The 57194-nt window shown below is 63.4% G+C and carries 50 protein-coding genes, 1 tRNA gene, 2 rRNA genes and 2 pseudogenes (2 of these 55 cut by a window edge); 16 read left to right on the top strand and 39 right to left on the bottom strand.

Translation table 11 applies throughout. The annotated features are described in order from the left end of the window. Positions 1-619: the 3' portion of an RNA pyrophosphohydrolase gene (locus OKW38_RS21125; protein ID WP_090801927.1), read on the top strand. 131 nt of this gene lie to the left of the window's left edge; the window shows 619 of its 750 coding nt (coding positions 132-750); its start codon lies beyond the left edge, outside the window; it ends in the stop codon at positions 617-619. Between the two features lie 76 nt (positions 620-695). Further along, complete coding sequence (locus OKW38_RS21120) at positions 696-1253, top strand: CNP1-like family protein (RefSeq protein WP_184058542.1); 558 nt, start codon at positions 696-698, stop codon at positions 1251-1253. A 133-nt stretch (positions 1254-1386) separates the two neighbouring features. On the opposite strand, the gene proB is transcribed toward OKW38_RS21120, so the two are convergent. The 4 genes from proB to rplU form a co-directional block, all read right to left on the bottom strand. Then, positions 1387-2505, bottom strand: coding sequence for a glutamate 5-kinase (gene proB, locus OKW38_RS21115; protein WP_090801931.1), 1119 nt, complete (start codon positions 2503-2505; stop codon positions 1387-1389). 69 nt (positions 2506-2574) lie between these two features. Then, positions 2575-3696, bottom strand: coding sequence for an Obg family GTPase CgtA (gene cgtA / locus OKW38_RS21110; RefSeq protein WP_184051016.1), 1122 nt, complete (start codon positions 3694-3696; stop codon positions 2575-2577). A 237-nt stretch (positions 3697-3933) separates the two neighbouring features. Further along, positions 3934-4194, bottom strand: a complete 261-nt coding sequence (gene rpmA, locus OKW38_RS21105; protein ID WP_008923994.1) for a 50S ribosomal protein L27 — start codon at positions 4192-4194, stop codon at positions 3934-3936. 25 nt (positions 4195-4219) lie between these two features. Beyond that, positions 4220-4531, bottom strand: a complete 312-nt coding sequence (rplU, locus tag OKW38_RS21100; RefSeq protein WP_007180329.1) for a 50S ribosomal protein L21 — start codon at positions 4529-4531, stop codon at positions 4220-4222. 284 nt (positions 4532-4815) lie between these two features. On the opposite strand from rplU, the gene OKW38_RS21095 reads away from it, so the two are divergent. The 3 genes from OKW38_RS21095 to OKW38_RS21085 all read left to right on the top strand — a co-directional run bounded on the left by OKW38_RS21095 (position 4816) and on the right by OKW38_RS21085 (position 7462). Continuing rightward, positions 4816-5808, top strand: coding sequence for a polyprenyl synthetase family protein (locus OKW38_RS21095; RefSeq protein ID WP_429335344.1), 993 nt, complete (start codon positions 4816-4818; stop codon positions 5806-5808). A 49-nt stretch (positions 5809-5857) separates the two neighbouring features. Continuing rightward, positions 5858-5934, top strand: a tRNA-Pro gene (locus OKW38_RS21090). 88 nt (positions 5935-6022) lie between these two features. Next, positions 6023-7462: a DUF6538 domain-containing protein gene (locus tag OKW38_RS21085; protein WP_429362924.1), complete on the top strand. Its 1440-nt coding sequence runs from the start codon at positions 6023-6025 to the stop codon at positions 7460-7462. Between the two features lie 267 nt (positions 7463-7729). Here the strand turns inward: OKW38_RS21085 and OKW38_RS21080 are convergent, their stop codons facing one another. The 9 genes and pseudogenes from OKW38_RS21080 to OKW38_RS21040 all read right to left on the bottom strand — a co-directional run bounded on the left by OKW38_RS21080 (position 7730) and on the right by OKW38_RS21040 (position 13119). Continuing rightward, positions 7730-8203: a hypothetical protein gene (locus OKW38_RS21080; protein WP_429362923.1), complete on the bottom strand. Its 474-nt coding sequence runs from the start codon at positions 8201-8203 to the stop codon at positions 7730-7732. Positions 8204-8295: 92 nt separating this feature from the next. Further along, positions 8296-8682 carry a hypothetical protein gene (locus OKW38_RS21075; RefSeq protein WP_429363827.1) on the bottom strand — a complete coding sequence of 129 codons (387 nt, stop codon included), beginning with the start codon at positions 8680-8682 and terminating at the stop codon, positions 8296-8298. A 117-nt stretch (positions 8683-8799) separates the two neighbouring features. Continuing rightward, positions 8800-9012 (bottom strand): annotated as a pseudogene (locus tag OKW38_RS21070) (endonuclease domain-containing protein); the annotation flags it as partial. A 5-nt stretch (positions 9013-9017) separates the two neighbouring features. Further along, the gene (locus OKW38_RS21065) at positions 9018-9782 is read right to left on the bottom strand and encodes a hypothetical protein (RefSeq protein WP_429362921.1); all 765 of its coding nucleotides are present in this window, start codon (positions 9780-9782) and stop codon (positions 9018-9020) included. Positions 9783-9974: 192 nt separating this feature from the next. After that, complete coding sequence (locus OKW38_RS21060) at positions 9975-10199, bottom strand: hypothetical protein (RefSeq protein ID WP_429362920.1); 225 nt, start codon at positions 10197-10199, stop codon at positions 9975-9977. After that, positions 10196-10387 (bottom strand): hypothetical protein, encoded by a 192-nt coding sequence (locus tag OKW38_RS21055; RefSeq protein WP_429362919.1) that lies wholly within the window; start codon positions 10385-10387, stop codon positions 10196-10198. Before OKW38_RS21055 ends, OKW38_RS21060 begins: the two co-directional genes overlap by 4 nt. 262 nt (positions 10388-10649) lie before the next feature. Then, positions 10650-11318, bottom strand: coding sequence for a recombinase family protein (locus tag OKW38_RS21050; RefSeq protein ID WP_429362917.1), 669 nt, complete (start codon positions 11316-11318; stop codon positions 10650-10652). A 294-nt stretch (positions 11319-11612) separates the two neighbouring features. Further along, entirely contained in the window at positions 11613-12083 is a 471-nt protein-coding gene (locus OKW38_RS21045) for a hypothetical protein (RefSeq protein WP_429362916.1), read from the bottom strand. Between the two features lie 529 nt (positions 12084-12612). Continuing rightward, complete coding sequence (locus OKW38_RS21040; RefSeq protein ID WP_429362915.1) at positions 12613-13119, bottom strand: hypothetical protein; 507 nt, start codon at positions 13117-13119, stop codon at positions 12613-12615. 589 nt (positions 13120-13708) lie between these two features. Between OKW38_RS21040 and OKW38_RS21035 the strand changes: the two genes are divergently transcribed. From OKW38_RS21035 to OKW38_RS21005, 7 genes are all read left to right on the top strand, one after another. Beyond that, positions 13709-15007, top strand: a complete 1299-nt coding sequence (locus OKW38_RS21035; RefSeq protein ID WP_090801938.1) for an HlyC/CorC family transporter — start codon at positions 13709-13711, stop codon at positions 15005-15007. 147 nt (positions 15008-15154) lie between these two features. Then, positions 15155-16411 (top strand): GspE/PulE family protein, encoded by a 1257-nt coding sequence (locus tag OKW38_RS21030; RefSeq protein ID WP_090801940.1) that lies wholly within the window; start codon positions 15155-15157, stop codon positions 16409-16411. After that, a complete protein-coding gene (locus tag OKW38_RS21025; RefSeq protein ID WP_429362914.1) occupies positions 16408-17646 on the top strand; it encodes a type II secretion system F family protein in 1239 nt (412 codons plus the stop codon). Before OKW38_RS21030 ends, OKW38_RS21025 begins: the two co-directional genes overlap by 4 nt. A gap of 27 nt (positions 17647-17673) precedes the next feature. Continuing rightward, positions 17674-18615, top strand: coding sequence for a prepilin peptidase (locus OKW38_RS21020; RefSeq protein ID WP_184058556.1), 942 nt, complete (start codon positions 17674-17676; stop codon positions 18613-18615). A 3-nt stretch (positions 18616-18618) separates the two neighbouring features. Continuing rightward, positions 18619-19233, top strand: coding sequence for a dephospho-CoA kinase (coaE, locus tag OKW38_RS21015; protein WP_429362913.1), 615 nt, complete (start codon positions 18619-18621; stop codon positions 19231-19233). A gap of 188 nt (positions 19234-19421) precedes the next feature. Further along, the gene (gene zapD / locus OKW38_RS21010; protein ID WP_008921182.1) at positions 19422-20177 is read left to right on the top strand and encodes a cell division protein ZapD; all 756 of its coding nucleotides are present in this window, start codon (positions 19422-19424) and stop codon (positions 20175-20177) included. A gap of 123 nt (positions 20178-20300) precedes the next feature. Then, entirely contained in the window at positions 20301-20504 is a 204-nt protein-coding gene (locus tag OKW38_RS21005; protein ID WP_084754177.1) for a DNA gyrase inhibitor YacG, read from the top strand. An 87-nt stretch (positions 20505-20591) separates the two neighbouring features. Here OKW38_RS21005 and OKW38_RS21000 read toward each other — a convergent pair whose 3' ends face one another. The 4 genes from OKW38_RS21000 to secA form a co-directional block, all read right to left on the bottom strand. Then, positions 20592-21038: an NUDIX domain-containing protein gene (locus tag OKW38_RS21000; protein ID WP_187610011.1), complete on the bottom strand. Its 447-nt coding sequence runs from the start codon at positions 21036-21038 to the stop codon at positions 20592-20594. Next, a complete protein-coding gene (locus OKW38_RS20995) occupies positions 21035-21904 on the bottom strand; it encodes an ATP-binding protein (RefSeq protein WP_090801949.1) in 870 nt (289 codons plus the stop codon). Before OKW38_RS20995 ends, OKW38_RS21000 begins: the two co-directional genes overlap by 4 nt. A gap of 37 nt (positions 21905-21941) precedes the next feature. Next, the gene (gene argJ, locus OKW38_RS20990) at positions 21942-23183 is read right to left on the bottom strand and encodes a bifunctional glutamate N-acetyltransferase/amino-acid acetyltransferase ArgJ (RefSeq protein WP_429362912.1); all 1242 of its coding nucleotides are present in this window, start codon (positions 23181-23183) and stop codon (positions 21942-21944) included. Between the two features lie 153 nt (positions 23184-23336). Then, positions 23337-26153 (bottom strand): preprotein translocase subunit SecA, encoded by a 2817-nt coding sequence (secA, locus tag OKW38_RS20985; protein ID WP_090801952.1) that lies wholly within the window; start codon positions 26151-26153, stop codon positions 23337-23339. Between the two features lie 285 nt (positions 26154-26438). On the opposite strand from secA, the gene OKW38_RS20980 reads away from it, so the two are divergent. Then, entirely contained in the window at positions 26439-26921 is a 483-nt protein-coding gene (locus OKW38_RS20980) for a DciA family protein (RefSeq protein WP_090801953.1), read from the top strand. 64 nt (positions 26922-26985) lie between these two features. On the opposite strand, the gene lpxC is transcribed toward OKW38_RS20980, so the two are convergent. From lpxC to coq7, 18 genes are all read right to left on the bottom strand, one after another. Beyond that, a complete protein-coding gene (lpxC, locus tag OKW38_RS20975; RefSeq protein WP_090801955.1) occupies positions 26986-27903 on the bottom strand; it encodes a UDP-3-O-acyl-N-acetylglucosamine deacetylase in 918 nt (305 codons plus the stop codon). Positions 27904-28189: 286 nt separating this feature from the next. Next, positions 28190-28693: a peroxiredoxin gene (locus OKW38_RS20970; protein ID WP_090801956.1), complete on the bottom strand. Its 504-nt coding sequence runs from the start codon at positions 28691-28693 to the stop codon at positions 28190-28192. 265 nt (positions 28694-28958) lie between these two features. Then, positions 28959-30161 carry a cell division protein FtsZ gene (gene ftsZ, locus OKW38_RS20965; protein WP_090801959.1) on the bottom strand — a complete coding sequence of 401 codons (1203 nt, stop codon included), beginning with the start codon at positions 30159-30161 and terminating at the stop codon, positions 28959-28961. A gap of 116 nt (positions 30162-30277) precedes the next feature. Then, the gene (gene ftsA / locus OKW38_RS20960; RefSeq protein ID WP_008921172.1) at positions 30278-31510 is read right to left on the bottom strand and encodes a cell division protein FtsA; all 1233 of its coding nucleotides are present in this window, start codon (positions 31508-31510) and stop codon (positions 30278-30280) included. A 27-nt stretch (positions 31511-31537) separates the two neighbouring features. After that, positions 31538-32290 carry a cell division protein FtsQ/DivIB gene (locus OKW38_RS20955; protein ID WP_429362910.1) on the bottom strand — a complete coding sequence of 251 codons (753 nt, stop codon included), beginning with the start codon at positions 32288-32290 and terminating at the stop codon, positions 31538-31540. A 23-nt stretch (positions 32291-32313) separates the two neighbouring features. Next, positions 32314-33255 (bottom strand): D-alanine--D-alanine ligase, encoded by a 942-nt coding sequence (locus tag OKW38_RS20950; RefSeq protein WP_090801962.1) that lies wholly within the window; start codon positions 33253-33255, stop codon positions 32314-32316. Between the two features lies 1 nt (position 33256). Further along, the gene (gene murC, locus OKW38_RS20945) at positions 33257-34660 is read right to left on the bottom strand and encodes a UDP-N-acetylmuramate--L-alanine ligase (protein ID WP_429362909.1); all 1404 of its coding nucleotides are present in this window, start codon (positions 34658-34660) and stop codon (positions 33257-33259) included. Then, positions 34657-35781 (bottom strand): undecaprenyldiphospho-muramoylpentapeptide beta-N-acetylglucosaminyltransferase, encoded by a 1125-nt coding sequence (gene murG, locus OKW38_RS20940; RefSeq protein ID WP_429362908.1) that lies wholly within the window; start codon positions 35779-35781, stop codon positions 34657-34659. Before murG ends, murC begins: the two co-directional genes overlap by 4 nt. Further along, the gene (gene ftsW, locus OKW38_RS20935) at positions 35778-37043 is read right to left on the bottom strand and encodes a putative lipid II flippase FtsW (RefSeq protein WP_090801966.1); all 1266 of its coding nucleotides are present in this window, start codon (positions 37041-37043) and stop codon (positions 35778-35780) included. Before ftsW ends, murG begins: the two co-directional genes overlap by 4 nt. After that, a complete protein-coding gene (gene murD, locus OKW38_RS20930; protein WP_429362907.1) occupies positions 37040-38578 on the bottom strand; it encodes a UDP-N-acetylmuramoyl-L-alanine--D-glutamate ligase in 1539 nt (512 codons plus the stop codon). Before murD ends, ftsW begins: the two co-directional genes overlap by 4 nt. A gap of 25 nt (positions 38579-38603) precedes the next feature. Beyond that, positions 38604-39773: a phospho-N-acetylmuramoyl-pentapeptide-transferase gene (gene mraY, locus OKW38_RS20925; RefSeq protein ID WP_090801969.1), complete on the bottom strand. Its 1170-nt coding sequence runs from the start codon at positions 39771-39773 to the stop codon at positions 38604-38606. 17 nt (positions 39774-39790) lie between these two features. Further along, complete coding sequence (locus tag OKW38_RS20920; protein ID WP_429362906.1) at positions 39791-41203, bottom strand: UDP-N-acetylmuramoyl-tripeptide--D-alanyl-D-alanine ligase; 1413 nt, start codon at positions 41201-41203, stop codon at positions 39791-39793. Continuing rightward, entirely contained in the window at positions 41200-42762 is a 1563-nt protein-coding gene (locus OKW38_RS20915) for a UDP-N-acetylmuramoyl-L-alanyl-D-glutamate--2,6-diaminopimelate ligase (RefSeq protein ID WP_429362905.1), read from the bottom strand. Before OKW38_RS20915 ends, OKW38_RS20920 begins: the two co-directional genes overlap by 4 nt. Beyond that, positions 42759-44624 carry a peptidoglycan D,D-transpeptidase FtsI family protein gene (locus OKW38_RS20910; RefSeq protein WP_429362904.1) on the bottom strand — a complete coding sequence of 622 codons (1866 nt, stop codon included), beginning with the start codon at positions 44622-44624 and terminating at the stop codon, positions 42759-42761. Before OKW38_RS20910 ends, OKW38_RS20915 begins: the two co-directional genes overlap by 4 nt. Beyond that, positions 44621-44971, bottom strand: a complete 351-nt coding sequence (gene ftsL, locus OKW38_RS20905; RefSeq protein ID WP_090801975.1) for a cell division protein FtsL — start codon at positions 44969-44971, stop codon at positions 44621-44623. The genes OKW38_RS20910 and ftsL overlap by 4 nt, the downstream gene beginning before the upstream one ends. Next, a complete protein-coding gene (gene rsmH, locus OKW38_RS20900) occupies positions 44968-45921 on the bottom strand; it encodes a 16S rRNA (cytosine(1402)-N(4))-methyltransferase RsmH (protein ID WP_090801977.1) in 954 nt (317 codons plus the stop codon). The genes ftsL and rsmH overlap by 4 nt, the downstream gene beginning before the upstream one ends. A gap of 15 nt (positions 45922-45936) precedes the next feature. Beyond that, positions 45937-46365 carry a division/cell wall cluster transcriptional repressor MraZ gene (gene mraZ, locus OKW38_RS20895; RefSeq protein WP_013090620.1) on the bottom strand — a complete coding sequence of 143 codons (429 nt, stop codon included), beginning with the start codon at positions 46363-46365 and terminating at the stop codon, positions 45937-45939. Positions 46366-46822: 457 nt separating this feature from the next. Then, on the bottom strand, positions 46823-47461 hold the full coding sequence (coq7, locus tag OKW38_RS20890; protein WP_429362903.1) for a 2-polyprenyl-3-methyl-6-methoxy-1,4-benzoquinone monooxygenase: 639 nt from the start codon (positions 47459-47461) through the stop codon (positions 46823-46825). Positions 47462-47764: 303 nt separating this feature from the next. Here coq7 and OKW38_RS20885 point away from each other — a divergent pair, with 303 nt between their 5' ends. Next, a complete protein-coding gene (locus OKW38_RS20885; protein ID WP_090801980.1) occupies positions 47765-48961 on the top strand; it encodes a porin in 1197 nt (398 codons plus the stop codon). A 126-nt stretch (positions 48962-49087) separates the two neighbouring features. On the opposite strand, the gene OKW38_RS20880 is transcribed toward OKW38_RS20885, so the two are convergent. Both OKW38_RS20880 and OKW38_RS20875 read right to left on the bottom strand, forming a co-directional pair. Continuing rightward, positions 49088-50761 (bottom strand): long-chain fatty acid--CoA ligase, encoded by a 1674-nt coding sequence (locus OKW38_RS20880; protein WP_090801981.1) that lies wholly within the window; start codon positions 50759-50761, stop codon positions 49088-49090. A gap of 147 nt (positions 50762-50908) precedes the next feature. Further along, complete coding sequence (locus OKW38_RS20875; protein ID WP_429362901.1) at positions 50909-52987, bottom strand: molybdopterin-containing oxidoreductase family protein; 2079 nt, start codon at positions 52985-52987, stop codon at positions 50909-50911. Positions 52988-53174: 187 nt separating this feature from the next. On the opposite strand from OKW38_RS20875, the gene OKW38_RS20870 reads away from it, so the two are divergent. Together OKW38_RS20870 and OKW38_RS20865 are read left to right on the top strand one after the other, a co-directional pair. Next, positions 53175-54371: a M20 aminoacylase family protein gene (locus OKW38_RS20870; RefSeq protein WP_429362900.1), complete on the top strand. Its 1197-nt coding sequence runs from the start codon at positions 53175-53177 to the stop codon at positions 54369-54371. Between the two features lie 3 nt (positions 54372-54374). After that, positions 54375-54733: pseudogene (locus OKW38_RS20865) on the top strand (IS3 family transposase); the annotation flags it as partial. A gap of 124 nt (positions 54734-54857) precedes the next feature. On the opposite strand, the gene rrf reads toward OKW38_RS20865, so the two are convergent. Continuing rightward, a 5S ribosomal RNA gene (gene rrf, locus OKW38_RS20860) occupies positions 54858-54971 on the bottom strand. A gap of 227 nt (positions 54972-55198) precedes the next feature. Continuing rightward, a 23S ribosomal RNA gene (locus OKW38_RS20855) occupies positions 55199-57194 on the bottom strand; it runs 886 nt beyond the window's last position.

The raw sequence follows: 57194 nt of genomic DNA, 5'->3' as shown, positions 1-57194 counted from the left end.
GACCCCCGTGCAAGCGATGTATCGGGAGTTACACGAAGAGACCGGGCTGCTTCCTGAGCACGTCAAGGTGATCGGTCGCACGCGCGACTGGTTGCGTTATGAGGTGCCTGACAAGTTCATCAAGCGCGAAGTACGCGGTCATTACCGCGGCCAGAAACAAATCTGGTTTTTGCTCCGGATGGTAGGACGCGACTGCGACATCTGTTTGCGCGCCACCGACCACCCTGAGTTCGATGCGTGGCGTTGGAACGAGTATTGGGTGCCGCTCGACTGTGTGATCGAGTTCAAGCGGGATGTGTATCAGTTGGCGCTAACGGAGCTGTCCCGTTTCATGCGCCGGCCTGCGCCGCGTGCGGAAAAACCTGGCGGGCATCATGGGTCGCGTTATCCCCGGATAGCGTCGTCGATGCAAAGCCCGCCGGATTCCACGGTAAGCACGGTGGTCACCACCGTCACGACCGTAACTTCGGTCAGCGTCGAAACTTCGACGCACGTGCTGGTCGCGCCGGATTGCGGTCCCGGCTCACCGGATGCCAACATGAGATCGGAGGATGAGCGCGAAACGGCCGAAGCCGACGAGGCCGTCGCCCCGTTAGTCCGACGAGGCGTGCGCGATTAACCATTCCAGGCGGCGGCTCGCGCCGCCTCTCTCTGGCGCGGCTTTCGAGCCGCGTCTGTCTCTCGAGGGAATCAGATTGAAAGCACTTGCATTCGCCGTGGCGTGCGTCGCCACCGGCGCCCTGCTGGCAGGCTGTTCGAGCGCCGGCAAACCGACCAACAAAGACGACAGCGAGTTCACCTATCTGCTGGATCGCAAGAGCAACTGGGTTGAAAACAAGGTCGACACGTTGCCGCCGCTGCCCTCCGACGCGAACCTGCTGCCGTTCGAAGTCTCCGGCAATACGCCGCTGCAATTTGCGATCGACCCGAAGTCCGTCAGCGTCGGCGACGACGGCGTGGTGCGTTACACGGTGGTCGTCACGAGCCCGGGCGGTGCGCGCAACGTCAATTACGAGGGCATCCGTTGCGACACGTATGAATGGCGTCAGTATGCGGGCCTGAACGCCGATCACGACGGCTGGGACACGACGGTCGCAAACCCGTTTTCGCGGATAGAAAACGGCGCGCTGAATGCGTACCAGGCCGCGTTGTATCAGGACTATATGTGCGCCAACAAGATTCCGACCGGCAGCGCGCAGCACATCGTCGAGAACATTCGTTACAAGCGCACGCAGACGTCGCAGATTCATTGAGGCCGGTTGCGCGGCGCGCGCCCGACTCAGGCGCCGTTGCTTATCCGTGACGATTAAAAAGCCGTTCCAGCCTGCGCTGGAACGGCTTAATTGTTGGCTCTTCATACGCGCGATATGCGCGCCGCCTCGCAGATCAAAGCACCACGAGATTGTCGCGATGAATCAGTTCGGGCTCGAGCATATAGCCGAGCACTGACTCGATTTCGCCGCTCGGACGCCGCTGGATCAGTTTGGTTTCCGCGCTGCTGTAGTTCGTCAAACCACGTGCGACCTCGCGGCCTGACGCGCTCAGACACGCGATCACCTCGCCGCGCGCGAATGCACCCTGCACACCGACGATGCCGATCGGCAGCAAGCTCTTGCCGCCGGCGGTCAGTTTTTCGACCGCGCCGTCATCGATCACGACGTGGCCGCGCACCTGCAGGTGATCGGCCATCCATTGCTTGCGCGCCGCCATGCGCGCGGTGCGCGCGATCAGTTGGGTGCCGATCGCCTCGCCGGCCGCCAGTCTCACCAGCACGTCCGACTCGCGCCCACTCGAGATCACCGTATTGGCGCCGCTATGGGCCGCACGCTTCGCAGCGAGAATCTTGGTCAGCATGCCGCCGCGGCCGAGGCTCGAGCCCGCACCGCCCGCCATCGCCTCGAGCTCGGGCGCGCCGGCGTCGGCTTGCTGGACTAGTGTCGCGGTCGGGTCCTTGCGCGGATCTGCGGTGAAGAGGCCTTGCTGGTCCGTCAGAATGATCAGCGCGTCGCCCTCGATCAGATTGGCAACCAGCGCGCCGAGCGTGTCGTTGTCGCCGAACTTGATTTCGTCGGTGACGACCGTGTCGTTCTCGTTGATGATCGGTACAACTCCGAGCCCCAGCAGCGTGAGCAGCGTGGAGCGAGCGTTCAGATAGCGCTCGCGGTCAGCAAGGTCAGCGTGAGTAAGCAGGATCTGCGCTGTCTGGATGGAATGTTCGGCGAAGCGGCTTTCGTACACTTGCGCGAGACCCATCTGACCGACCGCCGCGGCCGCCTGCAGCTCATCGATTTCACGCGGCCGCTTCGTCCAGCCGAGCCGCTGCATGCCCTCGGCGATCGCGCCCGAGCTGACCAGCACCACTTCCTTGCCTTGCGCGCGCAGTGCGGCAATTTGCGCGGCCCAGCGGCCGATCGCCGCATGATCGAGGCCGCGCCCGTCGTTCGTGACGAGACTCGAACCGACTTTGACGACCAATCGCCGTGAATCTGCGATGACGGAACGCATTGTGCGCTGTCTCCCAAGATGACGCGTGATGCATACCGGCACCCGCCGCTGGCGCCGGCGCTCGAGTTGTTATTCCTGCGGATCGGTGCCGGCTTCGCGGGTCGCGGCCGGTACTTGCGTCCCGTCGCGGAAACGCACGTCGGAGGCCAGGTCTTCGGCTTCGGCCGCGCGTTGCGCGTCGGAGTGCTCGGCGAGGTAGTCGAACACGGCGTAGCAAAGATTTTCACAGCCCTGGCCAGTCAGCGCCGAGATCTCGAACACCGGACCGTCCCAGCCGAAGCCTTCGAGGAACGCCGCCACGCGCGCTTCGCGATCGTCCTCAGGCACCATGTCCAGCTTGTTCAGCACAAGCCAGCGCGGCTTCTGATAAAGCTCTTCGTCGTACTTGCGCAGTTCGTTGACGATCGCCTTCGCTTCGGCGACCGGATCGATCGATTCATCGAACGGTGCGATGTCGACGATGTGCAGCAGCAGCCCGGTGCGCTGCAGGTGACGCAGGAATTGATGGCCTAGGCCGGCGCCTTCCGCCGCGCCTTCGATCAGCCCCGGAATGTCGGCAATCACGAAGCTGCGGCTCGGCCCGACGCGCACGACGCCGAGGTTCGGCGCGAGCGTGGTGAACGGATAATCGGCGATTTTCGGCTTCGCGTTCGACACCGACGAGATAAACGTCGACTTGCCGGCATTCGGCATGCCGAGCAGACCGACGTCGGCCAGCACTTTCAGTTCGAGGCGGACCATGCGGCGCTCGCCCGGCTTGCCGTCGGTCTTCTGACGCGGCGCGCGGTTCGTGCTGGACTTGAAATGGAGGTTGCCGAGGCCGCCGGCTCCCCCTTGCGCGATTTGCACGCTCTGGTTGTGCTCGGTCAGATCGGCGATCAGCTCGCCGGTTTCCATGTCCGTGATGGTGGTGCCGACCGGCATGCGCAGCGTGATGTCATCACCGCCCTTGCCGTAGCAATCCGAGCCGCGGCCGTTTTCGCCGTTGCGCGCCAGATGTTTTTTCGCGTAGCGGTAATCGATCAGCGTGTTGATGTTGCGGTCAGCCACCGCGATCACGCTGCCGCCCCGGCCGCCGTCACCGCCATCGGGGCCGCCGAACGGGACGAACTTCTCGCGGCGCATCGACGCGCTGCCATCCCCTCCGTCGCCGGCGATGACTTCAATCCTCGCTTCGTCAATGAACTTCATGTGTTACTCCGTCCCGTGGTGTACTGCCCGATTCGATGCAGGGGTTGATACTGATTGGATGCTGCTATTTTGCCGCGCGCGCCGCGCGTTGATCAATCGACCGACCGGCGTAGTCCGCCGATGAGGAGCGGTCGGCTGCGCGGCTTCGGCGCCAAGCTAAAGAGGCGCCGCAATAAAAAAAGCCCCGCGTACTTCGCGGGGCCTTTTTCCGGTCCTGAAGCCCGTGCCTGATTAAACTCAGGCTGCCGGGACGACGGAAACGGTGTGCTTCTTCGCCGCGCCCTTCGTCGAGAACTGGACGTGGCCGTCCTTCAGCGCGAACAGGGTGTGATCCTTGCCCATGCCGACGTTCTCGCCAGCGTGCATGCGCGTACCGCGCTGACGCACGATGATGCCACCAGCGTTGATAGCCTGGCCGCCGTAAACCTTCACGCCGAGGCGCTTCGACTCGGAGTCGCGGCCGTTTCGGGACGATCCGCCTGCCTTTTTGTGTGCCATTTGATTTGCTCCTTAACCGGTGCGCTTACGCGTTGATCGCGTCGATGCGCAGTTCGGTATAGTTCTGGCGGTGGCCGCCATGCTTCTGGTAGTGCTTCCGGCGACGCATCTTGAAGATCGTCACTTTGGCGTGACGACCTTGCGACACGACGGTAGCCTTGACGGAAGCCCCACTGACCAGCGGCGTACCGAACTTAATCGATTCGCCTTCGCCCACTGCGAGAACCTGGTCGAGCGTGATTTCAGCGTCAATGTCTGCCGGTATCTGTTCTACTTTAAGTTTTTCGCCGACGGCAACCTTGTACTGCTTGCCACCGGTTTTTATGACCGCGTACATTGAGAACCTCACTCTGTATTCATTTTTCCCACGCACCGCGCGCGGAAACTGTCAATTATACATAGAGTTAGCTGCTCGGTCAAAACCTGCTTACCAAACCGTCTACCGTCCGGCTTTGCCGTCCTTCGCAGGCGCTCGCAGATGGCATACCTGCGATGCGCGGCGCCCCCAGACAGCCTTGGCAGGCGCCCCGCGCGCCATGCGGAACGCATCCACGCCGCAGCCGACGACCCGGAAGCGCCCCGATCGCCTTATAATTCGCGGCACTACTCAATTCAGCCATCATGTCGTCGACTGCCACCACCTCCCCCAACGTCGCCAGCCTGCTTGCTCCGATCGCCGAAGACATGCAGCAGGTCAATCGCGTCATCCGGCAACGTCTTGCGTCGGACGTGATGCTGATCAATCAGATTTCCGAGTACATCATCAGCGCCGGCGGCAAGCGGCTGCGGCCCGCGCTGCTGTTGCTGGTGGCGGGCGCGCTGGGCGATAGGACGGGGCACCGGCACGAGCTGGCAGCGGTCGTCGAATTCATCCACACGGCCACGCTGCTGCATGACGACGTGGTCGACGAGTCCGACCTGAGGCGCGGCCGCCAGACCGCCAATGCGCTGTTCGGCAACGCGGCGAGCGTGCTGGTCGGTGACTTTCTTTACTCACGGTCGTTCCAGATGATGGTCGGCGTGGGCAAGATGCGCGTGATGGAAATTCTGTCGGAGGCGACCAACATCATCTCTGAAGGCGAAGTGCTGCAGTTGTTGAACATGCACGATGCCGACGTCGACGAAGCCCGTTACATGCAGGTGATCCGCTACAAGACCGCAAAGTTGTTCGAGGCGGCCGCCCAGCTCGGCGCGGTGCTGGCCGGCGCGGACGCGAAAACCGAAGCCGCCGCCGCCGAGTACGGTCGTCGCATCGGCACCGCGTTCCAGATCATGGACGACTGGCTCGACTACACGGGGACGGCCGAGTCGATGGGCAAGAACGCCGGCGACGATCTGCGCGAAGGCAAACCGACGCTTCCGCTCATCTATCTGATCGAACGCGGCACACCCGAGCAGTCGGCGCTCGCGCGCGAAGCCATCGAGCAAGGTGGCACCGACCGTTTCGATACGATTTTCGACGCGATCACGCGCTCGGGCGCGCTGGATCACACGCTCGAGTGCGCGAAACAGGAGGCGCAGGCAGCCGCGGCAGCAATTTCGGCGTTTCCCCATTCCATTTTCAAAGAGAGCCTGCTAGAATTATGTTCTTACTCGACGGCAAGACAGTCTTGAACGAGACTGAAACACCGAATTAGTCTGAATCGAGTCAGCAGTACCCAATCGGGGTGTAGCTTAGCCTGGTAGAGCGCTACGTTCGGGACGTAGAGGCCGGAGGTTCGAATCCTCTCACCCCGACCAATTCAACGTGTTGATTGGTCAAGCAGTTTCCGCCAATCCCAGCACTGACGGGCCACATGCCCTTTGTGGATGCTACACAGAGGTTTCTATGTGCACCCATCTTCATAGGCGCGACGGTAGGTACTACTTCCGCCGTCGTGTTCCTCTCGATCTAGTTCCAATCCTCGGCAAGACAGAAATCACGAAGGCCCTCGGCACGTCCAATCGCGCTGAAGCTATTCGCCTGTGTCGTGCCGAAAGTCTGCGCACCGATCAGCTATTCGCCTCTGCTCGCTCGCCCCAGCCCGACCCGGTATCAGCTCGTGTGCAGTCCATCACGGGCATGTCCTCGCCTTGGCCCAGCCGCGAAGCCGAAGAAGCCCACGACGAAGCCGAAGCCGTGTACTCCTCGGATGACCGCGACGCCGACTCCCAGCAGTTCGAAGAGTCCGTCGCCCGTCAGGTCGCCGTGCTCGACGCAGCGGACACAATCCGCGCTGCTCGCGACTCATCCCGCAACCGCGCCCAGCTCGCCACCCAGCAAGCAATCGCAAAGGCCACCAAGCCCGCGCTGTACCTGCCCGCCCTCATCGACGCGTGGAGCGGCGAACGGAATCCCGCGACGCGCACGGTCGGTATCGCCTGCAAGGTCGCCGCTCGGTTCCGCGATCTCGTCGGACTCGTACCGATCCGCTCCATCGAGCGCAGCCATGTTGTCGCCTTCAAGGATGCGCTACTGAAGTCCGGCCAAACGCCCGTCAACACGGACAAGCAGCTCACGATCCTATCGACGCTCCTGAACTACGCCACGGTACAGGGCCATCTCACCGGCAATCCCGCGAAGGGCGTGAAGGTGGGCGAGCGGCGAAACGCCAAGGCGGCGCGCATCCCGTTCGATCTCCCGGCCCTCAAGCTCATCTTCGGCTCGGCCATCTACACGTCCGGCGAACGCCCCGGCGCTGGCGGCGGCGAAGCATCGTACTGGCTCCCCTTGCTGGCGCTCTACACCGGTGCACGCGTCGAAGAACTGGCCCAACTCGCACCCTCGGACGTGCAAGAGGCGACGTGCACAGACGCCAGCGGCGCAGCACACTCAGCATGGGTGATCCGAATCAGTGACGAAGGCGAAGGGCAGGAACTAAAGACGGCCAGCTCACGCCGCCGCATCCCGATCCACTCCGATCTCATCGCACTCGGCTTGATCAAGTACGCCGCCAGCATGAAGGGCGCTCGCCTATTCCCCGACTTGACGCCTGACGTGACGGGCACCGAATCCGGGAACTGGGTGAAGTGGTTCAGCAAGCACAAGCGCGCCCTCGGCATAACGGACGGGCGCATGGTCTTTCACTCATTCCGGCACCTGTTCAAGCACACCCTGCGCGAGCTTCACGTGACAGAGGAAGTCAACGACGCCTTAACCGGCCACTCGTCGGCCTCTGTCGGTCGCAAGTACGGCGCGACCCTGTACCCGCTGTCCCCGCTCGTTGATGCTATGGCCCGGTTCCGCATCTACGGCCTAACCATTCCCGGCCTGCCCACACCGCAGTAGCTAGCGCTCCTCGCCTGCCTTCGGCGGCTCGTCTGACGGGAGCGCGCAACAGATGGACCGCTTTCACAGTGTGGGAAATCGCCACTCGAATGCGTGTTTAGTTTCTCCAGCACTATGCCTTCGCATAAACCGCTGCATCGCCCGCCCCGTGAGGCTTTGCTGGCAGTGAATTAGCGCGATGAAACGCACGAAGCCTAAATTTTAGGCAGGCGAAGGGGCGCACTCAGCCCCTCGCCACCACCTCGCGACTCCTCCCGCAGCGCCCCGTTAGTCCACCGACCAGCCTGCCCGCCGCATCACCTCAACTAGGTCCGGCTCCGTGCTGGCGATCTCGAAGATACGGGCTGGCGGCACCTCGCCCCAATCGCTGCTGTGGATGCTCAGCCGGTCGCAGTCCACGGCGAGCCTCCCGGTCGGATACACACGCCCCCGCCAGTCGCCCACCTCGAACCCCAACACCTCGCCAGCCGCTTCCCTGCGCCGCTCATCAGCCCTAGCCTCGCGCCCTGCACGCGTCAGCCCCTGTGCGGAACCATCCCAGCCACGGCCCGTAATCCACGGCCTCGCGACCCGCTTGCAGCTCCAGCACGCGCAATCGAACACCCGACGCTTCACGCTGCCGCACCGCTCGCACGGCTTGCCGATGAAGTACGTACAGCCCGCAATCAGTGCGTCAATCCGTTGCGGATACAACGTCTGCCGCCGCAGCGCCTGCTCGAACGCTGGATCAGCACGGGCCACCTCACGATGCCTACGCGTCAGCTTCCCGGCAGTCGGGGCAACATGCCACCCCGGCCACCGCCCCGGCGAGCGCACCGCCCCTGTCGGCCTGCTCACGCTGCCTGCTCCGCTTGACTAAAGCTCCCGGTACCCGGCGCACCTGAGCGCGGGCGCGCAGCGCCCACGCCTTCTGAGCGCGCCCACGCGTTCGGATACGCCCGCGCCAGCGTCTCGATGATCAGCCTCTGCGCCCTGCCTCCATCCGGCGTCACCGACTTACCGCATGCCAACAGGTACTGCCCGTTTGCCTTCACCGTGGTCCATAGCAGCGGCTCGAAAGCAGGACAGCCGCGCCACCGCATAACCACCAGCGCATTACATGCCACCAGCAGCGCATCCGGTCGCCTGCCCCGCCCCTGCTGCTCGTACTTCGTCAGCATCTCCCCGGCCTGCTCGGCCCACACATCCCACGTCGGCCAGTACCGTTTCTCCAGCACCATCGCTCGCTGCCCGTAGCTCAGACTCCCTCGCGGCCTCACCCTGCGACCCTTCTCGTACCGCCCAATCACGGCCACGCCATCCTCGCCCCGCTTCAGTGCCGCCCAGTACGCGCCCTCGAACGTGTTGCATCCGTGGCAAAGGACGCCTCTCGGCATCCCCGTCTCGTGGCAATGGTCGCTCTTGGCGTCGCTCAGTTTGAGCGCGCATCCGCACACCGTGCACCGCTTACCCTGCAACGCCCACATAATCTCCCTGTGCTCGGCAACGAATCGCCCAGCGTAGTGCTTAGTATCACTAATCGTCAAAGGCGCGCTCCCTCGCGCATCCATCGTCATCATCTCGTTTTCTTCCTCGCCGGTCCCCCAGCCTTAATCTTTCTTCCCGGCTTATCACCGGTCCTCGGCACGGCCCACAATGGCGCCCTGCCCTCTGCCATCGTCCACAGCCGCACCGCTTCACGCTGCTCCGCCGTCTTCTTCAGCGCCTCGAACGTCTGCCGCGCCTTCCACACCGTGCCGAACCTATGCGCCTTGTCGTCCGCTGGCGGCGTTCGCTTCGACAAGCTCAAGCCCTTGCCCCGGCTACTCGTCTGCTTCGGTCGCATGAACTCCGGCCACCGATCCCAGCCACGGACCTCACCGAAGCACGCGGACGTGATACGCCGCCATACCGTGCGCTGCTCCCAGCTAAGCCCTTCCCACTCAGCCGCCAGCTCCGGCTTCATCCACGGGTGCACCTCCGCGCTCGCGTACGAATCGGCACGCCATAGCGCATTGCGCACGCGACTTTCTCTCTCGGCATCCCACCGCTTACCGCGCCGCTCACGCCGAATCGGCTCACCGCCCCAAACCTCAGCATCAGCTTGCAGTGGCAACGCCATAGCGGCCTGCTCACGCGCCCGCATCTCCCGGCCTAGCATGTACGCTTCACGCTGGCGCTGCATCTCAAGCACAAGCGCCACGGTCATCAGCCCCGGATTGCCACGCCTGCCAGCACGCGCCGCCAGCCGCTTAACCTCGTACGCCTTCGCATGAATGCCCGGAACCCGGACACCCCCGTCACTCCGCCCGTACGCGTTCATCAGCAGAAGCACGCTCATGGCGCGCCCGATACGAATGATTTTTGAAGCACACCGGGCACAGCACGCGCCCGCTCAACAGCTCAGCCCTACGCGGCGACAGAAGCCGCCCACAGCAGCCGCACATTCCCTGCTGCTTCCCATGCACCGCCAGCATCGCGGCGAGAATCGACGGCTCCGCCTTCGCCAAGCCGTACATCCGGCTAGACACCTTCATACGCCATCCCTCGCCATCCGCACTGCCTGCCTTGCCATGTTCAATTCCTCCCTCATGAATGCCTGAAGCTCGGCGCGGTACATCTGCCGCACCTTCTCCGGGTCCGTCATCCGTTGCGTTCGCCGCGCCAGCCTGTCCAGCTCCCGAGTCATGCTCTTGCCGATTGCCTGCGTAGTCCGCAGCGCCTCGGCGGCGCAAATCTCGAACTCGCTCCGGTTCATCGTTGCTCACCTTGCTTGCGTGCGCCCGCCTCACGCTTCGGCAGGGTGCGGGCCAGATACGTCGGCAGCGAGCCAGTGCTCAACTCAATGCCTGCGCGCAACGCGGCCAACGCGCCCTTGTTCGCACGCGCCATGAATCTGGCTGCAAGCTCGCGAGCCTCTCGGTTCGTTTCCAGTGGATGCTGCATGTGTCCTCCTTACTGTTGTGATGCATGGTTGAAATAGAGCCACGCTGAATCAGCGTTTCCTCTTCTGTTGTAGTGTCATGAAATTGGATTACACCTACCGGCGCAACAATCCAGCCGCTCCCCTCGCATGGCGGCTCTCTGTCTGTAGAGTCGACCGAATTGGCTTACCTGTGTCCTGTAGGCGACCGAAATCGCCGCCGCAGAAACGACAAGGGCCAGCCCAAAGGCCAGCCCCGTTATTCCCATGCGCCCCGCTCGTGCCTTACTGCACGGCTTCTCCCTGCTCCGGTGCATACCCAGCCTCAACTCGCGCCGCCTCTGCCCACGGCGCTCCGCTGTCGCGTGCGGCTATCAGGGTCGTCCGGTTGATCCCCAGCGCCTTTGCCGTGGCGCTGACGTTGCCCGTCTCGCTCAGCATCCTGAACGCCTGCACAAGCGTGTCGTGTGCAATGCTGGGCTTGCGCCCCAATGAGTCCTTGCCCTTGTGCGTCCGGCCGGTTGCTTCGAAGTGGCGGCGCGCTGTCTCCCTACCGTTCGCTGTGTTCTCCTCAATCTTGGCGCGCTGCATGTCCGCTACCTGAGCCAAAATCCCGACGACCAGCCGCCCGAACGCATCCGGCGCGATCTCACCAAGACCATGCACGTTCAGCCTGACGCCCCGGTCGATCAGGTCGCGCACCGTGCTTTGCACGTCGATTGCGTCGCGCCCCAGTCGGTCAATGGCGAAGACATGCAACACGTCACCCTTGCGGATGAATTCGAGTATCGAACCAAGGCCCGGACGCTTCGCCGCAGGTACCAGCCCACTCACGCCCTCGTCCTTGCGCTCAACATCGAACTTGATCGCGCCCTTGTCGGTGAGAACGTCGCGCTGTGCTTCGATGCTCTGGTCCTTCGAGCTAACCCTGTAATACGCCCAATGCTGAGACATGCTGTCGCTCCATGCGTCGAGAAGATACAGCCATCGTAGTTGACAGTCATCAATGCGTCAACTGTATCTTCCTGACATCACAGCACGGCACGCCAAAGCCTGCCCGCCAACCGTCAGCATCTTATAAGTTCACGACACATGAGCCGCAGCGCGAGCCACGCTGTCGGGCAGCATTCGCGCATGGTCGAAAGCAATCCCCGCGTGCCATTCAACGGGGGGTGGTCACACGGGGGCACTATGCAAGCGGGCGGGCGCTGTAGGGCCGCGCAGATAAGCCCAGCAAAATTGGGGCGGCTATTTCGGCGGCGCGTCCGGGCTCCCCATCGCCCTTTCGGCATCGTGCGCCCGCACGGCACTCGCTTCGTCTGTGGTTCCCCATACCGGCGCGTCAGCCCTCGGGGAATAGACATCTAAAGCTGCGTCTGCCGCCGCGTACGTCCTCATGCCCAAAAGAATCCCTTGGTGTTCAAAGACGGTCATAACAAGCGTCATCTCTTTCGCGAGAGACTTGACCGGTTCGGAATACTGCTCCCCATCTTCAATTCGGCCAAAGTAGGCCAGCGAGTCGTCGTGTGAGTATTCCCGTTTCGGAAACCTGTTGTCTCGCAAGAACCGCAGCAGCATGTCGGTAACAGCCTTCTTGCCGTACAGCCGCCATGACAGGACGCTACCCAATGTGTCGATGAGAGCAAACAATAGCCGGATGGCGATGAGCGCCAACAGGGCGGTCCAGAATTGGCGCGCCGTCCCATCAACGAACTTCATGTACGCCCACGACAGAAATACGTATGGAACGAATGAGAGTAGCGCCGTAATGATGTGCGTCCGTGCATTGCCCATTTTCTTCCCCGCAGTGGGAGCTTGCCAGCACTGGCCGTCAGTATGTCACCACCAACCTCCGAGAATCTTCGGGCCACCTACGGCGGCAACCCTTCGCCGCATCCCTATGATGGCCCCGTATTCCTTGCTGTCCGATCCGATCATAAACCGTAGCGCGTTCCGCACAAACGGTCTCGCATGAACCTTCAGCTAGAATGTGCCGTGGTAGGTAGAGCGTCGCCGCCCCGGCTTTGAGCGCCTCCCCAAAGGAGGATTGCCCATGACGCGCTCTCGATACAACGGCCCTATCTGTCCGAAGTGTGGGCGCACAGCGACGTTCGAACCGCTCAGCAAAGATCCACGGACCCAGCAGGCGGTCTATCGGTGCGGCCAGTGCAATCGCACGGTTACCGAAAAGGACTTCAACGAGTTCCGCGCTCGCACCGACTAGGTCTTAAATTCGGGACAGCGCGGGTCACAGCCCGCCCGTGCCACCGCTTATCCGGTTGGCATAGGGCAGCCTGTCCCCGTGGTGCTCCCGAAAGCGTTCAATAAGGCCAGCTTCCGCAGTAGCCGCCGCTTCGCCGTTGCACACGCTCCAACGCACAAGTAGTTGCTCCCAGTCAGGGATGTGCCAGAGCAGCCGACCGCCCCGGTGGCCGACATCCTTGCCGTAGGCGAACTGTACTAGCTGGCGCACGCGCTGTCGGAGACCGTTCCGACCCGCAGCTTTCCCAATGTAGACAACGGTTGCATCGTGCACCCATGCGCCGCTGACGATCTCCTCGGCGTAGCTTGGGTCGAGCCCCTTAAAGTGCCCAGCCTTACTAGCGGGCAAAAATGGTGGAACGCCCGACGCTGCTCGAATGACAACGTAGACACCGGGAGCGGTCGGAACATCGCGACAGTTCGTCTCGCTCAGCCCCTTGACCGAATTGCCGGTAACAAACGAGTTCAGGTCAATGCCGTCAATGGTGTCCATGTCGTCCCCTTCGTGGTTCGGTCCGCGCTTCATCCCGTCGCGGAAAGCATACTCAATCGGCGGCTCCCCAGCGACGCCTAGCGGGTCAGCAATACCTGAGCGCACCAGCAGGATGCACCTTCGTGCTTACGAGATTAAGCGAGACAGCACAGGGGGCCATAGCAGCGGATGACGCGCCCGAACGGCCTCGGGGAAATCTCCCTCGAATTTCAGCCCGCCAGTTTGGTAGACTGTCGGTTAGCCGCACCTTCGGGTGCTACACAACCGCATCCCACAGCGGGCAGCGGCCAGCGTCAGAGCCTTACGGGACGGCCCTCAGAGGGAATCGAATCCTCTCACCCCGACCAGATTCTCCTTGTTAGCTCAAGGTTCAAAACCGCCGCAGCGTTGCTGGGCGGTTTTTTGTTTTGCGCGGCGCTTTTTTCGTTGCTCTCGTCCTGCCCTTCGCCGCTTTCTTTCCTCCGGCTCGCCAGGCACAGCGCGTACGTTGCCGCGTTGTCGTCCTAGCGGCGTCAGCCGTCATCCACACCGGAGCGCGCGGCCCCCTCTGCTATATTCTCTCCATCCTTTCCCTTATTTTTCACGACGCGTGGAACAACTTCCCTTATGGGCGCAGATCGGCGCCGTCCTTCTGCTACTTGTCTGCTCCGCCTTCTTTTCCATTTCCGAGACAGCGATGATGGCGCTCAATCGTCATCGCCTCAAACATCTCGCCAGCAAAAACACGCTCGGCGCAAAGACGACTCAGGGCCTGCTCGCAAAAACCGATCAGCTGCTCGGCGTGATCCTCATCGGCAACAACCTGTTCAACACGATCATTCCGGTACTGACGACATCGCTCGCGCTGCATACGTTCGGCCGCAATAGCCTCGTGCTGTCGATCGCGACCGGTATCGTCGCGTTCCTCATTATCGTGTTCGCGGAGATCACACCGAAGATCGTCGGCGCGACGTTTCCCGAGAAAATCGCGCTACCCGCGAGCCTGCTGATCGCGCCGTTGATGCGCGTCGCGAGACCACTGATCTGGTTTGTCAACCTGTTCGCGACCGGCATCCTGCGCGTGCTGCACATCAACACGAAGGGCGCGCGCGACCAGCGGCTGTCCACCGAAGAACTGCGCACCATCGTGCTCGAGTCGGGAAGCTTCATGCCCACCAAGCACCGCAGCATCCTGCTGAACCTGTTCGACCTCGAAAACATCTCCGTCGATGACGTGATGATCCCGCGTCGCCGTATCGAGGCCCTCGACTTCGATGCCCCGTTCGAACAGATCCTGCATCAACTGGAGACCTGCTATCACAACAAGCTGATCGTCTACCAGGGCGACATCGACCGCGTGCTCGGTGTGCTGCACGTGCGCAAGACGCTGTCAGCGCTGCACAACCAGGAGCTCGAGCGCGATACCTTGCGCGAGCTGCTCGCCGAGCCGTACTTCGTGCCAAGCGGCACGCCGGTGTTCCAGCAGCTGCAATACTTTCAGGAGAGCCGGCAACGCATCGCGCTCGTCGTCAACGAATACGGCGAACTGCAAGGCCTCGTCACACCGGAAGACATCATCGAGGAACTGATCGGCGAATTCACCACGTCGATTCCGCGTAGCGCCAGCTCGCGCGGCGGCTGGAACGAGGCGGGCGAATGCATCGTCGCGGGAAGCATGCCGTTGCGCGAGCTGAACCGCTGGCTGCAACTGGGGCTACCCACCGATGGCCCCAAAACGCTGAACGGCCTGATTCTCGAAATCCTCGAAGACATCCCCGACGGCGACGTCTGCGTCCACATCGGAGACACCAAGCTCGAAGTGATGCGCAGCGACGATCAGGCGATCCGCACCGTCAAGCTTTTCAAACCGCCGTCGCGCACGAAGGCCGGTAAAGCACGGTCAGGGTGAACTTCGCGCCGCCGCACGCTGATTTACGGTCAGCATCGCACAGGCTCGCGAAACGCGCCATTAGCCGAATGGCCGAATGGCATTCGGACGCCCGCAACCGGAAGATGAAGCCGTCATGTTCTAAAGGCGGCTCATCACCGGTCTCTCATGCAAACACCTTTTGCCACCGCCGCGGCATTGCCGCGCCCACTCGCTATCGACGGCGAATCCAGCGCAACGAGTCTGAACGATCCCGACAACGCCCCAGCCGTGCGTCTGTTGACCGACACGTTGCACGAAGCGACGCGGCGCAATGCGTCGGATATCCACATCGAGCCGGCCGAGCATGGCTGGCGTGTGCGCCTGCGTATCGACGGCGTGCTGCATGAAATCCCGCGGCCGCCCGCCCATCTGCGCGACGCGTTCGTCACGCGTGTGAAAGTGCTCGCGCGCATGGACATCGCCGAGCGACGCGTGCCGCAGGACGGCCGGCTACGCCTCGCGACGTCGCCAGGGCGGCTCGAGGATTACCGCGTCAATTCGCTGCCGACACTGTTCGGCGAAAAGCTCGTGCTACGACGGCTCGACGCGTTGCCCGCCGATCTTTCGCTCGATTCGCTCGGCCTCGATCCGCGGCAGCGCGAAGCCGTCGACGCCGCGATCCGCGCGCCGCACGGTCTGATGCTCGTCACCGGACCGACGGGCAGCGGCAAGACACTATCGCTGTACTGCTTCCTGAACCTGCTGAACGGCGAGGCACGCAACCTCTGCTCGGTAGAAGACCCAGCCGAGATCCAGCTGGCCGGCATCAACCAGGTCAGCGTGCGCGAAAAAGCCGGACTGACTTTCGCGGTCGCGCTGCGGGCTTTTCTGCGTCAGGACCCGGACGTGATCATGGTCGGCGAAATCCGCGACAACGAAACCGCCGACGTTGCCGTGAAGGCCGCCCAAACCGGTCACCTCGTGCTGTCCACGCTGCATACGAACGACGCGCCCGCGGCCATCGCGCGGCTCATCGACATCGGTGTCGAGCCGTACAACCTTGCCGCCGCGCTGCGCATGGTGACCGCGCAGCGGCTGGTGCGGCGACTGTGCGTCGCATGCCGCGCGCCCGCGCCGCATTCGCCGGCGGCACTCCACGCCGCGGGCTTTGGCGAACATGAGCTCGACGGCTGGCAACCGTATGCGGCGACCGGCTGCGCGGTTTGTCATGGCATCGGCTATCGGGGGCGCGTCGGCATTCATCAGGTGATGCCCGTCTCCGACGCGATGCGTGAGCAGATCGTCGCAAGCGCGGGCGCGCACGAGCTGGCGCGCCTCGCGCAGATGGAACAGGTCGCGACGTTACGCGACGCGGCGCTTGCGCGCGTGCGCGACGGCACCACGAGTCTCGCCGAAGCGCTCGCCGCCACGGAGGTCGCATGAGTACCGCCGCGCTGTCACCAACCCGGTCCGTCTCAGCCGACCTACGCTTCAGATGGCGCGGCGTCGACGCGGACGGCACGCGCCAAAGCGGCACGCTGATCGCGCCCGACGTGAGCGCCGCACGCACGATGCTCAAACGCGACAACCTCTTTATCGTCGAACTCGCAACGCAAGGGCCGGCACCACGCCCGAAGACGAGCGCGGCCGCTGTCACGCTGTTCACGCGACAACTGTCCAGTCTGCTGCGTGCTGGATTGGCGCTCGCGCCCGCGCTCGAACTACTCGCCCAGGCGTCGACGTCGGGTCAGCGGCAAGGCATGCCGCGCATCGTCGGCACTATCGCGCGCGACATCACCGCCGGCCTGCAGTTTTCGGCGGCCTTGCAGCGGCACCCGGCGCAGTTCAATGCGCTGTATTGCCAGCTCGTCGAGGTGGGCGAAACGGCGGGCGCGCTCGTCACCGTGCTCGCCCGCCTCGCCGACGATCGCGAACGCGCCGCTGCGCAGCGCGCGAAGGTGCGCGCGGCTCTCACCTATCCAGCCGCGATCCTGCTGCTCGCGCTCGCGATAACTGCCGCATTGCTGGTGTGGGTCGTGCCGACGTTCAAGCAGATCTTCGATGGCTTCGGCGCGAAGCTGCCCGCGCCGACGCAGTTCGTGCTGGCGCTCTCGGCGGCCGCCGCGCGCTGGAGTGTGCCGCTGTTCATACTGATGCTCGCAATGAGCTCGGCCATCACGCTCGTGCTGCGTCGTTCGGTAGGCGCGCGCATCCGCTTCGCGCGCCTGTCGCTCGACCTGCCGGTGGCCGGCCCGCTGCTGCGCACGCTGTGCGCGGCGCGCTGGAGTCGCGCGCTTGGCACCTTGCTGTCCGCCGGCACGCCGCTCGCCGACGCATTCGATTCGCTCACTCAGGCGACCGGCAATGCCTTCTTCGATCGCGCGACGGCAAGCATCGCCATCAGATTGCGGCGCGGCGAACGGCTCGCCGCGGCTATGCTCGCGGCCCGCTGCTTTCCTCCCGAAGTCGTGCAGCCCGTTGCGGTCGCGGAGGAATCCGGCGCGCTCGACAGCATGCTGCTCGATGTCGCGTCGCTTGCGGATCGCCAGGTCGACGACAGGATCGGCACGCTATCGAGCCTGTGTGAACCGCTCGTGATCGTCGTGCTCGGCACACTGGTCGGCGGCCTCGTCATCGCGATGTATCTTCCCATTATTCAACTCGGCAACGTGGTGTAGCATCGCAGCCGAATCCACTTCGTCACCATGCAGGCTCCTCTTCCGCTCGTGTCACAAACTTCCTCCAGCCTGCTCGCGGGCTTACTGCCCGGCCGCTTTGCCAGCGACATCGGCCTCGCGCTCGCGAGCCTGCCCGCCGGCGTGCAGATCGCATTCGCGATCGTGCTTGGCCTCGTGATTGGCAGCTTCCTGAACGTGGTCGTGCATCGACTGCCGATCATGCTCGAGCGTGCATGGCGCGCCGAAATCAGCGAGACCACCGACGTGCCGCCGCCCGACCACGGACTGCCCGCGCGCTACAACCTGTGGGTGCCGCGCAGCGCGTGCCCGCATTGCGGCCATGTGCTGAGCGCGTGGGAAAACTTGCCGGTGCTGAGCTACCTGCTGTTACGCGGCCGTTGTTCCGCGTGCGGCACGCATATCAGCGCACGCTATCCGCTGCTCGAAATCGCGAGCGCCGCTTTCGCGGCAGGCGCACTGATAGCGTTCGGCCCAACGCTGATGGCACTCGCCGCGTTCGGCCTGTGCGCGACGTTGCTCGCGATGAGCGCGATCGACGTCGACACGCATTTGCTGCCCGACTCGTTGACGCTGCCGCTGTTGTGGGCCGGCCTGATCGTCAATTTCAATGGCATGTTCACGAATCTGCATGATGCGGTGCTCGGCGCTATCTTCGGATATCTGGCGTTGTGGGCCGTGCATTGGGCGTTCAAGCTCGTGCGTGGTATCGAAGGCATGGGCTATGGCGACTTCAAGCTGCTCGCCGCGCTCGGCGCGTGGCTCGGCTGGCCCGCGCTGCCGCAGATCGTGCTGGTCGCCGCGGTGGCCGGTGCCGTGATCGGCCTCGCGGCGACGTGGCGCGGCCGAATGCGCTTCGAGGAGCCGCTGCCGTTCGGGCCGTTTCTCGCGGCGGGCGGTGTGTTGACGCTGTTTGCCGGCACGCCGCTTTATCTGGCTCTGGGGGGCTGAACCATGTTCGTTGTGGGACTCACTGGCGGCATCGGCAGCGGCAAATCGACGGTGGCCGATCTGTTCGCCGCGCGCGGCGTGCCGCTCGTCGACACGGACGTGATCGCGCATCGCATCACCGCGCCGCATGGCCTCGCAATGCCGCACATCGCCGCCGCATTCGGCGCGCAATTCGTCGCCGCCGACGGCTCCCTCGATCGCGCGCGCATGCGCACGCTCGTGTTCAGCGACGAGACCGCACGCAAACGTCTCGAAGGCATCACGCATCCGCTGATTCGCGCGGAAACCGAGCGCGAAGAGCGCGAAGCGAAAGGACCGTATGTGATCGTCGTGGTGCCGTTGCTGGTCGAGTCCGGGACCTGGAAGAACCGCGTGAATCGCGTGCTCACCGTCGATTGCAGCGTCGACACGCAGATCGCGCGTGTGATGAACCGCAACGGCTTCAGCCGTGAGCAGGTGCTTGCGATCATCGCACGCCAGGCCACGCGCGAAGCGCGGCTCGCCGCCGCCGACGACGTGATCGTCAATGACAATGCGCCGCTCGAAGAACTCGAGGCGCAGGTGGACGCTCACCATCAAGCCTATCTGTCGCTGGCGAAGGGCGATGCCGAGTTGTAGCGCGCGCAGACGGGTCGTCACCGACACATTGAACTCTGCGCGCACGCGGGAGCCGAAGCGCTCACAACACCGGGAACTCACAAAAAAGTTGCGAAAGCGCGCAGAAAAAGTGCGTGATTGCCTGGGTAGTCCCACGGCATTAGAATGTTTTGCATTCCTGTCACCGACCACGCCCGAGGCGAGCCCGCTTGATCCTTTACGAGTACCCCTTCAATGAGCGAATCCGGACGCTGTTGCGGCTCGAAGATCTGTTCGAGCGCTTCACGTTCTTTCTGACTCAGGAAGACGCGCGGGAACATCACGTCGCACTGACAACGCTGTTCGAAATCTCCGAAGTGGCGGGCCGCGCGGATCTGAAATCGGATCTGATGAAAGAGCTCGAGCGGCAGCGGCAAACGCTCGCGCCATTTCGCGGCAATCCGGGCATCGAGCAGAACGCGCTCGAAGCGGTGCTCGGCGAAATCGAGCAGACGCTTGCGGGGCTCACGCAGATGCAAGGCAAGACCGGCCAGCATCTTGCAGACAACGAGTGGCTCGCGAGCATTCGCAGCCGCGCAATCATCCCCGGTGGTACCTGCAAATTCGACCTGCCCTCGTATTACGCGTGGCAACAGTTGCATCCCGATCAGCGTCGCCAGGACATCGCCAAGTGGGTGACACCGCTTTTGCCGCTGCGCGACGCGGCCACCATCGTGCTGCGGCTCGCGCGTGAGTCGGGCCAGGCGTCGAAGGTGATGGCGATGCAAGGCAGCTATCAGCAAATGCTGTCGGGCCGCTCGTATCAATTGATGCAGGTTCGCGTCGCTCCCGAATTGCGCGTGATTCCCGAAGCGAGCGCCAACAAGTACATGCTGTGGGTGCGCTTTACGGTGCAGGACGGCGATCTGCGGCCGCGCGCGGTCGACGTCGACGTGCCGTTCCAACTCACGCTCTGCAGCCTGTAATCGCCTGTCAATCACCGCCGCATTGAGCAGCGCACACCGGATTTGACCGAACGCGCCTTTGAACCGGCGCGAAATAGCCCTATATTCGTTACTTGTTCCGTTTGCGATTGACCGTCCGACCGTATGCCTACCGTCGTCAAATGTCCTACCTGCGGTAAAGATGTCCGCTGGACCTCCGAGAGCCGCTTCCGTCCGTTCTGCTCCGAGCGCTGCAAACAGACCGATCTGGGCGCATGGGCCGCCGAAAAATACAGGATTGGCGGCAACGAACAGGAAGGATCTTCGTCCGAAGAGGAAACGCCGCGCGGCGACTACAACCCGCACTGAGCGAGTCAGTAAAAAAGCCACGCGAACCGGCGCTGCCGATACAGCGCCCGCTACCGCGTGGCTTTTTCAGTCACTGCCTTCAATCAATCACTTCTTCTCAGCCGCGAGCCACTCCAGCACCGGGATCGTGGCCGGCAGCAACGGCGAGACATCCGCAGGCAAGCTCTGCCAGACGAAGGCCTGGCCTTCACGCCCGTGCGGCTCGCCCGACCACTGTGTCACCTTGCAGAAGAAGAGGCGCACATAGGCGTGCGGATAATCGTGTTCGAGCGTATGCCACAGATGGCTCGCCTCGACCTCGATTCCCAGCTCCTCGTGCAGTTCGCGCGCGAGCGCGGCCTCGACCGATTCGCCCGCTTCGAGCTTGCCGCCCGGAAACTCCCAGTAGCCCTCGTACGGCTTGCCCGTCGGACGCTGCGCGAGCAGATAGCGCCCATCCGGCTGCACCAGCACGCCAACCGCGACTTCGGTGACCGGACGGCCCGCGCCGTTGGCGCCGACGCTATGGCCGGCGCTTTTGTTAGCGTCGCTCATGCCGGCGTCTTACGGCCGGACCAGTCGCGCGCGAACTGCCATGCGACCCGTCCCGAGCGCGAGCCACGTTCGAGCGCCCACACGAGCGCATCGCCGCGCGCCGATTCGATCTCGGCGTCGTCGCAACCGAAATGGCGCAGCCAGTGCGCGATGATCGTCAGGTAGTCGTCCTGCTTGAACGGATAGAAGCTGACCCACAGCCCGAAACGCTCGGACAGCGAAATCTTCTCTTCGACCAGTTCACCCGGATGAATCTCGCCGTCCGAAGTGTGCTTGTACGTCTCGTTGTCGCTCATGTACTCGGGCAGCAGATGGCGGCGGTTCGACGTCGCATAGATCAGTACGTTGTCGGACTGCGCGGCCACCGAGCCGTCGAGCGCGACCTTCAGCGCCTTGTAGCCCGACTCGCCTTCTTCGAACGACAGGTCGTCGCAGAACACGACGAAGCGCTCCGGCCGCTTCGCGATCAGATCGACGATGTCGCCGAGGTCGTGCAGATCGTCCTTGTCCACTTCGATCAGGCGCAGGCCGTCTTTCGCATACGCGTTCAGGCACGCCTTGATCAGCGACGACTTGCCGGTACCGCGCGCGCCCGTCAGCAGCACGTTGTTGGCCGGCTGACCGCGCACGAACTGGCGCGTGTTCTGTTCGATCAACCCCTTCTGGCGATCGATGTTCTGCAAGTCGTCGAGCGTGATCGGCGAAATGGCATGCACCGGCTGCAAGTAGCCGCGACCCTGGCGCTTGCGCCAGCGGAAAGCGACCGCGGCCGACCAGTCGATGTCCGGCGCGGCGGGCGGAAGCATCGCTTCCAGGCGGCCGAGCACGGCTTCGGCCCGGTTCAGAAACTGTTCGAGTTTGTCCATGGTGAGTAGGCGGCCCGTGGCCGCGCTTTAAAGCTGATTACGAGCGGTAGTCGGCGTTGATGCTCACGTAGTCGTGCGACAGATCGCAGGTCCAGATCGTGGCTTGCGCATTACCGCGGCCGAGCACGACGCGAATGCCGATCTCGCTTTTTTTCATCACGCGCTGGCCGTCTTCTTCGCGGTAGGCCGGGTTGCGTCCGCCGGCAGTCGCGACCAGCACGTCGTCCAGATACAGATCGATCTTGCCGACGTCGAGATCGTCAACGCCGGCATAGCCGATGGCCGCGAGAATACGGCCGAGGTTCGGGTCCGATGCATAGAAGGCCGTCTTGACAAGCGGCGAGTGGCCGATCGCGTAGGCGATCTGGCGGCATTCGCCGACGCTCGAGCCGCCTTCGACATGCACGGTCATGAATTTGGTCGCGCCCTCGCCGTCGCGCACGATCAGTTGCGCGAGGTTCTGCGCGACCTCGGTCACCGCGTCGCGCAGCGCTGCATAAGCGGGCGAATCGGTGGACGTGATCGCGGGCAGGCTCGATTTGCCCGACGCGATCAGGATGAACGAATCGTTGGTCGACGTATCGCCATCGATCGTGATGCAGTTGAACGAGCGATCCGCGACGTGCTTCACGAGCTCGTCGAGGACCGGCTGCGCGACGGCTGCGTCGAACGCGAGGAAGCCGAGCATGGTCGCCATGTTCGGCTTGATCATGCCGGCGCCCTTGCTGATGCCGGTCACCGTGACCGTGTGACCGTCGATCGTGACCTGGCGCGAGCTCGCCTTCGGCAGCGTGTCGGTCGTCATGATCGACTGCGCCGCGTCGTACCAGTTCGCTTCCTTGCGGTTCGCGAGCGCGGCCGGCAAGCCCGCCTTCAGACGATCGACCGGCAGCGGTTCGAGAATCACGCCCGTCGAGAACGGCAGCACCTGCTCGGGCACGATGTCGGCGAGACGCGCGAGTTCCGCGCAGGTTTCGCGCGTCGCGGCGAGGCCCGGCTCACCGGTGCCCGCGTTCGCGTTGCCGGTGTTGATCACCAGCGCGCGAATCGGCTTGCCGCCCACGCGCACGCGCTGCAGGTTCTCGCGGCAGACCGTGACGGGCGCCGCGCAGAAGCGGTTCTGCGTGAACACGCCGCCTACCGTCGCGCCTTCGTCGACGGAAATGACGAGCACGTCCTTGCGGTTCGGTTTGCGGATATTCGCTTCCGCCCAGCCTAGCGTGACGCCGGCGACGGGGTGGAGTTGAGCGGGATCGATCGAGGGAAAGTTGACAGCCATGGTCGCGACCTGTCGAAGAAAATGCCGGCGGACGCCGGCATCGGGGAAACGGAACTGATGACCCGGGTGTGTTGCCGGGTCACCCGCGAAATCAAAACGGCCAAACGGCGCTTAAAAACGACACGGCGCGCCCGGAAGCGCGCCGCATCGCCATCAGGCGATCTTGCCGTGGCACTGCTTGTACTTCTTGCCGCTGCCGCACGGGCACGGGTCGTTGCGGCCGACCTTCGGCACGTTGTCGGCATTCATGTGCACGGCCGCCTGCGGCGCTGCGCCGTGGCCGTGGCTCATCGCGTCGCCGATCATCGCGGCGGTGGCCGCTTCGGCCGCGACCGGCGCGGCGGCGCCGGCTTCCGCGAACTCGGCATGACGGAACTCGACGTTCTCCAGATGACCGCCCTGCTCTTCCATCTGCTCCGCGGCCGCTTCGAGCTGCTCCGGCGACTGGATCTGCACGTTCATCACGATGCGCGTGACTTCGAGCTTCACGGCGTCGAGCATCGCGGCGAACAGTTCGAACGCCTCGCGCTTGTATTCCTGCTTCGGGTTCTTCTGCGCATAGCCGCGCAGATGGATGCCCTGACGCAGATGATCGAGCGCGGCCAGATGCTCGCGCCACGCGCGGTCGAGCGTCTGCAGCATGATCGAGCGCTCGAACGCGCTGAACGATTCGCGGCCGACCAACTGGACCTTCGCCTCGTACCCTTCGTCCGCGGCGGCCTCGACCGCTTCGAGAATCTCTTCCGCGCTGATCGAGTTCGACTCGTTGATCATTTCCTGAATCGCGAGGTCGAGCTGCCATTCGTTGCGCAGCACTTCCTCGAGCTCGGGCACGTCCCACTGCTCTTCGATGCTGCCCACCGGCACGAACTGATGCACGATGTCGCCGACCACGCCGTGACGCATCGCGCTGATGGTCTCGGTGATGTCGTTCGCTTCGAGCAGTTCGTTGCGCTGCTGGTAGATCACCTTGCGCTGGTCGTTCGATACGTCGTCGTATTCGAGCAATTGCTTACGAATATCGAAGTTGCGCGCCTCGACCTTGCGTTGCGCCGATTCAATCGAGCGCGACACGATGCCTGCTTCGATCGCCTCGCCTTCCGGCATCTTCAGGCGGTCCATGATCGCGCGCACGCGGTCGCCCGCGAAAATGCGCAGCAGCGGATCTTCCAGCGACAGATAGAAGCGCGACGAACCCGGGTCGCCCTGACGGCCCGCACGGCCGCGCAGCTGGTTGTCGATCCGGCGCGACTCGTGACGTTCGGTGCCGATGATGTGCAGACCGCCCGCGGCCTTCACCTGGTCGTGCAGCGTCTGCCATTCGTCGTGCAGCTTCTGGATGCGGCGCTGCTTTTCGTCGGCGGCGAGCGTTTCGTCCTGCTCGATGAACGACGCCTGCTTCTCCGCGTTGCCGCCGAGCACGATGTCCGTACCACGGCCGGCCATGTTGGTCGCGATCGTGACGCGCTGCGGACGGCCCGCTTCGGCGACGATCTCCGCTTCGCGCGCGTGCTGCTTCGCGTTCAGCACTTCGTGCGGCAAGCTGACCTGCTTCAGCAGATGCGACAGCAGCTCCGAGTTCTCGATCGACGTCGTGCCAACCAGCACCGGCTGACCTCGTTCGAAGCACTCGCGAATGTCGCGGATCACCGCGTCGTAGCGTTCCTTCGCGGTCTTGTAGATCTGATCCTGCTTGTCGATCCGCTTCGGCGGACGGTTGGTCGGGATCACGACCGTTTCGAGACCGTAGATCTCGTTGAATTCGTACGCTTCGGTGTCGGCCGTGCCGGTCATGCCGGCCAGCTTCGCGTACATGCGGAAGTAGTTCTGGAACGTGATCGATGCGAGCGTCTGGTTCTCGCTCTGGATCTTCACGTGTTCCTTCGCCTCGACCGCCTGGTGCAGACCGTCAGACCAACGGCGGCCGGCCATCAGACGGCCGGTAAATTCGTCGACGATGATCACTTCGCCGTTCTGCACGACGTAGTGCTGATCCTTGAAGAACAGCGTGTGCGCGCGCAACGCCGCATACACGTGGTGCATCAGCGTGATGTTCTGCGGCGCGTACAGGCTTTCGCCGTCGCCGATCAGGCCCCACTCGGAGAGCAGGCGCTCGGCCTTTTCGTGGCCCGACTCGGTCAGGAAGACCTGACGGCCTTTTTCGTCCAGCGTGTAGTCGCCCGGCTTCTCGACGCCGGTGCCGTCCGCCTTCTCTTCGCCGATCTGGCGCTCGAGCAGCGGCGGCAACGCGTTCATGCGCACGTAGAGTTCGGTGTGATCTTCGGCCTGGCCGGAGATGATCAGCGGCGTACGCGCTTCGTCGATCAGGATCGAGTCCACCTCGTCGACGACCGCGAAGTTCAGGCTACGCTGCACGCGCGCGTCGGTCTCGTAGACCATGTTGTCGCGCAGGTAGTCGAAGCCGAATTCGTTGTTGGTGCCGTAGGTGATGTCGGCGGCGTAGGCTTGCTGCTTCGCCGTGTGCTCCATCTGCGACAGGTTGATACCGACCGACAGACCGAGGAAGTTGTAGAGACGCGCCATCCATTCGGCGTCGCGCTGCGCGAGGTAGTCGTTGACCGTGACCACGTGGACGCCGCGGCCCGACAGCGCGTTCAGGTAGACCGGCAGCGTCGCGACGAGCGTCTTGCCCTCGCCGGTGCGCATTTCGCTGATCTTGCCGTAGTGCAGCGCCATACCGCCGATCAGCTGCACGTCGAAGTGGCGCATCTTCAGCACCCGCTTGCTGGCCTCGCGGCAGACCGCGAACGCTTCCGGCAGGATCTTGTCGAGCGATTCGCCGCTCGCGACGCGCTGGCGGAATTCACCCGTTTTGGCGCGCAGTTGGTCATCCGTCAATTGCTCGATCTGCGGCTCGAGCGCATTGATCGCCGCGACGGTCTTTTGATATTGCTTGACTAGCCGCTGATTACGGCTGCCAAAAATCTTCTGTAGAAAACCGGTGGTCATCGGATCGGTGTCTGCGTCGCGGCTTCGGCTGGCTCGCGGTATGCACTATGCGCATACCGCGCCTAGGTCGGAAAGTCCTCGGCGGCTTAGTCCAAGTGTGAATTCGAATCGGGCATTTTAGCACGCGCCTCCGGCCGCGCTCGTGTCGCAGGCGTGACGGCGCCGGCCTCCGCCAGCCCCGCCCGGCAACCTCCGGCGCGGCGCGGACCGACTTCGCGAGCTGCCCGCGCGGTACAATCGCGGCGTGAGCGCGCATGGGGCGAGCTCACGTCGTCAATCCCAAACATGAGCCGTTTTTCGTCCTTTTCAAGGCCGCCGAAGCAGTTCGATCGGCGCCGTCCGCAACCGCTTGCCGAGGTACTCGGCCGCACGGACGCGTTCGCTGCGCTGCGCGCAGGCGTCGAGCAGATCGCCGCGCTCGAGAAGGATCTGCGCGAGCTGCTGCCCGATTATCTGGCGACGAGCGTCGAGCCTGGCTTCATCAAGGAGGGCGTGCTGGCCCTGTTCGCCGCGCACAACGCGCTCGCGGCGCGTCTGCGGCATCTAGAGCCGCGGCTGCTGGCGGATTTGCAGCAGCGCGGCTGGCCCGTGCAGGCGCTGAAGATTCGCGTGCGGCCGCAGCCGCTGAAAGAACCGCCGCCCGTAAAACAAGCGCGCATGACACCGGCGGGCGCCGCCGCACTGCAGGCGTTGAGCGAATCGCTTGAGCCTTCGCCGTTGCAGGAGGCGCTCGCGCGCATGGCCGCGCGGCATCGGCGCAATCGCTGAACGCTCGACGAAAAAAAACGGCCCCGAGGGGCCGTTTTTCATTCGCTTGCCCGTTACGCTGGCTTTATGCGAACGCAGTCTGCGTCTCGTACGCGAAGCCGCGCGGGGCCTTCTGCGTGTCGTCGAAAGTGACGATTTCGTACGAGTCTTCGTGCGCGAGCAACTCACGCAGCAACGCGTTGTTCAGACCGTGGCCCGACTTGTACGCGGTGTACGACGCGAGCAGCGGGTGGCCGACCACGTACAGGTCGCCGATGGCGTCGAGCATTTTGTGCTTGACGAACTCGTCGTCGTAACGCAAGCCGTCGTTGTTCAGGATGCGATACTCGTCGAGCACGATCGCGTTGTCCATGCTGCCGCCGCGCGCGAGGCCAAGCTCACGCATCATTTCCACTTCGTGCGCGAAGCCAAACGTGCGGGCACGCGCGATTTCGCGCACGTACGACGTGTTGGCGAAATCCACTTCCAACGCCTGACCGGTTTTGTCCACGGCCGGGTGACGGAAGTCGATCGTGAATTTGAGCTTGAAACCGAAGTACGGATCGAGGCGCGCGAACTTGTCGCCGTCACGGATTTCGACCGGCTTCGTGACCTTGATGAATTTCTTCGGCGCGTTCTGCTCTTCGATACCCGCCGACTGGATCAGGAACACGAACGAACCCGCACTGCCATCCATGATCGGGATTTCCTCGGCGGTGACGTCGACGTAAAGATTGTCGATGCCAAGACCGGCGCAGGCGGACATCAGATGCTCAATGGTCGACACGCGCGCGCCGTCTTTCTGCAACACGGAAGCCAGACGCGTATCGCCAATCGCCAGCGCCGACGCAGGAATGTCCACCGGCGTGGGCAAATCCACGCGCGAAAAAACGATGCCAGTGCCCGGCGCCGCCGGGCGGAGCGTCAAATTGACTTTACGGCCGGAGTGCAGCCCGATGCCGACAGTCTTGACGATCGATTTAATTGTGCGCTGCTTCAACATGGTGGCATTCTGTTCGATTGAAAATCCCAATCAGGATTTTTTATTTCATAGCGCGAATTATACTCCAATCCCCAGACCAGCGTCTTTGCGGGGAACGTGACAATCTGTTTCGCTGCATTACCCACTGGGCTCCCCGACGGAAAGCGTGACGGGCCGATGCCCCGGAACGGAGGCGTTTCCGGTCATCGGCCCGCGTAACGGCCTGTCACAAAAGCGTCGTAATCACCGTTGCCGTAACGCCACGCGGAATAAGCGCAGGGTCGCGACGAAGGTGCGACGTCAGCAACTAGCTCAACGTGGCGAGAATACTCGCTGCATCGCTGACTTCGAATTTGCCGGCAGCCTCGACATTCAGCGTCTTGACCACGCCGTCGTCGATCACCATCGCGTAGCGCAGGGAACGGATCCCCATGCCGCGCGCCGACAGATCCTGCTCCAGACCAAGCGCCCGTGTGAAAGCCGCACTACCGTCCGCCATCATGCGCACCTTGCCCGAGGTGTGCTGATCGCGTCCCCACGCGCCCATGACGAACGCGTCGTTGACGGACACGCACCAGATTTCGTCGATGCCGGCAGCGCGCAACTGCTCGGCATGCTCGACATAGCCCGGTACATGTTTGGCCGAACAGGTCGGCGTGAACGCGCCGGGCAATCCGAAGATCACCACGCGCTTGCCCGCCGTCTGCTCGTGCACGTCGAAACTGTTCGGTCCGATCGTGCAGCCCGCCCGGTCGTCTTCGACGTACTCGAAGAGCGTCGCGTCGGGCAACTTTTCACCTTCCTTGATCATGCTCAGTCCTTTGCATCGATGCGAAGCACGCTCGCACGTCCTCGTGTCGCAGTGAATTTCGGTTCGGCCCATTCAACTATAAGCCAACGCCGTTCGGCGGCAGCCACTTCGTCCGCTTCGCGAATCCGCAGAGGGCAGTTGCCCCTGCCGCGAATCAGACGATAAGCGACCTGCTTGCCGTTCACCCGCCACGCTCGTGCGTTCGTCCGCCAGCGCTGCATCTGCGACCTTACTCGCAACGCGGCAACGAAGCCTGCCCGTGCGCTCAGTCCGCCTGCTTGCGCAGGAATGCCGGAATGTCGTACGTATCGACGCCCTTTTCCTGCAGCGCCTGCACGTGCGAGGCCGCCGTGTCGCGCGAGGTGCGCCACACTGCCGGCGTATCGAGCGCGCCGTAGTCGGCCGTGCTGGCGTGGCCTGCCGCCGGTGCGTACGCCGCATGCGTCATCGCGCCGATCGGCTGGTTGTCGGTGCCGGTGCGCAGCAGCGTCATCGGTGCAGATTGCTGCTTCTTCGCCGCGCGGCCGAGGCCCGTCGCGACGACCGTCACGCGCAGCGCGTCGCCCATCGCGTCGTCGTACACGGCGCCGAAGATCACCGTGGCATCTTCCGCGGCATAGCTCTTGATCGTGTTCATCACTTCGCGCGTTTCCGACAGACGCAGCGAACGGCTCGACGTGATGTTGACCAGCACGCCACGCGCGCCCGACAGATCGACGCCTTCCAGCAGCGGGCTCGCGACGGCCTGTTCGGCCGCAAGACGCGCGCGATCGACGCCGGCAACCGTCGCCGTGCCCATCATCGCCTTGCCCTGCTCGCCCATCACGGTCTTCACGTCTTCGAAGTCGACGTTGACGAGACCGTCGACGTTGATGATTTCCGCAATGCCCGCGACCGCGTTGTTCAGAACGTCGTCAGCGCACTGGAAGCACTTGTCCATCTCGGCGTCGTCGCCCATCACCTCGAACAGCTTATCGTTCAGCACGACGATCAGCGAGTCGACGTGATCCTCCAGTTGCTGCGAACCGGCTTCCGCCACGCGCATACGCTTGCCGCCTTCGAATTCGAACGGCTTGCTGACGACGCCAACGGTCAAAATACCCATTTCCTTCGCGATCTGCGCGACGACCGGTGCCGCGCCCGTGCCGGTACCGCCACCCATGCCGGCGGTGATGAACACCATGTGCGCGCCGCGCAGTGCGTCGGCGATACGCTCGCGTGCTTCTTCAGCGGCGGCGTGCCCCATTTCCGGCTTGGCGCCCGCGCCCAGACCCGTGTTGCCGAGCTGGATCACCGCGGTGGCGCGCGAACGCGACAGCGCCTGCGCGTCCGTGTTCATCACGATGAAGTCGACGCCTTGCACGCCTTTGTTGATCATGTGCTGAACGGCATTGCCGCCAGCGCCACCGACTCCGACGACCTTGATGATCGTGCCGCTCGTTTCGGTTTCCAGCATCTGGAATTCCATGTTGCCTCCGTCAAGATAAAAAGTTACCGCCACTCGGCGTTATCCGGCAGGAGATCGGGCAACCCCCTGTCGCGCGCCGGCCGCCGGCACCAGCGCGAATTTCTCGAAACCCGTGGTCAGAAGTTGCCGAGGAACCAGTCCTTCATGCGCGAGAACACCTGTCCCATCGACCCCGACTGCACCGCAACCTTGCGCCCGCGCATGCGCTGCGAGCGTCCTTCGACGAGCAGACCCATCGCCGTCGAATAGCGCGGATTGCGCACGACGTCGGCGAGACCGCCCGCATACTCCGGCACGCCGATGCGCACCGGTTTCAGGAAAATGTCCTCACCGAGCTCGACCATGCCGATCATCATCGACGCGCCGCCCGTCAGCACGACGCCCGAGCTCAGCAGTTCCTCATAACCCGACTCGCGCACCACCTGCTGCACGAGCGAAAACAGTTCTTCGACGCGCGGCTCGATCACGGCCGCCAATGCCTGGCGCGACAGCGTGCGCGGACCGCGCTCGCCGAGACCCGGCACTTCGATCATCTCGTCCGGATCGGCGAGCGCCTGCTTGGCGATGCCGTAGTCGACCTTGATGTCCTCGGCATCCGGCGTCGGCGTGCGCAGCGCCATCGCGATGTCGCTCGTGATCTGGTCGCCGGCGATCGGAATCACGGCCGTGTGGCGAATCGCGCCTTCGCTGAAGATCGCGATGTCCGTCGTGCCGCCGCCGATGTCGACCAGCACCACGCCCAGTTCCTTTTCGTCTTCCGTCAGCACTGCGAGCGACGACGCGAGCGGCTGCAGAATCAGGTCGTTCACTTCGAGGCCGCAGCGACGCACGCACTTGACGATGTTCTGCGCCGCGCTCACGGCACCGGTCACGATATGCACCTTCACTTCGAGGCGGATGCCGCTCATGCCGATCGGCTCGCGCACGTCTTCCTGACCGTCGATGATGAATTCCTGCGTGAGGATATGCAGCACCTGCTGGTCGGTCGGAATGTTGATCGCCTTCGCGGTTTCGATTACGCGCGCGACGTCGGCCTGCGTGACTTCCTTCTCCTTGATCGCGACCATGCCGCTCGAATTGAAGCTGCGGATATGGCTGCCGGCGATCCCGGTGAACACGTTCGTGATCTTGCAGTCGGCCATCAGCTCGGCTTCCTCGAGCGCGCGCTGAATCGACTGCACGGTGGCTTCGATATTCACCACCACGCCCTTCTTGAGCCCCTTCGATTCGCTCTGGCCGAGACCGATCACCTCGTAGTGACCCTCGCCCTTCAACTCGGCGACGATGGCCACTACCTTCGACGTTCCGATGTCGAGGGCGACCAGCAGATCTTTATAGTCTTTACTCATAGCGTGCTCAGTGCGTGTGATGTCCGTTTACTTCTTGCCCTTGTCGGGTTCGCTGATGAAGCGCATGCCAGTGGCACGAATCGCGAAACCGTTCGGATAGCGCAAGTCCGCATTCTCGATATCCTTTCCCCAACGTTGCGTCACCGCGCTCCATGCCGCGGTCAGGCGCTTGCTGCGATCGGCCAGCGTGTCCTGATTGCGTTCGCGGCCCAACTCCACCTGCGTGCCGTTCGACAGCTTCACCGTCCACGCGTAGCGCGGCGACAGCGTCACTTCCTCGGGCGTCTCGTGGATCGCCGCGAACCACGTCTGGAAGTCGTGATAACGCGCGACGACTTCCTTCGCCGTACCGTCCGGGCCGTCGAACGCCGGCAGGTCTCCGTCGAGCTCGCCCTGGTTCGCGGTGAACAGCTCGCCGTCGACGCTCACCAGCTGATCGCTGCCCCACGTCCCAAGCGGCTTGTACTCCTCGAGCGTGACAGCCAGTGCATTCGGCCACACGCGCCGTACGCTCGCGTGACGCACCCACGGCATCTGCTCGAACGCCTGCCGTGCGGCGTCGAGATCGACCGTGAAGTAGTTGCCCTTCAGTCGCCCCACCACGCCGGCGCGTACCGTCGGCGAATTGATGTGCTCGGTATCGCCGTCGATCTGGATCTCGCGCAGCGCGAAATTCGGGCGCTGGATCAGCCAGTAACCGCCCGCCGCCAGCAGCACGAGCACCAGCAACGCGTGCAACGCGTTGGTGGCGAGATTGAGCTGGCGAACGTTGTTCCACATGGTGTCGCTTGCGGTTGCCTTGGTTAATCCTGCAGCGTCAGCGCCAACACGCCGACCACCAGTTCCTGATAGCTGATGCCGACCGCGCGCGCCGCTTTCGGCGGCAGCGAGTGATCGGTCATGCCGGGCGCCGTATTCACTTCGAGGAAGTACGGCTTGCCTTCGCCGTCGAGCATGAAGTCCGCGCGGCCCCAGTCGGTGCAGCCGAGCACATCGAACGCGCGGCGCGCGAGCACCTTCAGGCGCGCTTCCTCTTCGGCGCCGAGACCGCACGGAATCAGATACTGCGTGTCGTTGGCGACGTACTTCGCGTGGTAGTCGTAGAACTCGCCGGCCGGCACGATGCGGATCACCGGCAGGTCCAGATTGCCGGCGATGCACGCGGTGTACTCGCCGCCGCCTTCGATGCTCTTCTCGACCACGACGATACGGTCGTGCTTCACGGCTTCGATCAACGCGGCCGGCAGCGCATCCGCGCTCTTCACCTTGATCACGGCGACACTCGAACCTTCGCTCGCCGGCTTCACGAACAGCGGCAGACCGAGCTTCGCGACGATCTCCTTGGCGCGCGCTTCGTAGTCGTCACCGCGCAGCACCGCTTCGAACGGCGGAGTCGGAATGCCGAGCTGCTGCCACACGAGCTTGGTGCGGAACTTGTCGAGACCGAGCGCCGAGCCGAGCACGCCGCTACCGGTGTAACGGATGCCATAGAAATCCAGCGCGCCCTGGATCTGGCCGTTCTCGCCGTAACCGCCATGCAGCGCGTTGAACGCGCGCACGAAGCCTTCATCCTTCAACGCGGACAGCGGACGCTCGGCCGGATCGAACGGATGCGCGTCGACGCCCGCGTCACGCAGGCCTTGCAACACCAGGCGCCCGGAATTGAGCGACACCTCGCGCTCGGCGGAATTACCGCCGAGCAGCACTGCCACCTTGCCGAATTGTTTAGGGTCGATACTGCTCATCTCACACCTTCTGTTCCTGAGCGAGTCGAACCGGCACACCGCCGATCGAACCCGCGCCCATCGTAATCACCACATCGCCGTCGCGCACCACCGTGGACAGCGCGTCCGGCACTTCATCCACCGTATCGACAAACACCGGCTCGACCTTGCCCGCGACGCGCAGCGCGCGCGCCAATGCGCGGCCGTCGGCGGCGACGATCGGCGCTTCGCCGGCCGCATAGACTTCGGTCAGCACGAGCGCGTCGACGGTCGACAGCACTTTCACGAAATCCTCGAAGCAATCACGCGTGCGCGTGAAGCGGTGCGGCTGGAACGCCAGCACCAGACGCCGGCCCGGAAATGCGCCGCGCGCCGCCGCCAACGTGGCGGCCATTTCGACCGGGTGGTGACCGTAGTCGTCCACCAGCGTGTAGGAGCCCGCGGCCTGGCCGTCGCTGAGAACCGGCACTTCGCCATAGCGTTGGAAGCGTCGGCCGACGCCGTTGAAATCCGCGAGCGCTCGCTGGATATCGGCATCTCTCACTTCGAGTTCAGTCGCAATTGCAATTGCGGCCAACGCGTTCTGCACGTTGTGCTCGCCCGGCAGGTTCAACGTGACGTCGAGCGGCGCCGCGTCTTCGCGCATCACGGTGAAATGCATGCGGCCTTCGCGAGCTTCGACGTTGACCGCGCGCACCTGCGCATCGGCCGCGAAACCGTAGCGGATGATCGGCTTCGACACGAACGGCAGGATCTCCTTCACGTTCGGATCGTCGACGCACAGCACCGCGATGCCGTAGAACGGCAAACGGTGCGTGAATTCGATGAAGGCCTGCTTCAGACGCGCAAAGTCGTGACCATAGGTGTCCATATGATCGGCGTCGATGTTCGTGATGACCTCGATCACCGGGAACAGGTTCAGGAACGACGCGTCCGATTCGTCCGCCTCGGCGACGATGAAGTCGCCGGTGCCGAGGCGCGCATTCGCGCCCGCGCTGATCAGCCGGCCGCCGATCACGAAGGTCGGATCGAGCCCGCCCGCGGCGAGCACGCTCGCGACCAGCGACGTGGTCGTGGTCTTGCCGTGCGTGCCGGCAATCGCGATGCCCTGCTTCAGACGCATCAACTCCGCGAGCATCACCGCGCGCGGCACGATCGGAATGCGGCGATGACGCGCGGCCAGCACTTCCGGGTTGTCGCTGCGCACCGCGGTCGACACCACCACCGCGTTCGCGCCTTCGATGTTCTGCGCCGCGTGCCCGATCGAAATGCGCGCGCCGAGCCCGGCGAGGCGCTCGGTGACCGCGTTGCCCGACAGGTCCGAGCCGCTCACCTGATAGCCGAGATTGACGAGCACTTCGGCGATGCCGCTCATGCCCACGCCGCCGATGCCGACGAAATGAATGTGTTTGACGATGTGTTTCATTGCTTTCCTTCCGGGCTCACGCCCGCCATCGAACCCGCAGCCGCCACGGTCGCGCAGATCTGCGCGACCTGTTCGGTGGCATCCGGTTTCGCGAGCGAGCGCGAACGCTCCGCCATTTCCGCGAGACTTTCCCGCGTCTGGCTGCGCAACCAGTCGGCGAGCTTTTCCGCCGACAGATCGCGTTGTTGCACGACCAGCGCCGCGCCGTTGTCGGCGAGGAACGCTGCATTAGTGGTCTGGTGATCGTCGACCGCGTACGGGAACGGCACGAACAGCGCCGCGACGCCGACCGCCGAGATCTCCGACACGGTCATCGCGCCCGAGCGGCAGATCACCAGATCGGCTGCTTCGTAAGCGCTCGTCATGTCGTCGATGAACGGCACGAGCGAGACATCCGCACCAGCCTGCAAACCAGCCGCCGCGTAGTTCTCGCGCAGCGCGTCGATATGCTTCGCGCCCGCCTGATGCACGATGCGCGGTCTCTCGTTGGAGCCAAGCAGCGCGAGCGCGCGCGGCACGACTTCGTTCAACGCCGCGGCGCCGAGACTGCCGCCCACGACGAGCATGTTCAGCGGACCATTACGCTGCGCGTAGCGTGCTTTGGGTGGATTCGCCCGCGCAAGTTCCTCGCGAATCGGATTACCGGTCCATTCGCCGTGGGGCAGTGCATCCGGAAACGCGACCAGCACGCGCTTCGCGAGTTTTGCAAGCACCTTGTTCGCGAGACCGGCGATCGAATTCTGTTCGTGCAGCACGAGCGGCCGGCCGCTCAGCGCGGTCATCAGACCGGCCGGGAACGTGATGTAGCCGCCCATGCCGAGCACGACGTCGGGCTTCACGCGACGCAGCACGCTCAAACTCTGCGTGCACGCGCGCAGCAGATTCACCGGCAGCATCAGCTTGGTCTTCAGGCCTTTGCCGCGCACGCCGCCGAAGCGCAGGTACTCCATTGGAATGCCGTGCTTCGGTACCAGCGTCGCTTCCATGCCCGCGGGGTTGCCGAGCCACACGACTTTCCAGCCCCACGCCTGCATCAGATGGGCGACCGCGAGCCCCGGGAACACGTGTCCCCCGGTGCCGCCGGCCATCACCATCAGCGTGCGTTGTGGCAGAGCCGTCATACCTTGCCCCCGCGCATCAACACACGATTTTCATAGTCGACCCGCATCAGCACCGCGATCGCCACGCAGTTCAACAAAATGCCCGAGCCGCCGTAACTGACGAGCGGCAACGTCAGGCCCTTGGTCGGCAGTAGGCCGAGGTTCACGCCCATGTTGATGAAGGTCTGCGCGCCGAACCATATGCCGACGCCCTTCGCGACCAGACCCGCGAACGTGCGATCGAGCGCTAGCGCCTGGCGGCCGATCTCGAACGAACGGCGCACGATCCAGTAGAACATCAGGATCACGACGAGCACACCGACGAAACCGAGCTCCTCGCCGATCACCGCGAGAATGAAGTCGGTATGCGCTTCCGGCAGATAGTTGAGCTTCTCGACGCTGCCGCCGAGACCGACGCCGAACCACTCGCCGCGCCCGAACGCGATCAGCGAGTGCGTCAGCTGATACGCCTTGCCCTGCGCGTAGCGATCGTCCCACGGATCGAGGTAGGCGAAGATCCGCTCACGACGCCACGGCGACGCCCACACCAGCAACGTGAACGTGCCCACCGCGGTCGCGACGAGGCCGCCAAACAGCTTGCCGTTCACACCGCCGAGGAACAGCACGCCCATCGCGATCGCCGCGATCACCATGAACGCGCCCATGTCCGGCTCGAGCAGCAGCAGCATGCCGACGAGACCGACCGCGACGGCCATCGGCAGAAAGCCCTTGGCGAAGCTGTGCATGTATTCCTGCTTGCGCACCGTGTAGTTCGCCGCGTAGATCGTCACCGCGAGCTTCATGATTTCCGACGGCTGCATGTTCGTGATGCCGAGCGGAATCCAGCGGCGCGCGCCGTTCACGCCCTTGCCGATGTGCGGGATCAGCACGATCACGAGCGCGACGAGCGAGATCAGGAAGAGCTTCGGTGCGTACTTGTCCCACGTCGAAATCGGAATGCGGAACGACGCGACGCCGACCGCCGCGCCCATCAGCACGAAGATGAGCTGGCGCACGAGGAACGCCCAATCGCGATACGACGCGTACTTCGGCGAATCGGGCATCGCGATCGACGCCGAGTACACCATCACGACGCCGAGCCCGAGCAGCGCGACGACGACCCACAGCAGCGAGTGGTCGTAGTCGAGCATGCGCGAGCGCAGCGGCCGCACGCCGTTGACCGCGCTCGCGAGACCGCTGCCGCCCGTGCGGGTGGACGTGCGCGCCGCGGCGCCGTTGCCGCCGGAGGGTTCGCGCGAGCCGAAACGTTCCGACCAGCTCATATCATCGTCCCCCGTTCGGCCGCGATATCTTCGACCGTGCTGCGGAATACCGCCGCGCGGTGTGCGTAACCCTTGAACATGTCGAAGCTCGCGCACGCGGGCGACAGCAGCACCGCGTCGCCGGGCTGCGCGAGCGCGGTGGCCGCGCGCGTCGCGTCTTCAAGAGTCGCGTGATCGGTCATCGCGACGCCGCAATGTTCGAGCGCCGCGCGAATCTGTGGCGCGTCGCGGCCGATCAGCATCACCGCGCGGCACCAGCGCATCACCGGTGCGGCGAGCGGCTCGAACTCCTGACCCTTGCCGTCGCCGCCGGCGATCAGCACGACGCGCTGCGCGAGACCGTCGAGCGCGGCGACCGTCGCGCCGACGTTGGTGCCCTTGCTGTCGTCCACATAGTCGATGCCGTCGATCGACGCGATCAGTTCCACGCGATGCGGCTCGCCGCGATATTCGCGCAGGCCGTGCAAAAGCGGCGCGCCGGGCAGGCCGATCGCGCGTGCGAGCGCGTACGCGGCCAACGCGTTGGCGGCGTTGTGCAGGCCACGGATGCGCAGTGCGTCGGCGGGCATCAGACGCTTCGACGCGATGTCGGGCGTTGCGGCTGCTTCGTTCTTGCGACGGCGCTTCGGCGTCGGCGCCCCGAAGGAAGTCCCCTTGGGAGACTCGTCGCTCGCGTCGCGATCTTGCGCTTCGACGAGCCACACCATGCCGTTGTCGCGCAGGAGGCCATAGTCACCGTCGTTCTTCGGCTCGGTCACGCCGAACGTGACGACCTCCGCGTCGCCGCTGGCGGGCGCGAGCGCCATCACGCGTGCGTCGTCGCGGTTCAGCACGCGCACCGTCCGTGTACCGAAGATGCGGCCCTTCGCGGCTACGTACGCATCGAGTCCGCCGTGCCAGTCCAGATGATCCTGCGTGATGTTGAGCACGGCGGCCGCGTCCGGCGTAAACGTATTCGAGGTCTCTAGCTGAAAGCTCGACAGTTCGAGCACCCACACGTCGGGCAGCGCGGTCTGGTCGATCGCTTCGGAGAGCTTGTCGAGCAGCGACGGGCTGATGTTGCCCGCCACCGCGACCTTCTTGCCCGCGCGTTCGCACAGCAAGCCGGCGAGACTCGTCGTCGTGGTCTTGCCGTTCGTGCCGGTGATCGCTATCACCTTCGGCGCGTAGCCGGACTCGCCGAGCGTGCGCAGCGCCTGCGAGAACAGTTCGAGTTCGCCCCACACCGGGATGCCCTGCTCGCGCGCCGCCGTGACCAGCGGCAGCAGATCGGCGGCCAGCGGCGACAGTCCCGGGCTGATCGCGACCAGCTCGACGCCTTCGAGCAGCACCGGCGAAAACGGACCGCCGACGAAATCGGCATCGACGCCATGCGCTTCGAGCGCGGACAGATTCGGCGGCACTTCGCGCGTATCGGCCACGCGCAGCCGACAGCCGTGCCTGGCGCACCAGCGCGCCATCGCGAGACCGGATTCACCCAGTCCCAGCACGAGCACCATCGGCTTTTGCCGATCCCGAAACTTCTCGCCGAACATCGCCTGCTTCCTTAAATACTGCTGCTTAACGCAATTTGAGCGTGGACAAACCGAACAGGCACAACATCAACGTGATGATCCAGAAACGCACGACCACCTGCGTTTCCTTCCAGCCCGACAATTCGAAATGGTGATGCAGCGGTGCCATCTTGAAGAGCCGCCGCCCTTCGCCGTAGCGGCGCTTCGTGTATTTGAACCACGTGACCTGCAGCATCACCGACAGCGTTTCCGCGACGAAAATACCGCCCATGATGAACAGCACGATTTCCTGACGCACGATCACCGCGACCGTGCCGAGCGCACCGCCGAGCGCGAGCGCGCCGACGTCGCCCATGAACATCTGCGCCGGGTGCGTGTTGAACCAAAGAAACGCAAGACCCGCGCCGCCCATCGCCGAACAGAAGATCAGCAATTCGCCTGCGCCGGGGATGTGCGGGAACAGCAGGTATTTCGAGTAGACCGAGCTGCCCATCACGTACGCGAACACGCCGAGCGACGCGCCGACCAGCACGACCGGCATGATCACGAGGCCATCGAGGCCGTCGGTCAGGTTCACCGCGTTGCTCGCGCCGACGATCACCAGGTACGTCAACACGATGAAGCCCCACACGCCGAGCGGATAGGTCATCGACTTGAAGAACGGCAACAGCAGGTCGGCGCGCGCGGGCAGGCCCATCGACAGGCCGCTGCGCACCCACGCCATGAACAGGTCGAACACGCGCACGTTGCTCGCCTCGGACACGCTGAACGCGAGATACACCGCCGCGAACAGGCCGATCACCGATTGCCAGAAATACTTCTCGCGCGACGACATGCCGCGCGGGTCCTTGTGGACGACCTTGCGGTAATCGTCGACCCAGCCGATCACGCCGAAGCCGAACGTGACGAGCATCACGATCCAGATGAAGCGGTTGGTCAGATCGGCCCACAGCAGCGTGGCCACGGCAATGCCGAGCAGGATCAGCACGCCGCCCATCGTCGGCGTGCCCGATTTGACGAGGTGAGTTTGGGGGCCGTCCTTGCGAACGGCCTGGCCGACCTTCATCGCGGTCAGCTTGCGAATGACCGCCGGGCCGCAAACGAGCCCGATCAACAACGCGGTGATGGTCGCCATCACCGCGCGAAACGTCAGATAACTGAACACGCGCAAGAAGCTTGCGTCATTCTGCAGCCATTGCGCCAGCGCCAGTAGCATGCCTGGATCCTTCTATTTCAATGTGCAGCGGGCGTCGTGCCCGCGGCGTTGGGTTGTGGACTCGTAACGGCGTCCACCACGCGCTCCATCTGCATGAAGCGCGAGCCTTTCACGAGAAGCGTTGCGGCAGCGCCGAAGCCGGCCTGCTGCAGTTGCGCGACCAGTGCGCCGACATCGGCGACGTGGTGCGCACCCGCGCCGTATGCGGTGCAGGCGTCGCGCGAGGCGTCGCCGATCGCATACAGCGCGTCGATACCGCGCTCTTTCGCATACGCGCCGATTTCGCGGTGAAACGCCGGGCCGTTGTCGCCGACTTCGCCCATGTCGCCCATCACCAGCACACGCGGCGATTCACGTGACGCGAGCACGTCGATCGCGGCGCGCATCGAATCGGGATTCGCGTTGTAGGTGTCGTCGATCACGGTTGCGCCCGCGAGCGTGCCGAGCACGGCCTGCTTGACCTGCAGACGGCCCTTCACCGCGCCGAACGATTCGAGGCCGCGCTGGATCGCGTCGAGCGACACGCCCGCTGCCAACGCGGCGGAGGCCGCCGCGAGCGCGTTGTGCGCGTTGTGATTGCCGAGCACCTGCAGCGTGACGTCGAGATGGCCTTGCGGCGTGTCGATACTCAAACGCTTGCCGTCGAATCTGCCCTTCACCGCGGCTTCGGTCGTGCGCTCCGCGCTGTTCAACGCGAAATCGATGATGCGGCTGCCGGTCGCGGCGACGCGCCAGATGCTCGCGTATGCGTCGTCGGCGGGGAATACCGCCGTGCCTTCCGGCGACAGCACGTGAATCACGCTCGCGTGTTCGAGCGCGACCGCCTCGACGGTCGCCATGAATTCCTGGTGCTCGCGCTGCGCGTTGTTGACGACGGCAACCGTCGGCTCGGCAAGCTTCGCGAGCTGTTCAGTTTCGCCCGGATGGTTCATGCCGAGTTCGACCACCGCGAGCCGATGCGCGGCATGCAGACGGAACAGCGTGAGCGGAAGGCCGATGTCGTTGTTGAAATTGCCCGCGGTCGCGAGACGCGCATCCGCGCCGACCGCGGCCGCGAAGATCGAGGCGATCATTTCCTTGACCGTGGTCTTGCCGTTGCTGCCCGTGACCGCGACGAGCGGCAGGTCGAACTGACGACGCCAGCCGCGCGCGAGCGCGCCGAGCGCTTCGCGCGTATCGGCGACGCGGATCGCGGGCACGCTCCAGCTATCCGGCGTGCGCGCGACGAGCACCGCCGCGACGTTGCGCTCGGCCACTTGCGGCAGGAAGTCGTGCGCGTCGAAACGGTCGCCCTTGATCGCGATGAACAGATCGCCGGGGCCAGCGCTGCGGCTGTCGGTCGACACGCGCTCGAAGCGCACGCTGTCGTCGCCGGTGACGCTCGCGCCGGGGATCTGCGCGGCGGCTGCACGTAGCGAGAACATGTTCATTCGCCACCTCCGCGTGTTTGTGTGGCGCGCGCGGCGAGCGCGAGGCGGGCGTGGTCCTGATCGGAGAAAGCGCGTTTCTTGCCCATGATTTCCTGTGTGGCTTCGTGCCCCTTGCCGGCCAGCACGATCACGTCTTCGCGCGCGGCGCCGCGGATCGCCTGCAGGATCGCGCTCGCGCGGTCCTCGATGCGGCGCGCCTGCGACGCTTCCTGCATGCCCGCGGCAATTTGCTCGATGATCGCGAGCGGATCTTCGCTGCGCGGGTTGTCGCTCGTCACGACGACGTCGTCCGCCAGCCGCTCGGCGATCGCGCCCATCAGCGGACGCTTGGTCGCATCGCGGTCGCCGCCGCAGCCGAACATGCAGACGAGTTCGCCGCCGCGCGCGGTCGCGATCGGCCGCAGTGCTTCGAGCGTCTTTTCGAGCGCGTCGGGTGTGTGCGCGTAGTCGATCACGACGAGCGGCTCGTCGTTCTGCAGACGGCCGCCCAGACGCTGCATGCGGCCGTTCACCGGTTCGAGCTTCGCGAGTTCGGCGAGCGCAGCGTCGAACGGCACGTTGGCGGCGAGCAGCACGCCGAGCACCGCGAGCAGATTGCCGACGTTGAAGAGGCCGAGCGTTTGCACTTCGACTTCGGCGTTGCCCCAGTCCGAGGTGCTCAGATGAAACGCGGTGCCGGTCGCGGTGGCATGCACGTTCGATGCAGTGAGCCACGCGTCGGCTTGCGGTGTGCCGTCAGCGTCGGCGTCGCCATGCTCGCCCTCGATGCCATACGCGATCGTGCGCGCGTGACTACGCGTGCTCGCGAGCAAACGCCGGCCGGCGGCATCGTCGCGATTGATCACGGCCGCGCGCAGCTCGGGCCAGGCGAACAGACGCGCCTTGGCGGCTTCATAGGCTTCGAACGTGCCGTGATAGTCGAGATGGTCCTGCGTCAGGTTCGTGAACACCGCGATGTCGAAAGCGGTGCCGTTCACGCGCCCCTGGTGCAGCGCATGCGACGACACTTCCATCGCCACCGCCTGCGCGCCCGCGTCGCGCAATTGCGCGAGGCTGCGTTGCAATTGCGGTGCGTCGGGCGTCGTGAAGCCGGTGTGCACGAGTTGGCCAACGAGCCCAGTGCCAAGCGTGCCGACGATCGCACAGCGCGTGCCGCGCGCGGACAGCGCCGCGGCGACCCACTGGCTGCACGAGGTCTTGCCGTTCGTGCCGGTGATGCCGACCGCGAGCATCGCGTCGCTCGGATCGCGATACCACGCGCTCGCGATCGTGCCGGCGAGTTCGTTCAACGCCGGCACCGCATGTGCGGCGGCCGCGTCGAGCGTGCCGCTGAAACCTTCGGGTTGCACGAGCACGGCGGCCGCACCGCGCTCGATGGCCGCGTCGATGAATGCGCGGTTGTCCGCGCCATCGACCGCGTACGCGAAGAACGCGTCGCCGGCCGCGAGCGAGCGCGTGTCGGCGTGCAGATGCGCGCCTGGCTGCACGTGTGCGTGCAGCCAGGCGAGGGCGTCGGCGATCTGCCGGTGCGCTGGATGTTGCTCGCGCAGCGCGCTCATCGCTCGACTCCTGGATGATTTTTCGGGTTGGCGGAAATGGTCATCTTCTTCACGCCGGGGCTCGTCGACAGCTTCTTCACCACGGGCGGCGTGGCCGGCGCGCCGGGCGCGGGCGGCGCCGAATCGTCGGACACGACCATCTGCTTGACGGGCATGTCGGGCGGCACGTTCAGCGCGCGCAGCGTATCCCCGGCGATGCCCGAAAACACCGGGCCCGACACCTGGCCGCCGAAGTGGCTACCGGCCGTCGGCTCGTCGACCGACACCGCAACGACGATGCGCGGATTCGGCATCGGCGCCATGCCGACGAACGAGGCGCGATATTTGGAGTGGTCGTAGCCGTGCGGACCGTGCTTGTACGCGGTACCGCTCTTGCCGCCGACGCGATAGCCGGGCACCGCCGCATCCGGCGACGTGCCTTGCGGCGACACCACGGTTTCGAGCATCGCGCGCACTTCACGCGCGGTGGTCGGCGAGAAGATCTGCGGACCGGTGGCCGGCGGGTCGCCCGGCGTGTGGAAAATCGTCACCGGCATGATTTCGCCGTCGTGCGCGATCGCGGTGTACGCGCGGCCGAGCTGGAACAGCGACACCGACAGGCCATAGCCGTACGACATCGTCGCCTGCTCGATACGGCGCCAGCTCTTCCACGGACGCAGACGGCCCGCCGCCGCGCCCGGAAAGCCGACCTTCGGCGCCTGGCCGAGACCGATGCTGGTGTACATGTTCCACATCTCTTCGGGCCGCAACTGCATCGCGATTTTGGTCGCGCCGATGTTGCTCGACTTCTGGATCACGCCGCCGACCGTCAGCACGCCGAAGCCGCTGTCGTCGGTAATCGGCGCGCCGTCGAGTACGAAGTGGCCGTTGCCCGTATCTACCAGTGTAGTCGGCGTCACCCGGTGCAGATCGAGCGCGAGCGACACCGTGAACGGCTTCATGATCGAACCCGGCTCGAACGTGTCGGTCAGGATGCGGTTGCGCAACTGGTCGCCGGTCAGGTGCGAGCGGTCGTTCGGGTTGTAGGTCGGGTAATTGACGAGCGCGAGCACTTCGCCGGTGCGCACGTCGATCACCATCGCCGCGCCGGCCTTCGCCTTGAATTTCTCGACGGCCGCTTTCAGGTTCGTATAGGCGATGTACTGGATCTTGCTGTCGATCGACAGATCGACGTCCTTGCCGTTGTGCGGCACGACCTGCTCGTCGACGTCCTCGATGATGTGGCCCATCCGGTCCTTGATCACGCGACGGCTGCCCGACATGCCCGCGAGCAGCTTCTGGTCGCCGAGCTCGACGCCTTCCTGGCCCTCGTCCTCGACGTTCGTGAAGCCGATCAGGTGAGCGGTGATCTCGCCTTCCGGATAGAAGCGCTTGTACTCGTCGCGCGAGTAAATGCCGGGGATGTCGAGCGCCGCGACTTTTTCTGCGACGTCGACCGGCACCTGGCGCTTCACGTAGACGAAGGTCTTGTCTTCCGACAGCTTCGAGCGCAATTCCCTAGTGGTCATGCCGAGCAGTTTGCCGAGCGCGTCGAGCTTGTCGGCGCCGAGGTCGTCGGGCACCGATTCGGGAATCGCCCAGATTGCACGCACCGGCAGACTCGTGGCGAGCACGAGACCGTTGCGGTCGAGAATCTTGCCGCGCGTGGCCGGCATGTCGATGCGGCGCTGATAGCGGATCTCGCCCTGCTTCAGATAGAACGCGTTGCCCGGGCCCTGAATCCAGAACGCGCGCGCGGCAAGCGCGACGAACGCCATGAACAGCAGGAACACGACGAGCTTCGAGCGCCACATCGGCAGGCGCACCGACAGAATCGGGTTGGCCGAAAACGCAACGCTCTTGTGGGCCGACGATTTTTTCATCGCGTGGCTCCGCGACGGGTCGCGACCGGCGCCGAGGCCGGCGCGGAAGTCGGAATGGGTGCGTCGATCGCCGTCGCGGCGCCCGGGGCGAGCGTCAGGTACTGGGTGCGGCCCGTGGTGACCGATTGCATCTTCAGCGAGGCGGTGGCGAGCTGCTCGATGCGCGACGTTTTGGACAGCGCGCTCTGCTGATATTGAAGCTGCGAATAGTCCTGCTGCAACTGACGCTCCTGCGACTGCGCGCGCTGCAACTGGATAAAGATCTGACGCTGCTGATTGGTCGCGTTGACGACCGACAAGGCACAGCCCATCACGATGATCAGCAGGAAAATATTGAGGCGGTTCATGGCGCGATCCGCTCCGCCACGCGCATCACGGCAGAACGGGCGCGCGGGTTGCCGGCGACTTCAGCGTCGCTCGCGAAGACGCGGCCGATGATCTTGAGCGGAGGGCTCGGCAGGTCGACCGCGCGGATCGGCAGACGGCGATCCACCGCCGGCGTGCTCGCGTGCGCCTGCATGAATCGCTTGACGATCCGGTCCTCGAGCGAATGAAAGCTGATGACCACCAGCCGCCCCCCTTGCTCCAACAACGACAACGCTGCTTCTAGAACGACTTGCAGCTCCGCAAGCTCTTGATTGACGTGAATCCGTATAGCCTGAAAGGTGCGGGTTGCCGGGTCCTTGCCCTTCTCACGGGTTTTGACGACGTTAGCCACGATTTGGGCAAGCTCGCCCGTGCTGACGAGAGGCCCAAGACGGTCGGACTCTGCCCGGCGAGCAACAAGCGCCTTTGCAATCTGAAAAGCAAACCGTTCTTCCCCATAATCTCGTATCACCTCCGTCAATTCCTGCACCGTGGCCCGCGCGAGCCAGTCAGCGGCGGACTCGCCGCGCGTCGGGTCCATCCGCATGTCGAGCGGGCCGTCGGCGCGGAAGCTGAAGCCCCGCTCCGGATCGTCGACTTGCGGCGACGACACGCCCAGATCCAGCAACACCCCCGACACACGCCCTACCCCGCGCTCCGCCATCGCGGCGCGCAGTGAAGCAAAACTCTCGTGGACGATGGCAAAGCGCGGATCGGCGATCTTCTGCGCCGTCGCGATCGCGAGCGGATCTTTATCGAACGCGATCAGCCGCCCTGCTTCACCGAGCCGTTCCAGCACGAGGCGGCTATGGCCGCCACGGCCGAACGTGCCGTCCACATACGTGCCGTCGGCGCGCGTGACCAGCGCATCGACCGCTTCGTTCAACAGCACCGTGCGATGCTGCAATTCGTTTCCCATCGCAGAAGCCATATAAATAAGCCGCGATCAGAACGTGAAATCTTTCAACGCGTCGGGCATGCCCTCGGCGATCGCCGCCTGTTCCTTCGCGGCGTAGATCTGTGCATCCCACAGCTCGAAATGGCGGCCCATGCCGAGCAAGGTCACTTCTTTCTCCAGCGAGCCAGCCGCTCGCAACTCCGGCGACACGAGCACACGGCCTGCGCCGTCCATATCCACATCCATTGCATTGCCGAGAAAAATGCGTTTCCACCAGGCGGCGTTCATGGGCAGCTTGTCGACCTTGTCACGGAAGATTTCCCATTCGGGACGCGGAAAGAGCAACAGGCAGCCGTCCGGGTGCTTGGTGATCGTCACCCGGCCCTCTGCCTGTGTTTGCAGCGCATCCCGATAACGAGAGGGAATCGACATCCGCCCTTTCGCATCGAGCGTCAGCGCCGACGCCCCTTGGAACACTTCGCTCTCCCCTATTGCGGCGCTGTTTGCGCCGCCCGCCCGGTCCGTGAAAATCTACCCGAAAGTGATGCCGGGAACACACAAAAATACACTTTCTCACACTGTCTCCCACTTTAGAGGAACGCTAAACACGGGTCAAGGGAGCGGCGCGCTTTTCGAGCGGATTTTGTTTGCTAGAACAAGGACTTAGGGCGACTCCTTCACGTCCCGCATAAAAACGGAAAACCGTTATAAATGAATGGGCTAGTGCAACTTGTGAAGGTGATACGTGAAAAGTGCGAGGAAACAGCGCGAATTGAAAGAGATCGTCAAGGGATTCTGAAAGGGAACAGGCGGCGTCGCCCGGACCGACGACGAACGGGGCGCGCGGCGCCGTCTCGCTTGCGAAAATGCGTTCAGCGATGGCTGAGGCGATACGTGCGGTGCTCCGGTTAGCGAAGCGAAGCGGGTGAAACGCTCATATGTAATAGGCGGTGCGCGTCATCACCTTCGACATCGCACGCATCAACGCGCGCGCAGGAAACGGCAACTCGATGCCGCCCGCGTCCATCGCGGCCTTGCCGTGCTGCGCTTCATCGACGCGCATCTGCTCGACGATCGCGCGCGATTCATGGTCTGCGGCGGGGAGCTGGTCGAGATGACTGTCGAGATGCTGCTCGACCTGGCGCTCCGTTTCGGCCATGAAGCCAAGACTCACGCGATCGCCGAGACGTCCCGCGGCGAGACCGATCGCGAGCGCGCCGATGTACCACAGCGGATTGAGCAGACTCGGACGCGAGTCGAGCGCCTGGAGGCGTTTGGCGGTCCACGCCAGATGATCCTCTTCTTCCGACGCGGCGTGATCGAACATGGCGCGCAATGAAGGTGAGTCGGTGGCGAGTTTCTGCGCCTGGTAAAGCGCCTGCGCGCACACTTCGCCGACGTGGTTCACACGCATCAAACCCGCCGCATGCGCGCGCTCCGCGGGCGAGAGTTCGGGAGCTTCGGCCGTCGCCGCGGAAGCCTGCGGAAGCGGCAGCGGACGGCTCATCCGCGAGACCCCCGTCAGTGAGCGTAAACCCCGATCAAACTCGCCAATCAACTCGTCCAGCAACATAAAGCGCTCCCTGATTCGATACCGCCGCATCGTTCCGGAAGGTCCGTGCGACAAGGCCTCGCGACGCGAAACCGGTGGCCCGACAGGCACCAATCCGCATGCAATGGGCGGTTAATTTGCGATTCTAGACCATGTTGCGTAAACGAAACAGCGGCCTTCCGGAGCGACTCCTTTTTCTTTGTTCCATGTATGCCTTTTGTTACATTACGTGGCAACTTCTCGCGAAGTTGGACAGCAAGGCCTTCAGCACTAACTAAATATTTCGCCTTGTACAAAAGATTCGTATTCCTTGGAGATCATTCGATGAAAAAGTCGCTTCTCGCTCTCGCAGCACTGGGCGCATTCGCAGGCGTCGCTCATGCGCAGAGCAGCGTGACCCTGTACGGCATCGTAGACGTTGGTATCAACATGAACACCAACTCGGGCGGTAAGCATCTGTACAACATGTCCAGCGGCGTCCTGCAAGGCTCGCGTTTCGGCCTGCGTGGCACTGAAGATCTGGGCGGCGGTCTGAAGGCCCTGTTCGTGTTGGAAAACGGCTTTGACGTGACCAACGGCAAGCTCGGTCAAGGCGGCCTGATGTTCGGTCGTCAGGCATATGTCGGTCTGTCGAGCCAGTTCGGCACGGTCACGCTGGGTCGTCAGTACGACTCCGTCGTCGACTACGTGGGTCCGTTCGAATCGGGTGATCAGTGGGGCGGCTACATCGCCGCTCACCCGGGCGATATCGATAACTTCAACAACGCGTATCGCACCAACAACACGGTCAAGTACACCAGCAAAAACTACAACGGCCTGACGTTCGGCGGCACGTATAGCTTCGGCGGCGTCGCCGGTGACTTCACGCACAACCAGATCTGGTCGTTGGGTGCTGGCTATAACAACGGTCCGCTGCAATTGGGCTTGGGTTATTTGAACGCGCGTACGCCGGCAGCTTCGGGCGGTCTGTTCAACAACGGCGGCACGATCGCAACGAATACGCCGGCCGTGGGTACTACTGCAGCTAACTTCGCAGTCACGACCCCGATCTACGCAGGCTTCGCATCGGCCAACACGTACCAGGTCGTCGGCGCGGGCGGTGCATACACGTTCGGCGCGGCAACCATCGGCCTGACGTATTCGAACATCCAGTTCGGCAACCTCGGCAAGACGTTCGCGTCGCCGTTCGCTGGCCAGAAGGCAACGTTCAACAACGGCGAAATCAACTTCAAGTATCAGTTGACCCCGGCACTGCTGGTCGGCGCAGCGTATGACTACACGCGCGGCGAGCAGATCGAAGGCAACTCGCGTGCTCAGTACCACCAAGGCGCGCTGGGCGTGGACTACTTCCTGTCCAAGCGTACCGACGTGTACCTGGTCGGCGTGTACCAGCACGCTTTGGGCGACACGGTCAACGCAACGGGTCAGGTGGTCGCAGCAACGGCAGGCATCAACGGCCTGACCGGTTCGACGAGCAGCAACCAGTTCACGGCTCGCATCGGTATCCGTCACAAGTTCTAATAAGTCGTAAAAAAACGCAGTTTGTCTCAAAGGCGCCTTCGGGCGCCTTTTTTTATGCGCGGATTTTGTACGGGCAACAAAAAGCCCGGCGCACTTTCGTGCGCCGGGCTTTTGTTTTTCGCTCGCTTAAGCCCTGCCGTCGCGCAACTCGCGGCGCAGGATCTTGCCGACATTGCTCTTCGGCAACTCGGTGCGGAATTCGACGACCTTCGGCCGCTTGTAGCCGGTCAGTTGCGTTTTGCAGTATGCGAAGATCTGTTCGTCGGTCAGCGACGGATCCTTTTTCACGACGAACAGCTTCACTGCCTCGCCGGAATGCTGATCCGGTACACCCACCGCCGCGACTTCGAACACACCCGGCAGCTTTGCGACGACGTCCTCGACTTCATTCGGATACACGTTGAAGCCGGACACCAGAATCATGTCCTTCTTGCGATCGACGATCTTCACAAAGCCGTCCGCGCCCATGATGCCGACGTCGCCTGATTTAAAGAAGCCATCCGCCGTCATCACCTTGGCGGTTTCGTCGGGCCTGTTCCAGTAGCCCGCCATCACCTGCGGGCCGCGGATGCAGATCTCGCCGGACTGGCCGGGCGGCACTTCGTTGCCTTCGTCGTCGCGGATCGAGACTTCGGTCGACGGCAGTGGCAGGCCGATCGTGCCGTTGTATTCGGTGGCGGTGACCGGATTGCAGGTCACGCACGGCGACGTTTCCGACAGCCCGTAGCCCTCGACGATCGGCGTGCGCGTCAGCTCGAACCAGCGCTTCGCGACCGCCTCCTGCACCGCCATGCCGCCGCCGTTCGCGGTCAGCAGCTTCGAGAAGTCGAGCTTATGGAAGTCGGGGCTGTTCAACATCGCGTTGTAGAGCGTGTTGACCGCGGGAATCGTCGTGATCGCATACCCCTCGAGCGACTTGATCATGCCGGGGATATCGCGCGGATTCGGAATCAGCACGCCGAGACCGCCGGTGCGGATCGTCAGCAGCCCGCACACGGTCAGCGCGAACACGTGATACAGCGGCAACGCGACGACCGTAATGAACTGATCGATATCCGTGCGGTTCGCGCGCACCGGATTGAGCCAGACCTCCGACTGCAGCACGTTCGCGATCAGGTTCCGGTGCAGCAGCGTCGCGCCCTTGGCCACGCCGGTGGTGCCGCCAGTGTATTGCAGGAACGCGATATCGTCGGGCCCCTGCCGGACCGGCTTGAACGTCAGACGTGCGCCCTCCGAGAGCGTGTCGTTGAACTTGACGTGCCCAGCCAGGCTCCACGCCGGCACCATCTTCTTGACCTTGCGCACGACGAAGTTCACGAGCGGGCCTTTGATGCCCATCAGGTCGCCCATCGCCGCGACGACCACATGCTTGACCGCCGTATTGCGCACGATTGCCTGCAAGGTCCCCGCGAAATTCTCGAGCAGAATGATCGCCTCAGTGCCGCTGTCCTTCAGTTGGTGCTCGAGTTCGCGCGGCGTGTACAGCGGATTCACATTCACGACCACATAGCCCGCGCGCAGAATCGCGGCGAGCGCGACTGGATACTGCAGCACGTTCGGCATCATGATCGCGACACGCGAGCCGCGCGTGAGCCCTTTCGACTGCAGCCACGCTGCAAGATTGCGCGAAAGTTCGTCGAGTTCACCGTAGCTGATCTGCTTGCCCATGCACACGAACGCCGGCTTTGCGCGGTGTTCGCGAAAGGCTTCCTCGAGCAACTCGGCCACCGACGAATAGCGTGTCGGGTCGATCTCTGCTGGAACGCCGGGCGGATAAGATTTCAGCCAGATTTTCTCCATGCAGCGTCTCCTGAATTATTTTCGAATGGTCGTGCTAAAAACGCATCGTAGCATGGGCATATTGCGGCCAATGGGCAAAGCGATGAGGTTAGACGGCAGCCTCGAACTTGCGAGGCTGGGCGCCAGCTTCAATGTGCGGCGCGGCTTTCAGGCCCGCTCGACGTCGACGAGACAGTCGTAAAACGTCGCCGAACCGCCGAGATCGGTGAGTGCCTGGCTCGTCAACTGGTTCGCGTTGCGGCCGTCCGGCGCGAGCTTCTTCCACCAGATCGACAACCCGACGACCAGGCCTTCGCGCGCCCGGTCGGTCACGCGGGCACGCGCTTGCATCGAGCCGCGGTCGTTGAAGATGCGCACCTGATCGCCGTCGCCGATGCCGCGCGCGTGCGCGTCGGCAGGGTGGATGTCCAGATGCGGCTCGCCTTCCGTCGCGCGCAGACTCTCGATGTTGACGAAGGTGCTGTTCAGGAAGTTGCGCGCGGGCGGTGAAATCATCGCGAGCGGATAGCGGACCGCCAGTTCGGGCGCGCCGTCGGCCGATTCGTAGGGCGGCAGGTAGTCCGGCAGCGGGTCGAGGCCCTGTTGCGCAAGGCGCTCGCTGTAGAACTCGCACTTGCCGGATGGCGTGCGAAAACCACCGTCGGCAAATGGCGCGTCAGGCACATTGAGACGGGCCCAGCCGGCTTGCTTCAGCATCGGCCAGTCGACACCGTCCAGCGTCTTGTCGTCCCAGCGAAATGCGGCTTGCGCGACGGCTTCGTCGCTGTCGAAGAGCGCCGGTTCCGTCATGCCCATGCGGCGCGCGAGGCTGCGGAAGATCTCGGTATTCGGCCGTGCGTCGCCGAACGGCGCGATGGCGGGCAGGTTGACCATCACGTGCGTGTGACCGTACGACTTGTGCACGTCGAGATGCTCGAGCTGCGTCGTGGCAGGCAACAGCAGGTCGGCATAATCCGCGGTGTCGGTCTGGAAATGCTCGAGCACGATCGTGAACAGATCCTCGCGCCCAAAACCCGCCGCGACGCGTTCGGAGTCCGGTGCGACCGCGACCGGATTCGAGTTGTAGACCACGATCGCCTCGACCTTGGGGCCGAACGTCGCGTCGCCCGGATGCAGCAACGCGTCGCCGATCGCATTCATATTGATCACGCGGCTCGGCTTCGACGGCCAACCCGGCATCAGGTCGGGACGCTGCAACGCGTGCGAGTCGACCGGTGCCCAACCGCTCGACGACAGCAGCGCCCCGCCCGCGCGCTCGCGCCATGCGCCGGTCAGCGACGGCAGACACGCGATTGCGCGCACTGCATTGCCGCCGCCACGCACCCGCTGCAGACCGTAGTTCAAGCGAATCGCGGCTTTCCGCGTGCTGGCGTAAAGTCGCGCAAGATCGGCGATTTCCTCTTCTTCGACGCTACAAATTTCACTAACCCGAGACAATGGATAGCTGAGCGCACGCACCTTCAAGTCGGCGAAGCCCAGCGTGTGCGCCGCGATGTACTCGTGATCGAGCAGATTCTCGGTAATCAGGACGTTCATGATGCCGAGCGCGAGAGCGCCGTCTGTGCCTGGCTTTAGCGCGATGTGTTGATGGCATTTCTCCGCGGTCAGCGAGCGATACGGATCGATTGCTATCAGCCGGGCGCCGAGACGTTTGGCTTCCTGCGCGCGCGTCCAGAAATGCAGATTCGATGCGATCGGATTCGCTCCCCAGATCAGGATCACCTCGCTCTCGGCGAAAAACTCGGTGTGCATACCGATGCCGGCGCCGTACGTGTATTTGAGGCCGGCAGCGCCGGCCGCCGCGCAAATCGCGCGATCCAGCTGCGAGGCGCCGAGCTTGTGGAAAAAGCGTTGCGCGATGCTATCGCCCTGCACCAGGCCCATCGTGCCCGCGTAGCTGTAAGGCAGAATCGCTTCCGGCGCGCGACGGACAATCTCGCCGAGGCGGCTTGCGGCAAGGTCGAACGCTTCGTCCCAGTTGATTGGCTCGAAACGGCCCTCGCCCTTGCGGCCGACACGCTTCATGGGCGTCGTCAATCGGTTCGGATGGTATACACGCTCCGCGTAACGACTGACCTTTGTGCACAGCACGCCCTGAGTCGGCGGATGGTCGGGATCGCCGGCGACCTTGATCGCCCGTCCATTGTCGATGGTCACGCGCATCGCGCAGGTGTCGGGGCAATCGTGCGGGCACACGGCGCGCGCGAATTCGGTCGGAGCGTTCATCGGCAATGTGTCCTGGCGAGCAGTAAGCGGTCGCGCAAAGTGGAATTTTATTACGTCTATAGGCCGCCGACCTCGGTGGCGCCACCAAAAATGCCTTCGGCGTAGAATGAATTATCCGCAGTGCCCGGGCCGACGTGGTCCGCGGCGATCTCATGCTCGTCAAGCACAAACGCATAATCACTCAATTATGAAACTCATCCCCGAAATTCAGGCCGCTCGTGGCGAAATCCAGACCCTTCGACGAACCATCCATGCCCACCCGGAGCTGCGCTACGAAGAGACGGCGACTGCTGATCTCGTCGCGCGTTCGCTCGAGTCCTGGGGCATCGAGACCCACCGTGGTTTCGGCAAGACGGGCGTGGTCGGCGTATTGAAACGAGGTAACGGCTCGCGCGCGATTGGTCTGCGAGCCGACATGGACGCGCTGCCGATCCAGGAGCTCAACAGCTTCGATCATCGGTCGACGAACGACGGCAAGATGCATGCGTGCGGGCACGACGGGCATACGGCGATGCTGCTCGGTGCCGCGCACTACCTGGCCAAACATGGTGCTTTCGACGGCACGATCGTGTTCATTTTCCAGCCGGCTGAAGAGGGCGGCGCCGGCGCGAAGGCTATGATCGACGACGGCTTGTTCAACAAATTCCCCGTGGACGCCGTGTTTGGCATTCACAACTGGCCGGGCATGCCGGCGGGCCACTTCGGCGTAACCGAAGGCCCGATCATGGCGTCGAGCAATGAATTTCGCATCGAAATCAAGGGCGTCGGCTCGCATGCAGCGCTACCGCACAATGGCCGTGATCCGGTCTTTGCGGCGGTGCAAATTGCCAACGGGCTGCAAAGCATCATCACGCGAAACAAAAAGCCGCTGGATACTGCGGTATTGTCGATAACGCAGATACATGCGGGCGATGCGGTCAATGTGGTACCGGACGACGCTTGGATCGCGGGGACCGTTCGGACCTTCACTACGGAAACGCTCGACCTGATCGAGTCACGCATGCGCAAGATCGCGCACAGTACGGCCGAAGCATACGATTGCTCCGTTCAGGTCCAATTCCACCGGAACTATCCCCCGACGATCAACAGCAGCGAGGAAGCGCGTTTTGCGGCGTCGGTCATGAAAGAGATCGTTGGCGCGGAAAATATCGATGACGCGGTTGAACCGACCATGGGTGCCGAAGATTTTTCGTTCATGCTGTTGGCGAAACCGGGTTGCTATGCGTTTTTGGGCAACGGCGATGGCGGCCACCGCGAGGCGGGCCACGGCGCGGGCCCTTGTATGCTGCACAACGCGAGTTATGACTTTAACGACGAGTTGTTGCCGGTGGGATCGACGTATTGGGTCCGACTGGCGCAGAAGTTTCTGGCGCAAGGGAAGTAGAGAGTTGATGCGTCGGAGCTGAGGGATGCGCTGAAGCAAATCATGGAACTCCAGCAACTGCTCGGCAAAAAGACAATGGAGAACGAGATTCTCCGTGAGGCGGTGGAGGTGGCGAAGTCGCGAAAATGGATTGCGCGCTCAACCTCATTGCCGGGGGACGAGCAGTGAAGCAGGTCTGCGACGTTCTCGGTGTAGCGCGCTCAAACCTGGCGTCAAGGCTTGCACGTCCAGCCGACTGGCAGGATGGACGCAGCGCCAGGAAGACGGACGATGCCGGGCTGGTCGAAGAAATACGGCTGACCGTCACTGACCTGCCGAGCTATGGTTATCGCCGGGTCTGGGGTATATTGCGTCGGCAGCGGGAAGAACCAGTTGAAAAGCGTTGAGGCGGGCGGAGGCGTCGCTTGCTTCAATGCTGTTTGTTAATTTTGGCCGCGTAAACGCAAAAACCCCACCGCGGCGGGTGGGGTTTCTGACTGGAGGGGAGCCTGACGATTACCTACTTTCACACGGGCAATCCGCACTATCATCGGCGTGGAGTCGTTTCACGGTCCTGTTCGGGATGGGAAGGGGTGGGACCGACTCGCTATGGTCATCAGGCATGACGGGTTGCTGCGTCGCAGGGCTGGAGTCAACCGGTTGCGCCACAGCCAATCGGGAAGAAGCGTAAAGGATTCGAGTGTGGGGGGTTGTGTTGTTTCTGGCACAACACTGAATCCCAACCGTGCGTTTCTGTGAGCTCCCGCGGGAGGTCACACAAATCCCCTTCGGGGATCGGACCCGCGTAAGTACTGAAGCACTCACGCGGGTCGAGACACACCTGTTATAGGATCAAGCCTTACGGGCAATTAGTATCAGTTAGCTCAGTACATTACTGTACGTGCACACCTGACCTATCAACGTCCTGGTCTTGAACGACCCTTCAAGGGGCTCGAAGCCCCGGGGATATCTCATCTTAAGGCGAGTTTCCCGCTTAGATGCTTTCAGCGGTTATCTCTTCCGAACATAGCTACCCGGCGATGCCACTGGCGTGACAACCGGTACACCAGAGGTTCGTCCACTCCGGTCCTCTCGTACTAGGAGCAGCCCCCTTCAAATATCCAGCGCCCACGGCAGATAGGGACCAAACTGTCTCACGACGTTTTAAACCCAGCTCACGTACCTCTTTAAATGGCGAACAGCCATACCCTTGGGACCGGCTACAGCCCCAGGATGAGATGAGCCGACATCGAGGTGCCAAACACCGCCGTCGATATGAACTCTTGGGCGGTATCAGCCTGTTATCCCCAGAGTACCTTTTATCCGTTGAGCGATGGCCCTTCCATACAGAACCACCGGATCACTATGACCTGCTTTCGCACCTGTTCGACTTGTCAGTCTCACAGTCAAGCACGCTTATGCCATTGCACTATCAGCACGATTTCCGACCGTACCTAGCGTACCTTCGTACTCCTCCGTTACACTTTGGGAGGAGACCGCCCCAGTCAAACTGCCTACCATGCACTGTCCCCGACCCGGATCACGGGCCAAGGTTAGAACCTCAAACAGATCAGGGTGGTATTTCAAGGACGGCTCCATTGAGACTGGCGTCCCAACTTCATAGCCTCCCACCTATCCTACACAGACCGGTTCAAAGTCCAATGCAAAGCTGCAGTAAAGGTTCATGGGGTCTTTCCGTCTAGCCGCGGGGAGATTGCATCATCACAAACACTTCAACTTCGCTGAGTCTCGGGAGGAGACAGTGTGGCCATCGTTACGCCATTCGTGCAGGTCGGAACTTACCCGACAAGGAATTTCGCTACCTTAGGACCGTTATAGTTACGGCCGCCGTTTACCGGGACTTCAATCAGGAGCTTGCACCCCATCATTTAATCTTCCGGCACCGGGCAGGCGTCACACCCTATACGTCCACTTTCGTGTTTGCAGAGTGCTGTGTTTTTATTAAACAGTCGCAGCCACCAGTTTATTGCAACCCTTTCACCCTTCTGGCGCAGGCCAGTCAGGCTATGAGGGCGTACCTTATCCCGAAGTTACGGTACCAATTTGCCGAGTTCCTTCTCCCGAGTTCTCTCAAGCGCCTTAGAATACTCATCTCGCCCACCTGTGTCGGTTTGCGGTACGGTCACTGTGAAACTGAAGCTTAGAGGCTTTTCCTGGAACCCCTTCCAGTTGCTTCGCCACCGAAGTGGCTCGCCTCGCACCCTTGAATTCTGCGCCCGGATTTGCCAAAGCGCCTTCTCCAATGCAAGGACCGGGACTTCCAACACCCGGACAACCTTCCGCGATCCGTCCCCCCATCGCATTTCACAATGGTGCAGAAATATTAATCTGCTTCCCATCAGCTACGCATTTCTGCCTCGCCTTAGGGGCCGACTCACCCTACGCCGATGAACGTTGCGTAGGAAACCTTGGGCTTACGGCGAGGGGGCCTTTCACCCCCTTTATCGCTACTCATGTCAGCATTCGCACTTCCGATACCTCCAGCACACTTTCCAGTGCACCTTCGCAGGCTTACGGAACGCTCTCCTACCATGCACATTACTGTGCATCCGCAGCTTCGGTATATGGCTTAGCCCCGTTACATCTTCCGCGCAGGACGACTCGATCAGTGAGCTATTACGCTTTCTTTAAAGGGTGGCTGCTTCTAAGCCAACCTCCTGACTGTTTTAGCCTTCCCACTTCGTTTCCCACTTAGCCATATTTGGGGACCTTAGCTGGCGGTCTGGGTTGTTTCCCTCTTGACACCGGACGTTAGCACCCGATGTCTGTCTCCCGTGATTGCACTCTTCGGTATTCGGAGTTTGCTATGGCGTAGTAATCCGC

The sequence above is a fragment of the Paraburkholderia sp. MM5496-R1 genome, from assembly GCF_050436205.1.
Taxonomy (GTDB): Bacteria; Pseudomonadota; Gammaproteobacteria; order Burkholderiales; family Burkholderiaceae; genus Paraburkholderia; species Paraburkholderia tuberum.
The sequence above is the reverse complement of the archived record's forward strand: the minus strand, read 5'-3'. Positions and strand labels throughout refer to the sequence as shown.

Excerpts from the sequence above, each read along its gene's own strand:
- OKW38_RS20915 (WP_429362905.1), bottom strand. The coding sequence starts at position 42,762 with ATGAGCGCGCTGCGCGAGCAACATCCAGCGCACCGGCAGATCGCCGAC.
- OKW38_RS20880 (WP_090801981.1), bottom strand. The coding sequence starts at position 50,761 with ATGGAGAAAATCTGGCTGAAATCTTATCCGCCCGGCGTTCCAGCAGAG.
- OKW38_RS20870 (WP_429362900.1), top strand. The coding sequence starts at position 53,175 with ATGAAACTCATCCCCGAAATTCAGGCCGCTCGTGGCGAAATCCAGACC.
- OKW38_RS21075 (WP_429363827.1), bottom strand. The coding sequence starts at position 8,682 with ATGGTGCTGGAGAAACGGTACTGGCCGACGTGGGATGTGTGGGCCGAG.
- OKW38_RS20875 (WP_429362901.1), bottom strand. The coding sequence starts at position 52,987 with ATGAACGCTCCGACCGAATTCGCGCGCGCCGTGTGCCCGCACGATTGC.
- OKW38_RS20970 (WP_090801956.1), bottom strand. The coding sequence starts at position 28,693 with ATGATCAAGGAAGGTGAAAAGTTGCCCGACGCGACGCTCTTCGAGTAC.
- secA (WP_090801952.1), bottom strand. The coding sequence starts at position 26,153 with ATGACCACCGGTTTTCTACAGAAGATTTTTGGCAGCCGTAATCAGCGG.
- OKW38_RS21085 (WP_429362924.1), top strand. The coding sequence starts at position 6,023 with ATGTGCACCCATCTTCATAGGCGCGACGGTAGGTACTACTTCCGCCGT.
- OKW38_RS20920 (WP_429362906.1), bottom strand. The coding sequence starts at position 41,203 with ATGAACATGTTCTCGCTACGTGCAGCCGCCGCGCAGATCCCCGGCGCG.
- rsmH (WP_090801977.1), bottom strand. The coding sequence starts at position 45,921 with ATGGCTTCTGCGATGGGAAACGAATTGCAGCATCGCACGGTGCTGTTG.
- OKW38_RS21065 (WP_429362921.1), bottom strand. The coding sequence starts at position 9,782 with ATGAGCGTGCTTCTGCTGATGAACGCGTACGGGCGGAGTGACGGGGGT.
- murG (WP_429362908.1), bottom strand. The coding sequence starts at position 35,781 with ATGACGGCTCTGCCACAACGCACGCTGATGGTGATGGCCGGCGGCACC.
- OKW38_RS20950 (WP_090801962.1), bottom strand. The coding sequence starts at position 33,255 with ATGAGCAGTATCGACCCTAAACAATTCGGCAAGGTGGCAGTGCTGCTC.
- OKW38_RS21045 (WP_429362916.1), bottom strand. The coding sequence starts at position 12,083 with ATGAAGTTCGTTGATGGGACGGCGCGCCAATTCTGGACCGCCCTGTTG.
- ftsA (WP_008921172.1), bottom strand. The coding sequence starts at position 31,510 with ATGAGTAAAGACTATAAAGATCTGCTGGTCGCCCTCGACATCGGAACG.
- murC (WP_429362909.1), bottom strand. The coding sequence starts at position 34,660 with ATGAAACACATCGTCAAACACATTCATTTCGTCGGCATCGGCGGCGTG.
- ftsL (WP_090801975.1), bottom strand. The coding sequence starts at position 44,971 with ATGAACCGCCTCAATATTTTCCTGCTGATCATCGTGATGGGCTGTGCC.
- OKW38_RS21040 (WP_429362915.1), bottom strand. The coding sequence starts at position 13,119 with ATGGACACCATTGACGGCATTGACCTGAACTCGTTTGTTACCGGCAAT.
- OKW38_RS21025 (WP_429362914.1), top strand. The coding sequence starts at position 16,408 with ATGAGTACCGCCGCGCTGTCACCAACCCGGTCCGTCTCAGCCGACCTA.
- rpmA (WP_008923994.1), bottom strand. The coding sequence starts at position 4,194 with ATGGCACACAAAAAGGCAGGCGGATCGTCCCGAAACGGCCGCGACTCC.
- coaE (WP_429362913.1), top strand. The coding sequence starts at position 18,619 with ATGTTCGTTGTGGGACTCACTGGCGGCATCGGCAGCGGCAAATCGACG.
- mraY (WP_090801969.1), bottom strand. The coding sequence starts at position 39,773 with ATGCTACTGGCGCTGGCGCAATGGCTGCAGAATGACGCAAGCTTCTTG.
- OKW38_RS21060 (WP_429362920.1), bottom strand. The coding sequence starts at position 10,199 with ATGAACCGGAGCGAGTTCGAGATTTGCGCCGCCGAGGCGCTGCGGACT.
- proB (WP_090801931.1), bottom strand. The coding sequence starts at position 2,505 with ATGCGTTCCGTCATCGCAGATTCACGGCGATTGGTCGTCAAAGTCGGT.
- OKW38_RS20910 (WP_429362904.1), bottom strand. The coding sequence starts at position 44,624 with ATGAAAAAATCGTCGGCCCACAAGAGCGTTGCGTTTTCGGCCAACCCG.
- ftsZ (WP_090801959.1), bottom strand. The coding sequence starts at position 30,161 with ATGGAATTCCAGATGCTGGAAACCGAAACGAGCGGCACGATCATCAAG.
- argJ (WP_429362912.1), bottom strand. The coding sequence starts at position 23,183 with ATGGCTGTCAACTTTCCCTCGATCGATCCCGCTCAACTCCACCCCGTC.
- rplU (WP_007180329.1), bottom strand. The coding sequence starts at position 4,531 with ATGTACGCGGTCATAAAAACCGGTGGCAAGCAGTACAAGGTTGCCGTC.
- OKW38_RS20885 (WP_090801980.1), top strand. The coding sequence starts at position 47,765 with ATGAAAAAGTCGCTTCTCGCTCTCGCAGCACTGGGCGCATTCGCAGGC.
- OKW38_RS21000 (WP_187610011.1), bottom strand. The coding sequence starts at position 21,038 with ATGAGCGACGCTAACAAAAGCGCCGGCCATAGCGTCGGCGCCAACGGC.
- OKW38_RS20995 (WP_090801949.1), bottom strand. The coding sequence starts at position 21,904 with ATGGACAAACTCGAACAGTTTCTGAACCGGGCCGAAGCCGTGCTCGGC.
- OKW38_RS20980 (WP_090801953.1), top strand. The coding sequence starts at position 26,439 with ATGAGCCGTTTTTCGTCCTTTTCAAGGCCGCCGAAGCAGTTCGATCGG.
- lpxC (WP_090801955.1), bottom strand. The coding sequence starts at position 27,903 with ATGTTGAAGCAGCGCACAATTAAATCGATCGTCAAGACTGTCGGCATC.
- murD (WP_429362907.1), bottom strand. The coding sequence starts at position 38,578 with ATGTTCGGCGAGAAGTTTCGGGATCGGCAAAAGCCGATGGTGCTCGTG.
- coq7 (WP_429362903.1), bottom strand. The coding sequence starts at position 47,461 with ATGTTGCTGGACGAGTTGATTGGCGAGTTTGATCGGGGTTTACGCTCA.
- OKW38_RS21055 (WP_429362919.1), bottom strand. The coding sequence starts at position 10,387 with ATGCAGCATCCACTGGAAACGAACCGAGAGGCTCGCGAGCTTGCAGCC.
- OKW38_RS21095 (WP_429335344.1), top strand. The coding sequence starts at position 4,816 with ATGTCGTCGACTGCCACCACCTCCCCCAACGTCGCCAGCCTGCTTGCT.
- cgtA (WP_184051016.1), bottom strand. The coding sequence starts at position 3,696 with ATGAAGTTCATTGACGAAGCGAGGATTGAAGTCATCGCCGGCGACGGA.
- OKW38_RS20955 (WP_429362910.1), bottom strand. The coding sequence starts at position 32,290 with ATGTGGAACAACGTTCGCCAGCTCAATCTCGCCACCAACGCGTTGCAC.
- OKW38_RS21050 (WP_429362917.1), bottom strand. The coding sequence starts at position 11,318 with ATGTCTCAGCATTGGGCGTATTACAGGGTTAGCTCGAAGGACCAGAGC.
- OKW38_RS21030 (WP_090801940.1), top strand. The coding sequence starts at position 15,155 with ATGCAAACACCTTTTGCCACCGCCGCGGCATTGCCGCGCCCACTCGCT.
- OKW38_RS21005 (WP_084754177.1), top strand. The coding sequence starts at position 20,301 with ATGCCTACCGTCGTCAAATGTCCTACCTGCGGTAAAGATGTCCGCTGG.
- OKW38_RS21020 (WP_184058556.1), top strand. The coding sequence starts at position 17,674 with ATGCAGGCTCCTCTTCCGCTCGTGTCACAAACTTCCTCCAGCCTGCTC.
- ftsW (WP_090801966.1), bottom strand. The coding sequence starts at position 37,043 with ATGAGCTGGTCGGAACGTTTCGGCTCGCGCGAACCCTCCGGCGGCAAC.